This is a genomic window from Neorhizobium sp. P12A (assembly GCF_008365395.1).
Taxonomy (GTDB): domain Bacteria; phylum Pseudomonadota; class Alphaproteobacteria; order Rhizobiales; family Rhizobiaceae; genus Rhizobium.
This window is the reverse complement of record NZ_QOVX01000020.1, coordinates 1-55,608: the sequence shown is the minus strand read 5'-3', so window position 1 is coordinate 55,608 and position 55,608 is coordinate 1. Positions and strand designations below refer to the sequence as shown.

General features: G+C 58.6%; 54 protein-coding genes, 3 tRNA genes, 1 pseudogene and 1 other annotated feature. Of the genes and pseudogenes, 23 read left to right on the top strand and 35 right to left on the bottom strand.

Features of this window, described 5'->3' with window-relative positions; translation table 11 throughout:
- Positions 1–14: 14 nt before the first annotated feature.
- From DTW90_RS30655 to DTW90_RS30640, 4 genes and pseudogenes are all read right to left on the bottom strand, one after another.
- Positions 15–143 (bottom strand): annotated as a pseudogene (locus DTW90_RS30655) (BA14K family protein); the annotation flags it as partial.
- Between the two features lie 276 nt (positions 144–419).
- Positions 420–1,907, bottom strand: a complete 1,488-nt coding sequence (locus DTW90_RS30650) for a SulP family inorganic anion transporter (protein ID WP_149343328.1) — start codon at positions 1,905–1,907, stop codon at positions 420–422.
- Positions 1,908–1,973: 66 nt separating this feature from the next.
- Positions 1,974–2,029 (bottom strand) — a sequence feature (sul1 is cis-regulatory element that is thought to sense ions involved in sulfur or methionine metabolism; They are found in Alphaproteobacteria).
- A 180-nt stretch (positions 2,030–2,209) separates the two neighbouring features.
- On the bottom strand, positions 2,210–2,947 hold the full coding sequence (locus DTW90_RS30645) for an SDR family oxidoreductase (protein ID WP_149343326.1): 738 nt from the start codon (positions 2,945–2,947) through the stop codon (positions 2,210–2,212).
- A gap of 183 nt (positions 2,948–3,130) precedes the next feature.
- Positions 3,131–4,036, bottom strand: a complete 906-nt coding sequence (locus tag DTW90_RS30640) for a LysR family transcriptional regulator (RefSeq protein WP_149343324.1) — start codon at positions 4,034–4,036, stop codon at positions 3,131–3,133.
- Between the two features lie 370 nt (positions 4,037–4,406).
- On the opposite strand from DTW90_RS30640, the gene DTW90_RS30635 reads away from it, so the two are divergent.
- Positions 4,407–6,170 carry an MOSC and FAD-binding oxidoreductase domain-containing protein gene (locus DTW90_RS30635; RefSeq protein ID WP_149343322.1) on the top strand — a complete coding sequence of 588 codons (1,764 nt, stop codon included), beginning with the start codon at positions 4,407–4,409 and terminating at the stop codon, positions 6,168–6,170.
- A gap of 42 nt (positions 6,171–6,212) precedes the next feature.
- Here DTW90_RS30635 and DTW90_RS30630 read toward each other — a convergent pair whose 3' ends face one another.
- Positions 6,213–7,172 (bottom strand): trypsin-like peptidase domain-containing protein, encoded by a 960-nt coding sequence (locus DTW90_RS30630; RefSeq protein WP_149343320.1) that lies wholly within the window; start codon positions 7,170–7,172, stop codon positions 6,213–6,215.
- Between the two features lie 116 nt (positions 7,173–7,288).
- Complete coding sequence (locus DTW90_RS30625; RefSeq protein ID WP_132516601.1) at positions 7,289–8,572, bottom strand: cystathionine gamma-synthase family protein; 1,284 nt, start codon at positions 8,570–8,572, stop codon at positions 7,289–7,291.
- 341 nt (positions 8,573–8,913) lie between these two features.
- Between DTW90_RS30625 and DTW90_RS30620 the strand changes: the two genes are divergently transcribed.
- Both DTW90_RS30620 and DTW90_RS30615 read left to right on the top strand, forming a co-directional pair.
- Positions 8,914–9,195 carry a hypothetical protein gene (locus DTW90_RS30620; protein WP_132516599.1) on the top strand — a complete coding sequence of 94 codons (282 nt, stop codon included), beginning with the start codon at positions 8,914–8,916 and terminating at the stop codon, positions 9,193–9,195.
- 132 nt (positions 9,196–9,327) lie between these two features.
- Positions 9,328–9,630, top strand: coding sequence for a hypothetical protein (locus DTW90_RS30615; protein ID WP_132516597.1), 303 nt, complete (start codon positions 9,328–9,330; stop codon positions 9,628–9,630).
- A gap of 21 nt (positions 9,631–9,651) precedes the next feature.
- On the opposite strand, the gene DTW90_RS30610 is transcribed toward DTW90_RS30615, so the two are convergent.
- The 3 genes from DTW90_RS30610 to DTW90_RS30605 all read right to left on the bottom strand — a co-directional run bounded on the left by DTW90_RS30610 (position 9,652) and on the right by DTW90_RS30605 (position 11,148).
- Positions 9,652–10,182 (bottom strand): dihydrofolate reductase family protein, encoded by a 531-nt coding sequence (locus DTW90_RS30610; protein ID WP_149343318.1) that lies wholly within the window; start codon positions 10,180–10,182, stop codon positions 9,652–9,654.
- 326 nt (positions 10,183–10,508) lie between these two features.
- Positions 10,509–10,670 (bottom strand): hypothetical protein, encoded by a 162-nt coding sequence (locus tag DTW90_RS37335; protein ID WP_188080107.1) that lies wholly within the window; start codon positions 10,668–10,670, stop codon positions 10,509–10,511.
- A 157-nt stretch (positions 10,671–10,827) separates the two neighbouring features.
- A complete protein-coding gene (locus DTW90_RS30605) occupies positions 10,828–11,148 on the bottom strand; it encodes a hypothetical protein (RefSeq protein ID WP_149343317.1) in 321 nt (106 codons plus the stop codon).
- 435 nt (positions 11,149–11,583) lie between these two features.
- On the opposite strand from DTW90_RS30605, the gene DTW90_RS30600 reads away from it, so the two are divergent.
- Positions 11,584–11,814, top strand: a complete 231-nt coding sequence (locus DTW90_RS30600) for a hypothetical protein (protein ID WP_245512555.1) — start codon at positions 11,584–11,586, stop codon at positions 11,812–11,814.
- 412 nt (positions 11,815–12,226) lie between these two features.
- Here the strand turns inward: DTW90_RS30600 and DTW90_RS30590 are convergent, their stop codons facing one another.
- The 4 genes from DTW90_RS30590 to DTW90_RS30575 all read right to left on the bottom strand — a co-directional run bounded on the left by DTW90_RS30590 (position 12,227) and on the right by DTW90_RS30575 (position 19,394).
- On the bottom strand, positions 12,227–16,021 hold the full coding sequence (locus tag DTW90_RS30590; RefSeq protein WP_149343313.1) for a vitamin B12-dependent ribonucleotide reductase: 3,795 nt from the start codon (positions 16,019–16,021) through the stop codon (positions 12,227–12,229).
- A 932-nt stretch (positions 16,022–16,953) separates the two neighbouring features.
- On the bottom strand, positions 16,954–17,451 hold the full coding sequence (gene gpt, locus DTW90_RS30585; protein ID WP_132516589.1) for a xanthine phosphoribosyltransferase: 498 nt from the start codon (positions 17,449–17,451) through the stop codon (positions 16,954–16,956).
- Between the two features lie 221 nt (positions 17,452–17,672).
- Complete coding sequence (locus DTW90_RS30580) at positions 17,673–18,515, bottom strand: universal stress protein (protein ID WP_132516587.1); 843 nt, start codon at positions 18,513–18,515, stop codon at positions 17,673–17,675.
- Positions 18,516–18,614: 99 nt separating this feature from the next.
- Positions 18,615–19,394, bottom strand: coding sequence for a competence/damage-inducible protein A (locus DTW90_RS30575; RefSeq protein WP_149343311.1), 780 nt, complete (start codon positions 19,392–19,394; stop codon positions 18,615–18,617).
- Positions 19,395–19,685: 291 nt separating this feature from the next.
- On the opposite strand from DTW90_RS30575, the gene wrbA reads away from it, so the two are divergent.
- The 3 genes from wrbA to DTW90_RS30560 all read left to right on the top strand — a co-directional run bounded on the left by wrbA (position 19,686) and on the right by DTW90_RS30560 (position 24,145).
- On the top strand, positions 19,686–20,282 hold the full coding sequence (gene wrbA, locus DTW90_RS30570) for an NAD(P)H:quinone oxidoreductase type IV (RefSeq protein ID WP_132516583.1): 597 nt from the start codon (positions 19,686–19,688) through the stop codon (positions 20,280–20,282).
- A 298-nt stretch (positions 20,283–20,580) separates the two neighbouring features.
- Entirely contained in the window at positions 20,581–23,874 is a 3,294-nt protein-coding gene (locus DTW90_RS30565; protein WP_149343309.1) for an autotransporter domain-containing protein, read from the top strand.
- A gap of 186 nt (positions 23,875–24,060) precedes the next feature.
- A tRNA-Leu gene (locus DTW90_RS30560) sits at positions 24,061–24,145 on the top strand.
- 51 nt (positions 24,146–24,196) lie between these two features.
- Here DTW90_RS30560 and DTW90_RS30555 read toward each other — a convergent pair.
- Both DTW90_RS30555 and DTW90_RS30550 read right to left on the bottom strand, forming a co-directional pair.
- Complete coding sequence (locus tag DTW90_RS30555; RefSeq protein ID WP_132516570.1) at positions 24,197–24,406, bottom strand: hypothetical protein; 210 nt, start codon at positions 24,404–24,406, stop codon at positions 24,197–24,199.
- 108 nt (positions 24,407–24,514) lie between these two features.
- Positions 24,515–24,859: a VanZ family protein gene (locus tag DTW90_RS30550; protein WP_149343307.1), complete on the bottom strand. Its 345-nt coding sequence runs from the start codon at positions 24,857–24,859 to the stop codon at positions 24,515–24,517.
- A 381-nt stretch (positions 24,860–25,240) separates the two neighbouring features.
- On the opposite strand from DTW90_RS30550, the gene ilvA reads away from it, so the two are divergent.
- The 3 genes from ilvA (at position 25,241) to DTW90_RS30535 (ending at position 28,432) form a co-directional block, all read left to right on the top strand.
- Positions 25,241–26,491 carry a threonine ammonia-lyase gene (ilvA, locus tag DTW90_RS30545; protein WP_132516566.1) on the top strand — a complete coding sequence of 417 codons (1,251 nt, stop codon included), beginning with the start codon at positions 25,241–25,243 and terminating at the stop codon, positions 26,489–26,491.
- A gap of 37 nt (positions 26,492–26,528) precedes the next feature.
- Complete coding sequence (locus DTW90_RS30540; protein WP_132516564.1) at positions 26,529–26,867, top strand: HlyU family transcriptional regulator; 339 nt, start codon at positions 26,529–26,531, stop codon at positions 26,865–26,867.
- A gap of 293 nt (positions 26,868–27,160) precedes the next feature.
- Entirely contained in the window at positions 27,161–28,432 is a 1,272-nt protein-coding gene (locus DTW90_RS30535; RefSeq protein WP_188080106.1) for a GGDEF domain-containing protein, read from the top strand.
- A 50-nt stretch (positions 28,433–28,482) separates the two neighbouring features.
- On the opposite strand, the gene DTW90_RS30530 is transcribed toward DTW90_RS30535, so the two are convergent.
- The gene (locus tag DTW90_RS30530) at positions 28,483–29,256 is read right to left on the bottom strand and encodes an SDR family oxidoreductase (protein ID WP_149343306.1); all 774 of its coding nucleotides are present in this window, start codon (positions 29,254–29,256) and stop codon (positions 28,483–28,485) included.
- Between the two features lie 105 nt (positions 29,257–29,361).
- Between DTW90_RS30530 and DTW90_RS30525 the strand changes: the two genes are divergently transcribed.
- On the top strand, positions 29,362–29,952 hold the full coding sequence (locus DTW90_RS30525) for a TetR/AcrR family transcriptional regulator (protein WP_149343304.1): 591 nt from the start codon (positions 29,362–29,364) through the stop codon (positions 29,950–29,952).
- Positions 29,953–30,002: 50 nt separating this feature from the next.
- On the opposite strand, the gene DTW90_RS30520 is transcribed toward DTW90_RS30525, so the two are convergent.
- A complete protein-coding gene (locus tag DTW90_RS30520; RefSeq protein ID WP_149343302.1) occupies positions 30,003–30,620 on the bottom strand; it encodes an FMN-dependent NADH-azoreductase in 618 nt (205 codons plus the stop codon).
- A 136-nt stretch (positions 30,621–30,756) separates the two neighbouring features.
- Between DTW90_RS30520 and DTW90_RS30515 the strand changes: the two genes are divergently transcribed.
- Positions 30,757–31,728 (top strand): LysR family transcriptional regulator, encoded by a 972-nt coding sequence (locus DTW90_RS30515; RefSeq protein ID WP_149343300.1) that lies wholly within the window; start codon positions 30,757–30,759, stop codon positions 31,726–31,728.
- A gap of 63 nt (positions 31,729–31,791) precedes the next feature.
- Here the strand turns inward: DTW90_RS30515 and DTW90_RS30510 are convergent, their stop codons facing one another.
- From DTW90_RS30510 to DTW90_RS30495, 4 genes are all read right to left on the bottom strand, one after another.
- A complete protein-coding gene (locus DTW90_RS30510; RefSeq protein ID WP_149343298.1) occupies positions 31,792–33,780 on the bottom strand; it encodes a bifunctional 2',3'-cyclic-nucleotide 2'-phosphodiesterase/3'-nucleotidase in 1,989 nt (662 codons plus the stop codon).
- A gap of 122 nt (positions 33,781–33,902) precedes the next feature.
- Positions 33,903–34,262, bottom strand: coding sequence for a PilZ domain-containing protein (locus DTW90_RS30505; protein ID WP_132516553.1), 360 nt, complete (start codon positions 34,260–34,262; stop codon positions 33,903–33,905).
- Positions 34,263–34,382: 120 nt separating this feature from the next.
- Complete coding sequence (locus DTW90_RS30500; RefSeq protein ID WP_149343296.1) at positions 34,383–35,267, bottom strand: DMT family transporter; 885 nt, start codon at positions 35,265–35,267, stop codon at positions 34,383–34,385.
- 67 nt (positions 35,268–35,334) lie between these two features.
- The gene (locus DTW90_RS30495) at positions 35,335–35,796 is read right to left on the bottom strand and encodes an Lrp/AsnC family transcriptional regulator (protein ID WP_149343294.1); all 462 of its coding nucleotides are present in this window, start codon (positions 35,794–35,796) and stop codon (positions 35,335–35,337) included.
- A gap of 153 nt (positions 35,797–35,949) precedes the next feature.
- On the opposite strand from DTW90_RS30495, the gene ald reads away from it, so the two are divergent.
- A complete protein-coding gene (gene ald / locus DTW90_RS30490) occupies positions 35,950–37,068 on the top strand; it encodes an alanine dehydrogenase (protein ID WP_149343292.1) in 1,119 nt (372 codons plus the stop codon).
- 60 nt (positions 37,069–37,128) lie between these two features.
- On the opposite strand, the gene DTW90_RS30485 is transcribed toward ald, so the two are convergent.
- From DTW90_RS30485 to DTW90_RS30455, 7 genes are all read right to left on the bottom strand, one after another.
- Entirely contained in the window at positions 37,129–37,602 is a 474-nt protein-coding gene (locus tag DTW90_RS30485) for a DUF1203 domain-containing protein (protein WP_149343290.1), read from the bottom strand.
- A 129-nt stretch (positions 37,603–37,731) separates the two neighbouring features.
- Positions 37,732–38,154 carry a GNAT family N-acetyltransferase gene (locus DTW90_RS30480; RefSeq protein WP_149343288.1) on the bottom strand — a complete coding sequence of 141 codons (423 nt, stop codon included), beginning with the start codon at positions 38,152–38,154 and terminating at the stop codon, positions 37,732–37,734.
- 65 nt (positions 38,155–38,219) lie between these two features.
- The gene (locus tag DTW90_RS30475) at positions 38,220–38,729 is read right to left on the bottom strand and encodes an SET domain-containing protein-lysine N-methyltransferase (RefSeq protein ID WP_149343286.1); all 510 of its coding nucleotides are present in this window, start codon (positions 38,727–38,729) and stop codon (positions 38,220–38,222) included.
- Positions 38,730–38,803: 74 nt separating this feature from the next.
- Positions 38,804–39,367, bottom strand: coding sequence for a GNAT family N-acetyltransferase (locus DTW90_RS30470; protein WP_132516541.1), 564 nt, complete (start codon positions 39,365–39,367; stop codon positions 38,804–38,806).
- Positions 39,368–39,370: 3 nt separating this feature from the next.
- A complete protein-coding gene (sseA, locus tag DTW90_RS30465; protein ID WP_149343284.1) occupies positions 39,371–40,240 on the bottom strand; it encodes a 3-mercaptopyruvate sulfurtransferase in 870 nt (289 codons plus the stop codon).
- Between the two features lie 24 nt (positions 40,241–40,264).
- Entirely contained in the window at positions 40,265–41,002 is a 738-nt protein-coding gene (locus tag DTW90_RS30460; RefSeq protein ID WP_132516537.1) for an alanyl-tRNA editing protein, read from the bottom strand.
- Positions 41,003–41,006: 4 nt separating this feature from the next.
- The gene (locus DTW90_RS30455; RefSeq protein ID WP_149343282.1) at positions 41,007–42,047 is read right to left on the bottom strand and encodes a cysteine synthase A; all 1,041 of its coding nucleotides are present in this window, start codon (positions 42,045–42,047) and stop codon (positions 41,007–41,009) included.
- Between the two features lie 226 nt (positions 42,048–42,273).
- Between DTW90_RS30455 and DTW90_RS30450 the strand changes: the two genes are divergently transcribed.
- Entirely contained in the window at positions 42,274–42,921 is a 648-nt protein-coding gene (locus tag DTW90_RS30450; protein ID WP_149343280.1) for a ChrR family anti-sigma-E factor, read from the top strand.
- 97 nt (positions 42,922–43,018) lie between these two features.
- Positions 43,019–43,849 (top strand): SDR family NAD(P)-dependent oxidoreductase, encoded by an 831-nt coding sequence (locus DTW90_RS30445; protein ID WP_149343278.1) that lies wholly within the window; start codon positions 43,019–43,021, stop codon positions 43,847–43,849.
- 18 nt (positions 43,850–43,867) lie between these two features.
- On the opposite strand, the gene DTW90_RS30440 is transcribed toward DTW90_RS30445, so the two are convergent.
- Entirely contained in the window at positions 43,868–45,319 is a 1,452-nt protein-coding gene (locus DTW90_RS30440) for a deoxyribodipyrimidine photo-lyase (RefSeq protein ID WP_149343276.1), read from the bottom strand.
- 210 nt (positions 45,320–45,529) lie between these two features.
- Here DTW90_RS30440 and DTW90_RS30435 point away from each other — a divergent pair, with 210 nt between their 5' ends.
- On the top strand, positions 45,530–46,642 hold the full coding sequence (locus tag DTW90_RS30435) for a sn-glycerol-3-phosphate import ATP-binding protein UgpC (protein ID WP_149343274.1): 1,113 nt from the start codon (positions 45,530–45,532) through the stop codon (positions 46,640–46,642).
- A 212-nt stretch (positions 46,643–46,854) separates the two neighbouring features.
- Here DTW90_RS30435 and DTW90_RS30430 read toward each other — a convergent pair whose 3' ends face one another.
- From DTW90_RS30430 to DTW90_RS30415, 4 genes are all read right to left on the bottom strand, one after another.
- Complete coding sequence (locus DTW90_RS30430; protein ID WP_149343272.1) at positions 46,855–47,769, bottom strand: ABC transporter permease subunit; 915 nt, start codon at positions 47,767–47,769, stop codon at positions 46,855–46,857.
- A 7-nt stretch (positions 47,770–47,776) separates the two neighbouring features.
- Positions 47,777–48,646, bottom strand: a complete 870-nt coding sequence (locus DTW90_RS30425) for a sugar ABC transporter permease (protein WP_132518008.1) — start codon at positions 48,644–48,646, stop codon at positions 47,777–47,779.
- A 229-nt stretch (positions 48,647–48,875) separates the two neighbouring features.
- Positions 48,876–50,255, bottom strand: a complete 1,380-nt coding sequence (locus DTW90_RS30420; RefSeq protein ID WP_132516523.1) for an extracellular solute-binding protein — start codon at positions 50,253–50,255, stop codon at positions 48,876–48,878.
- Positions 50,256–50,603: 348 nt separating this feature from the next.
- Positions 50,604–50,909: a hypothetical protein gene (locus tag DTW90_RS30415; RefSeq protein ID WP_132518006.1), complete on the bottom strand. Its 306-nt coding sequence runs from the start codon at positions 50,907–50,909 to the stop codon at positions 50,604–50,606.
- Positions 50,910–51,027: 118 nt separating this feature from the next.
- Between DTW90_RS30415 and DTW90_RS30410 the strand changes: the two genes are divergently transcribed.
- The 6 genes from DTW90_RS30410 to DTW90_RS30390 all read left to right on the top strand — a co-directional run bounded on the left by DTW90_RS30410 (position 51,028) and on the right by DTW90_RS30390 (position 53,649).
- A tRNA-Asn gene (locus DTW90_RS30410) sits at positions 51,028–51,102 on the top strand.
- Between the two features lie 641 nt (positions 51,103–51,743).
- A complete protein-coding gene (locus DTW90_RS38100) occupies positions 51,744–51,866 on the top strand; it encodes a hypothetical protein (protein ID WP_281407597.1) in 123 nt (40 codons plus the stop codon).
- A gap of 322 nt (positions 51,867–52,188) precedes the next feature.
- Positions 52,189–52,509: a helix-turn-helix transcriptional regulator gene (locus tag DTW90_RS30405; RefSeq protein WP_246665116.1), complete on the top strand. Its 321-nt coding sequence runs from the start codon at positions 52,189–52,191 to the stop codon at positions 52,507–52,509.
- 2 nt (positions 52,510–52,511) lie between these two features.
- A complete protein-coding gene (locus DTW90_RS30400) occupies positions 52,512–52,772 on the top strand; it encodes a hypothetical protein (protein ID WP_149343270.1) in 261 nt (86 codons plus the stop codon).
- A gap of 78 nt (positions 52,773–52,850) precedes the next feature.
- On the top strand, positions 52,851–53,240 hold the full coding sequence (locus DTW90_RS30395; protein WP_149343268.1) for a DoxX family protein: 390 nt from the start codon (positions 52,851–52,853) through the stop codon (positions 53,238–53,240).
- An 85-nt stretch (positions 53,241–53,325) separates the two neighbouring features.
- Complete coding sequence (locus tag DTW90_RS30390) at positions 53,326–53,649, top strand: hypothetical protein (RefSeq protein WP_245512553.1); 324 nt, start codon at positions 53,326–53,328, stop codon at positions 53,647–53,649.
- 78 nt (positions 53,650–53,727) lie between these two features.
- On the opposite strand, the gene DTW90_RS30385 is transcribed toward DTW90_RS30390, so the two are convergent.
- Together DTW90_RS30385 and DTW90_RS37330 are read right to left on the bottom strand one after the other, a co-directional pair.
- Positions 53,728–54,321, bottom strand: a complete 594-nt coding sequence (locus DTW90_RS30385) for a J domain-containing protein (protein ID WP_246665115.1) — start codon at positions 54,319–54,321, stop codon at positions 53,728–53,730.
- Between the two features lie 753 nt (positions 54,322–55,074).
- Entirely contained in the window at positions 55,075–55,236 is a 162-nt protein-coding gene (locus DTW90_RS37330) for a hypothetical protein (protein ID WP_165927726.1), read from the bottom strand.
- Positions 55,237–55,429: 193 nt separating this feature from the next.
- On the opposite strand from DTW90_RS37330, the gene DTW90_RS30380 reads away from it, so the two are divergent.
- Positions 55,430–55,503 (top strand) — tRNA-Cys (locus DTW90_RS30380).
- Positions 55,504–55,608: the final 105 nt, after the last annotated feature.

Sequence of the window (55,608 nt, the reverse complement as noted above, 5' to 3'; positions counted from 1 at the left end):
TTGAATGATCAGTTGGCCAAAGCGCCGCCAATGATTGCGCCGAGAGCGAATGCTGCTGCCGGGTACCAGAGACCATCGTGGCCACGGCGATAGCCGGGCCGATGGTCCCTATAGCCCTGATAACCGTGATAGTATCCCTTGCGATCAGGTCCACGGTGCGGTCCCCAGCCCTTCGGATACTTCTCCGAGTGATGCCGGTCGTTCCTGTGCCAATCCTGAGCGCTGGCCATCGGAGCGGCCATTACAGTTGCAGCAAGAGCAATTATCAAAAACTTCTTCATGAATGTTTCCTTCATAACATTGCCCCCGGACACTATCTGGCGATAGGTGAACGTAACGTGAAGCGTCCGTTCATATATGTGCCAGTTGTGACTGGAGTGGGGTGCGCCGGGAGGCCGCGGCACGCCCCTATCAAATTGCTAGTGCAACGAGGCGCTTGCCGCCTGCCGCTCATCCTTGTCATGGAGCGCGAACTTGTCGACCATGTCGGCGCTGGCCCTGTTGAAGCCGAGCACCTCGATATCCACACCCGCACGCCGGAACTTGATAACGACCTTGTCGAGCGCGCCGACGGCCGTAATATCCCAGAGATGGGCTTGGCTCACATCTATGATGATCTTCTTTTCCGCAGTCGAGAAATCGAAGGCACCGATGAAGCTCTCGGCGGAGGCGAAGAAGATCTGACCTTCCACGCGATAGGTCACCGTGTCCGAATCTGCATCGTCGCTCCGTGTGACGGTGAACAGTCTTGCGACCTTGCTGGCGAAGAAGATGCCCGACAGCAGCACGCCCACCACGACGCCCTTGGAAAGATCCTGCGTGGCAAGTACGGTCGCGACAGTCGCAAGCATGACGATCGACGAGGTGCCGGGATGGCGCTTGAGGTCGACGATCGACTTCCAGGAGAAAGTCCCGATCGAGACCATGATCATCACGGCGACAAGGGCCGCGACCGGCACGATGCGCAGGATATCGTCGAGCACCAGAAGCAGCACCAGCAGGAAGGCCCCGGCGACGAAGGTGGAGAGCCGTCCGCGGCCGCCTGACGTTACGTTGATCACTGATTGGCCGATCATGGCGCAGCCGCCCATGCCGCCGAACAGCGCCGAGACGATGTTACCGGCGCCTTGCCCCATGCATTCGCGGCTTTTGTTGCTCGGCGTGTCCGTCAGGTCATCGACGATCTGTGCCGTCAACAGCGACTCCAGCAGGCCGACTGCGGCGAGTGCGATCGAATAAGGAAAGATGATCCGCAGTGTCTCCCAGGTCCAAGGTATCTGCGGAAGGGCAAAAGGCGGCAGCGCCGTCGGCATCTCGCCGAGATCGGCGACCGTCTTCACCTGAATGCCGAGGCCAAGCGCGATGACGGTGACCACGACGATCGCCACCAGCGGCGAGGGGAGCGCCTTGGTGACATAGGGGAACAGATAGATGACGGCCAGCGCAATGGCGATCAGCAGATAGGTCACTTCGGGCACATGGATGAGCTGCGGCAGCTGCGCGATGAAGATCAGGATCGCCAGCGAATTGACGAAACCGGTCATCACAGAACGGGAGACGAAGCGCATCAGTCGCCCGAGCTTCAGGAAACCGGCAACGATCTGCAGCAGGCCCATCAGGATCGTGGCAGCGAAGAGATATTGCAGGCCGTGGTCGCGGACCAGCGGACCCATAAGGACGGCAGTGGAGGCTGTGGCCGCAGACACCATGGCAGGCCGGCCGCCGGTAATCGCCGTGACGCAGGCGATTGCCACCGAGGCGAAGAGCCCGACCTTAGGATCGACGCCGGCAATGACCGAAAAACCGACGGCTTCCGGGATCAGGGCGAGCGCGACGACGATGCCGGAGAGAAGATCGCCACGGATGTTGGAGAACCACTCCTGACGGTAGTTTGAAAGAGATCGCATTGGAGATTTTTCACAGTTGAATGCAACGGGCCGAGAGGCTCGGTCCTTGGAAAGGTTGCGTTGCTGTGTTGTCTGGCGGATCGGCGGCCAGAAGAGCCACCCGGGGTTTCACCGGGTCCTTGTGGATGCTCATCCCTAACTTACAAAGTCTTGCGGTGCAACGCCGAACTGCGGAATGGCTTGCTCCAAAGGTCCTCGTGGAATTCTCTTGCCTCCAAACAAATGTCGGCCGGCGAGTTTTATCGCGGCCGACACCTCACGGATCATCCGATAGCCAGAACAGGGGCCTAGTGGCCCTCCGCTTAGAACTGGGCGACGCCACCATCGACGAAGAGTTCGATGCCGGTGATATAGCTGCTGTCGTCGGAGGCAAGGAAGACGGCAGCCTTTGCAAGATCTTCCGGCGTGCCCATCCGGCCGAGCGGCACGTTCGCCTTCATCGCATTCCGTACGGTCTCATCGGCGAGAACCGAAAGGCCGGGCGTTTCGGTATGGCCTGGGCTCAGCACGTTGATGCGGATGTCGCGACCTTTGAGGTCGACGATCCAGCCTCTGGCGAACGAACGGATCGCGGCCTTGGTTGCGTCATAGACCGAGAAGGACGGATATCCCTTTATCGATGCGATCGACCCGGTAAGGATCACCGACGAGCCCCTGGAGAGCAGGGGCAGCACCTTCTGCACGGTAAAGAGAAGACCGCGCACATTGGTGTTGAACGTCTTGTCGAAATGTTCTTCCGTGATTTCGCCGAATGTGCCGAACTCGTAAAAGCCGGCATTGGCGAAGAGAATGTCGATGCGGCCGGCCTTTGCCTTCACGACTTCATAGATCCGATCGATGTCATCGAGCTTTGCTGCATCGGCCTGGATCGCCGTGACGTTTCTGCCAATCTCGGCGACCGCCTTGTCGAGTTCCGATTGACGGCGACCAGTAATGAATACCTGCGCCCCCTCCTCGACAAAGTGCTTTGCCGCACCAAGGCCGATGCCGGCGCTCCCGCCGGTGATAACTGCGATCTTGCCTTCGAGCTTCCTTGCCATCGTTCCATTCCTTCTGATGCGCGTCGGCTGTTCGCTCGACGCTGTGTTGTGCTTCGTGATCCGCTGGACCATGCGACTGAAGGTACGGATTGGAGGGAAGCCGCGGTAGAAAGCGGCGGCGACTAAGACCTATTCCTGACAGGAATGGCAATGTGATGGCATTTCGTGGAAGAAGTTTGAGGTTCAGGACGGTTTGGAGAGGTCGAGATTGGCCAATTGCTCTTCGACAAAGGCAGCAAAGGCACGCGCCTTGGCGCTGACGCTGCGACCGGCCGGAAAGACAGCCCACAAGTCGATTGGAGCGAGCGCCCAGTCGTCAAGCACAGCCTTCACGTGGCCTGAGGCGAGCTCCGGCGCAAACATCCATTCTGAGGCAACCGCAAGCCCCATGCCGGCAAGCACGGCTGCGCGAACACCTTCCGCGGCTGAGATCCGGACCCGCCCTCTGAGTGTTACGGAAACTTCCGATGAGTCTTTGCGAAACATCCACACATCGCGGCCGCTGCCCTTTGCATAGATGATGCTTTCATGAGAAATCAGCTCACCGGGAATGCGTGGCTCGCCCGCTCTTTCGAGATAGGAGGGAGCTGTGACGACCAGACGCGGCGATTCACCGATCTTTCGAGCTGTAAGATTGGAATCAGACAAGGCTCCCATCCGCAGGCTGATGTCGATGCCTTCCTCGATCAGGTCGATATGACCGTCATCCAGGACGATTTCCATATCGAGGTTTGGATGTTGTGCCTGAAACTTTGGGAGATGCGGAATGACGTGCAGGCTCGCGAATGTCGGAGCTGCGCTGACGCGAAGGCGTCCCGAAAGGCTGGCACCTGCGCCTCGGGCAGCATAATCGGCTTCGTCGGCCTCTTCGATCGAGCGCTTGGCGCGCTCGTAAAAGCTCTCTCCTGCCTCGGTCGGTGTGAGACCACGCGTCGAGCGGAGTAGCAGCTTTATACCGAGCCGTTCCTCCAGCTGAGCAATGGTTTTCGATATTGCCGGCTGGCCGACACGCAATTGCCGCGCCGCTTCAGAAAAGGAGCCGGTTTCAACGACCCGGACAAAAGTCTCCATTGCCGCCATTCTATCCAAGTCGCGATCTCCCTTCGGAAGTGTCATTCCACCATGGAATGGATGCCACGACGTGCGCAAGACCAAACCGAGGCTACTCAATGGCACTTCGGTCTGCTGGTCATCCCAAGGGCGCATTGACAAGGGTCTCGCCCGTAGTAGCATCCACCTGGATGCCATAGTCGGGCGATGGCCTGTTGAACGACAGCGCATGATTTCGACTGGTTGATCATGGCGGAGTTCGAGCAGTGGGACTGTCGTGGCAACAGGGTCCGCTATCTCCTGGAGCAATTGGCCGTTTTCTTCTTCCAGAACCGCTGCTGAAAAGATTGCTATACGTCGAACGTCTTTTTCGGCGGCGGTGATATTGCCAGCAAAAGGGCAAGGTACCATGGCTCGACTACTATCGGTGAACGTTGGACTCCCGCGTGACATCCAGTGGAAGGGCCGCACGGTCCACACGGGAATATGGAAAACGCCCGTCACCGGCCGCTGCCGGGTGGCCAAGCTGAACCTTGATGGAGACGGGCAGGGCGACCTCGGCGGTCATGGAGGCATCTATCGCGCCGTTTTCGTCTACCAGATCGAATCCTATCGGCATTGGCAGGAGCAGCTGAAGCGAACCGACTTCGTGCATGGGCAGTTTGGCGAGAACTTCACCATCGAAGGATTGCCCGATAGCGAAGTCTGCATTGGAGATCGCTATCAGATCGGAAGCGCGCTCTTCGAAGTCACCCAGCCTCGCGTCACCTGTTATCGTGTCGGCATACGCACGGACGAACCCAGAATGCCGGCGTTGCTGACAGGCAGCGGACGACCCGGCTTTTACTTTCGAGTGCTGCAGGAAGGAACGGTCGGCGCCGGCGACGAAATCGTAAAGGTGGGACAGGCGAAAGACGGAATGACCGTGGAGCAGATAAACGCGCTGCTCTATTCGCCCAATCACCCGCGCGACCAGCTGGAGCGGGCAATGGCGCTTGAGGCGCTTTCGCCGGGCTGGCGTGGCTCGTTCGAGGCATTGTTGCAGAGCGAATCCTCTCCTTCGGAAGGGGGCAATGCCGGCCTTGTGCCGGCGGTTGCGGCACGTCCCGTCAAATCCGGATTTCGGCGACTGACGGTGACGGCAGTCAATCAGGAATCTGCAGATGTGCTTTCGCTGACGATGACGAGCGCGAATGACGAACCTTTGCAGATGGCGCTGCCGGGCCAGTATGTCGTCCTGCGTCTTCAGGGGGTGGGTGGCGGATCGTTGCTCTATCGCAGTTATTCTCTCTCTGCCTCCCCTTCCGCAAAGCGGTATCGCATCAGCGTGAAGATCGAGCCTGATGGAGCAGCCGGAACCTATGTGAAGGATCATGTCGGGGTAGGCGATGGTCTTGACGTCAGCATGCCGCGCGGCAGCTTCTTTTTGCAGCCCGGCGAGGGGCCGGTAGTCCTGGTCAGCGCGGGTATCGGAGCAACGCCCGTTCTTGCAATGCTGCATGAGCTGGCGAGCGCGAAATCAACAAGGCGGGTTGTGTGGGTCCATGGAGCTCGTGATCGACAGCATCATCCCTTTGCCGGGGAGGTCCGCCGGCTCATCCAAGACCTGCCGCATGGCCGCAGTATCATTTATCACAGCAAGCCTGGAGAGGACGAGAAAGCCGGCGAGGACTTCGATGCCGTGGGTCGCGTGTCGCCGTCGGTCCTGAAAGAGCTCGACCTGCCGCGCAACGGGGATTTCTATCTCTGCGGACCGACACGTTTCATGTCGGAGATGAAGGCGGCGCTGACAGATCTTAGAGTTCCGCCCGCCCGCATTCACCTTGAAATCTTTGACGGAAACGAAGCGCTGACGCCGGGCATTAGTGGCGCTGCGACGCGCCCGCCCCATCTCCCCGACAACGACGCGAACACCGGCCCACTCGTCTCCTTTGCGCGCAGCGGGATCGCCGCGCACTGGAATGGCTCGGTGTATCAGAGCATTCTGGAATTGGCGGAGGCCTGTGACGTGCCGGTGCGCTGGTCCTGCCGCAGCGGCGTTTGCCACAATTGCGAGAGCGGGCTGATCTCGGGCACGGTGAACTACGCGCCCGATCCACTCGATCCACCCGCGACTGGAAACCTGCTGATCTGCTGTTCGCAGCCCCAGGCCGACATAGTAGTAGACATCTAACCCGGTCAGACAGGGGCTGCCAGGCCTAGACACAACCCCCGATCAGGCCGGTCGTGAGACCGGCTCGATGTATCGGGTGACCAGGTTGCCTTCGACGTCATAGACCGTAAGGGCAACCATCCGGCCGATGCGTGACGCGTCGAGATGCCGGATCAGGTCGTCCACGCCTGCGACCGGAAGCTTGTCCACGGCGATGACAAAGTCGCCTTCCTTCAAGCCGCCGTTCGCCGCCGGGCTTCCGGGATCGACGCGCCGGATCCGGACTGTCGCCGACTGAACGACCCCGGCCAGCAGCGCGACGCGACGGGGCAGGGCAACAGTATCGCCGGCAATGCCGATGAACGCACGCCTGACCTGGCCGAACCGCAGGATTTCGGACACGACGAAATTGGCCGTGTTCGACGCCACGGCAAATGCGATGCCCTGGGCACCCATGATAACGGCCGTATTGACGCCGACGACCTCGCCTCGCGACGAGACGAGGGGGCCACCGGAATTGCCAGGGTTAAGCGCGGCATCCGTCTGGATCACGTCATCGATCAGCCGGCCGTTCGATGCGCGCATGGATCGGCCCAACGCAGAGACGACGCCCGTCGTGACGGACCAGTCGAAGCCGAGCGGGTTGCCGATGGCGACAGCGATGTGGCCGCGGCGCAGACCCTTCGAATCCCCGAGACGCGCCCAGGCTTGGACATCCATGTTCGCGCGGATGAGCGCGATGTCGGTGTCCGGATCCCGGCCAAGGACGACGCCATCTCCGACGCTGCCGTTGGCGGTGCGGATGCGAACTGCCTTGGAGTCTTCCACGACGTGGTTGTTGGTTATTATCAGTCCGTCCGGAGAGATCGCAAATCCTGATCCGTGCCCCGGACGACCGTCGATCCGCTCGATGCGGCTGACGGTCGGTCCCACCAGATCGACCACGTCCGCGATCGTCTGAGAATAGGTGTCTATCAAGACCGCGTCGGAAGGACGCGGAATTTCCTTATCAATGTATCCCATAGCTTTGCTCCTGATGAGCTCGCCCTAGGAGGTGAGCAGGAGCATCATGTGGTTCTTAGCAAAATGTAATACAAGTGGTCACCGTTCCGCCGTTCAGCGGCCAGTGCAACCGGTTTCTATGCTTCGTCCAATGACAGTTTCAGATCGGCAATCAGGTCGTCGGGATGCTCGATGCCGATCGATAGGCGGATCGTCGATTCGAGTACTCCGATGCGTTCTCTCACCTCGACCGGCACGCCCGAATGCGTCGTTGTCGCCGGATGGGAGGCGAGCGATTCCGTTCCTCCCAGGCTGACGGCGAGCTTGAAGATTTTGAGCGCATTGAGGAACTTGAATGAGGCGGCCTGGCCACCCCGGATGTCGAAGGAGAACGTCGAGCCGGCGCCGCTGCACTGGGCCGCAAAGGTGCGTCCCGTCGGAGATTCCGGGTCGCTGTAAGAAAGGTAATGGATCTTTTCGACCTTGGGATGCGCGCGCAGGAAATCCGCCACGGCCTTGGCATTGCTGTTTGCGCGTTCCATGCGTATCTGCAGCGTTTCCAGCGATCGTCCAAGCATCCAGCAGGAATGCGGATCGAGCTGCGTGCCGATCGCGCCTCTGAGCGCCTTGACCTGCTTCATGACGGCCTTGCGGCCAAGGGCTGCCCCGGCGATCAGATCCGAGTGGCCGCCGACATACTTCGTCAAGGAGTAGAGCGAGATATCGGCGCCATGCTCGATCGGCCGTTGGAACACCGGCCCAAGCAGCGTGTTGTCACATGCGATGATGGGCATATGGCCCTGCCGTTCTGCGATCAGGTCCGCAATCCGGCGGATCATCGCGACATCGACGAGGCTGTTGGTCGGGTTCGCCGGCGTTTCGACCAGGATGACCGAGACACGGCCCTTGCCCATGGCTTCCTCCGCGGCCGCCTTCACCGATGTCTCGCTGACGCCATCCGCAAAACCAACCGCAGAGACGCCGAGATTAAGAAAGGTCTTTGCCAGCAGCGTTTCAGTGCCGCCATAGAGCGGCTGCGAATGCAGCACCGCATCCCCCGGCCTGACAAAGGCCAGAAGCGTCGTCGCGATCGCCGACATGCCTGACGAGAACAGCACGCAGCTTTCCGTACGCTCGTAGACCGCCAGGCGGTCCTCGACGATCTCGCTGTTTGGATGGTTGAAGCGCGAATAGACGAGGCCTGCGCCCTTGCCCTGGGGCGGCTCTTTGCGGCCGGAGACATAGTCGAAGAAGTCGCGGCCGTCCTCGGCCGACTTGAAGACGAAGGTCGACGTCAGAAAGACCGGCGGCTTGACCGCACCCTCGGAGAGTTCGGGATCATATCCGTAGTTCAGCATCTGCGTCTCGGGATGAAGGGCGTGAGTGCCGAGATGGGTTTTCGATGGATGCGGCGCGGTCATAAACGTGTCCTCTCCTGGTTGAGAGCGCGAACTTCGCATCGCGAATACCGTCATCGCGGCGGCGCGTCCCTGTTGTTAATTTGGGGCGCCTTGTGCTGCCGGAAAGGCAGGGGGTGCGGATATTCGCTGACTTCAGGGAACGGAGGTGGTCCTGGCAATCGCCGTCGAAGCCTTGCAAGACGATCGGTGCAGACCTGCTGCAATTGCATGCAAAGCCGGTTGCGAGACTGGTTATATGCTTCCACATTAGTGCTCTGACATATTCCAACCTCTTCCACCCATTATGACCGCGCTTGTGCAGCCTTTTCGCTGCTGACAGATTTGCGCGCGAAGGAGATGCTATGCACGGAATGTCCAAGACCCTGACGGAAATGAGCCTGAACGAACGGGCCAACATGATGATGGTCGTCGCCGAGTCCCTGGAAACGGTCGCCGGAGAGGCCGAGGAAGGCGGAGATGCGCGGTTCGCGGCCAATTCAATGGCGATCGCATGTACCATCCGCGGCTGCGCCAACGATCTTTCACAGCGCGATCTCAGGGCAGCCGAGCTTCTGCTCGAGCAGGGGATCATGCTGATGCACGCCTACAGGACGCGGACAGCGCGTTTGGAAACGGTCAACTAGCCGAAGTTGTTTCGACATTGTCGTGGCTCCAACGAATGAGACTGGCGGTACCCAGCCACCCGGCTCCCGGCGAGGGTACTACCGGTATCTCCCTCCACTATGACAACCAACCGGCCGATGGGGCAGCCTCGCATGACAAAGTCCGAGGATACGACCGCTTTGATCGCCCATGACGAGGAAGCCTTCCTGAAGGCGCTCGCTGCCATCCCCACGGGCTATTCCGAAGGCGATTTCAACGGCCGCCGCTGGGGTGCGACCATCAAGCGATCACCTGATCTAAAGCGCATCTGGCTCTTCGCCGAGGATTTCTCGGGCAGCGATATCGTCAGCTTCAACCTCTATGGGCTGGAAGATGGGCGGCACGCGCTGAAGCCATGCGAGATGTCATCTGAGAAGGTGGTGGCGTTTGTGTTGGGATGGCAAATCGCGACGTAGGGTTTGTCGGCCATCCAGCGATCACGCCGGAACGTAGGTCAGCCTGATGACGCTCTCGCCAATCCTCTCGCTGGCGGTCAAGCGCAGCAGCGATCGGGCAGCAGCGAAATATGGTTTGCCGCGACCGAGCACGGCAGGATGGATATAGGGCTGATATTCGTCAATGAGACCAAGCTCGGTCAGGCTCGCCGCCAGCTCCGGTCCGGCGATCCCAATTTCTCCGTCGACCCGGGCCTTGAGCGCACGCATCGTTGCCTCGATCTCTTCTTTGACAAGGGTAGCGTTCGGGCCGACTGATGTCAGGGAACGCGAGACGACCCATTTCGGCTGGCGCCGCCATGCTTCTGCATAGGCTTGTTCCTTCGCGCCCCACTCAGCCCGATCCTCATCCCAATAACGCATGTCCTCATACATGCGGCGACCATAAACGAGGCCGGCCATGCCACGCATCCGCTCCGTGAAGTGCAAAAAGAGCGTGGGATCGCCCGGCAGGAGCTGATGATCGACATAGCCATCGAGTGATTGATTCAGTTCGAAAACGAATTTCGCCATATCAGCTGCCTCCCAAAGCATCGCTAGACTGATTGCGTTATGCAATCGGTTGTGAAGGTAACTTGATAGCTTTTCGGGCGCAATCGATTTTTGAACGCACTGCCTCCGCCCAAAAAGAAAGGGCACCGTTGAGGCGCCCTTTCGTTCATGAAAAAACGGACCTAGTACTGGCCATACCGCCCGTAATACTTTGATTTTCTGACGCCCAATACAATTTCCGGATCCACTTTTGGCCAAACCGGACGCCAAAACTGGCCAACGATGCCGCCCAAAAGAAAGGCCGGGCTGCGAACCCGGCCATCAAAGCTATTTCAAATGAACTTACACTAAAGCCGCGCGGCATCCGCCCGGCGATAATACGGCATGCCCGCAGCCTCGAAGACCGGGAAAATTCCCGCGTTGTCAAGTCTTCGCTTCAGGCTCCATGTCCTTGTGCCAAGCTCGGTTTCGAGATTGCCAAGCGAGGCAAACTCGGCCTTGAATTTCATCAAGGCATCCGGTTCAACGACCGTTCTTATGCACCTTTGAACCGCATGCCTTCGTTGCACCGTTGGCAGATGCCCCGCCGTCACGAGCTGCCGGACTATCTTATACGAGGCGGGCAGGAGTCTTCCCACCTTGTGAAGGCCGATACAGCCATGGTCATCACCGACGGTTTTCCATCCGCTCACCCTCGCAAATCTTTAAGATCCGGGCCTCGAAGCTATGTGCCGATGTGATTTGACGCAGTTCCTCCAGGACGTCCGTCGATCGCATTGCCGACGTCAGGTCTATGGCCTTCAGGAACGCGCGCTGGCCTTCCTTCTCGACCACGTAGGGAACTGAAAAATTGCCCCCGGTTCCATTGTAGTGGTCGCTGCCAAGGCCCGTCGCCGGATCCCATCCAACCGTCCCCACGACCTTCCATCCGGTATCCAGCTCCATTCCGAGAAGCTTCCAGGCACCGGCGAGATGTTCGATCGTCATTCCCAGTCTCCTCTCAGATCAGCTTTCCGTCTCGTGCTGCCCCACCGTCGATGCATAGGATGCGGCTATGGCTTCGCTTGCGTTATTTCACTTGCATCCGTCATTAGCCGTGGTCCGAAATTCGATTGGTGGAAGTCGAAATTGATTCCAACTCGTCCGCTTGTTTCACTATTTGTTCCCCGCGGCATTTCCAGGCGGAAAAACCGCCTGGAAATTCATGTGTTTGCTCTCGAATTAACCGTTGGCCAGTTTTGGCATCCGGTTTGGCCGGAAATCACCCGTTTTTTGTTGATTTGGCCAGTACTTGGTCCGTTTTCTCAGTTCAGATGATTTTTCGATGGATCTACTCAGCTGCACCCACTCGTCGCACCGCAAGTGCCGCACTTCCCGCAGGTTCCATTTTGGACCATCGTGAAGTTCTGGCATTCTGTGGACATGTTGCCAGAGTATTCCGAAGGCAATTTCAACGGTCACCGCTGGGGCGCGACCGTCAAGCGGTCGCCGGACCGCAAGCGCATCTGGCTCTCCGCCCAGGGTCTCTCGGGCAGCGATATCGTCAGCTTCAACCCCTATGGGCTGGACGACGGACGGAACGCGCTGGAGTCATGCGGGACGTCATCCGAGAAGGTGGTAGCGTTTGTGTTGGGGCGGGAAGTCACGATCTAGTATTTCACCGTGATTACCAAATATGCTATTAGTTATCAGCTAAGAACATAATAATACTATGTTGGAACTGCCTGCATTCCGTTTCGCCGTGCATTCTCGATACAGCTGTATCGATCAGCATAGGCTTGGGGTGACGCTCCCACCAGCCGTCCGTTGGAGGCTTTTCTGGACCATCGCCATCCATCTCTTTCTAGATATATTTCCCATTTATCGCCATTGGCATCTTTGCAACTTAGGAACATTAAATCACCCCGCAAAACGTGTTCAGGATAGAATAAGATCGCCACAATTGCAATAAGATTATGATGCAACTTAATAGTTGTATTCGGTTGTATTTGGGATTTTTATTAAGTCAAAAAAGAAAAAGGGCACCATAAAGGTGCCCTTTCATTTCGATTTTCAATGGATCTACTTAGCTGCACCCACTCGTCGCACCGCAAGTGTCGCACTTCTCGCAGGTTCCATTGCGGACCATCGTGAAGTTCTGGCATTCGGTGCACATATTGCCGGTATAGCCCTGCATGATCGAGCGTGCGCGGCGTTCGGATTCCAGCTTCTTGGCGTCCGACTTGGCCGTTGCAGCTTCTTCTGCGGCAGCGTCCGAGAACAGGCCTTCGCTGACGACTTCTTCGGCGATCTCCTCGGCCAGTTCCTTGGCGCGCTCCTCGTAATCGCGCTTGAAGGCGACGACTTCGGAGGTCGAGGCGACTGCTACGGTTTCCAGCTTGCGCACGGTGTTGCCCGAGATTGCGGTGACCGTTGCGCCCGATGCTGCGCGGGCAGGGGTGGCCGAGGCCGAACCCTTGACCTCGGAGGCCTGGCGCTCGCCGCCGGTGCCGGACACGAGCGTCGGCTTGTAGCCGCGGGTCAGGCCCTTGGAGACGACGTCTGCCTTGCCTTCCGATACGCCGCGGCCAAGGGCCGTGTTGTTGAAATCAGACGTATCGACATGGGCGAGATCGTGACGGCCGAGATAGGAGATCGCCAGTTCACGGAAGACGTAGTCGAGGATCGACGTCGCATTCTTGATCGCGTCGTTGCCTGTCACGATGCCTGCCGGCTCGAACTTGGTGAAGGTGAAGGCGTCGACATATTCCTCGAGTGGCACGCCATACTGCAGGCCGAGCGAGACGGAGATCGCGAAGTTGTTGATGAAGGCGCGAAGTGCGGAACCTTCCTTGTTCATGTCGAGGAAGATTTCGCCGAGGCGACCGTCGTCATATTCGCCGGTGCGCAGGAAGATGGTGTGTCCGCCAATCTTGGCCTTCTGGGTATAACCCTTGCGGCGACCGGGAAGCTTTTCCTGGCTGCGCACGACCTTCTCGATCACGCGCTCGATGATTTTCTCCGTGACGGTAGCGGCCTGGGCCGCTGCTGGCTGTGCCAGCAGTTCTTCAAGTGCATCCTCGTCGTCCTCGTCTTCGATCAGCGAGGAATTCAGCGGCTGCGACAGCTTGGAGCCATCACGATAGAGCGCGTTTGCCTTCAGACCGAGCTTCCAGGAGAGCATGTAGGCGCTCTTGCAATCCTCGACCGTGGCTTCGCTCGGCATGTTGATTGTCTTGGAGATCGCACCCGAGATGAAGGGCTGAGCAGCCGCCATCATGCGGATGTGGCTTTCGACCGAGAGATAACGCTTGCCGATCTTGCCGCAGGGGTTGGCGCAATCAAAGACGGCGAGGTGCTCGTTCTTCAGGAAGGGGGCGCCTTCCAGCGTCATCGCACCGCAGACATGGATGTTTGCGGCCTCGATCTCCTTCTTGGAGAAGCCCATGTGGTCGAGCAGGTTGAAGCTCATGTCGCCGAGCTGTTCGTCGGTGACACCAAGCGTGCCCTTCAGGAAGTCGGCGCCGAGCGTCCACTGGTTGAAGACGAACTTGATATCAAAGGCCTGCTTCAGCGCGCCGTTGACGGCTTCTACCTTCTCGTCGGTAAAGCCCTTTGCGCGCAGCGAGCCGGGGTTGACGGCCGGTGCCTGGTTCAGGTTGCCATGGCCGACTGCATAGGCTTCGATCTCGGCGATCTGGCTTTCGGAATAGCCGAGCGTGCGCAGCGCTTCCGGAACGGCGCGGTTGATGATCTTGAAGTAGCCGCCGCCGGCGAGCTTCTTGAATTTGACAAGCGCGAAGTCGGGCTCGATGCCGGTCGTGTCGCAATCCATGACGAGGCCGATCGTGCCAGTCGGTGCGATGACCGAGACCTGCGCGTTGCGGTAGCCATGCTTTTCGCCGAGCTCGATTGCCTTGTCCCAGGCGCTCTTGGCATGGGCGGCCAGATCCTGGTCCGGGTTTTCCGAATGGATCAGTGCGACCGGGTTGACCGACAGGGCTTCATAGCCCGAGGTCTCGCCATAGGCGGCGCGGCGATGGTTGCGCATGACGCGCAGCATGCTTTCGCGGTTCGGGGCAAAGCTCGGGAAGGGGCCGAGCTCGGACGCCATTTCCGCCGACGTTGCATAGCATATGCCGGTCATGATCGCCGTCAGCGAGCCGGCAATGGCGCGGCCTTCGGCGCTGTCATAGGGAATGCCCGACGACATCAGGAGACCGCCGATATTGGCGTAGCCGAGGCCGAGCGTGCGGTATTCGTAGGAGAGTTCGGCGATGCGCTTCGACGGGAACTGCGCCATCATCACCGAGATTTCGAGCACGACGGTCCAGAGGCGGACGGCATGTTCGTAATCGGCAATGTTGATGCGCTTCGTCGCCTTGTCCTTGAACTGAAGCAGGTTCAGCGAAGCGAGATTGCAGGCGGTGTCGTCGAGGAACATATATTCCGAGCACGGGTTAGAGCCGCGGATCGGGCCGCCGGCCGGTGACGTGTGCCAGTCGTTCATCGTGGTGTTGAAGTGCAGGCCCGGGTCTGCCGATGCCCATGCGGCGTAGGAGATCTGCTCCCAGAGGTCGCGAGCCTTGAGCGTCTTCATGACGCGGCCGTCCTTGCGGGCGGTCAGCTGCCAGTCGAGGTCGTTCTCGACGGCGCGCAGGAAGTCGTCCTTGATCGAAACGGAGTTGTTGGAGTTCTGGCCCGAAACAGTGAGATAGGCTTCCGAATCCCAGTCCGTGTCGTAGGTCTTGAACTGCATGTCCTTGTAGCCCTGACGGGCGAACTGGATGACGCGCTGGATGTAGTTTTCCGGAACCTGATCCTTCTTGGCGGCGCGGATTTCGCGCTTCAGGGCAGGGTTCTTGTTCGGGTCGAAGCAATCTTCGCCATCACCCTCGCAATTGACGGCAGCCTTCATGATCGACTTCAGGTGCTTGGAGACGACCTTGGAGCCGGTGACGAGGGCAGCGACCTTCTGCTCTTCCTTGACCTTCCAGTTGATGTATTCCTCGATGTCAGGATGGTCAATATCGACGACGACCATCTTGGCCGCGCGGCGGGTCGTGCCGCCCGACTTGATGGCGCCGGCAGCGCGGTCGCCGATCTTCAGAAAGCTCATCAGGCCGGAAGAACGGCCGCCGCCCGAAAGCTTCTCGCCTTCGCCGCGCAGCATGGAGAAGTTGGAGCCGGTGCCGGAGCCGTATTTGAAGAGGCGGGCTTCGCGGACCCAGAGGTCCATGATGCCGCCTTCATTGACGAGATCGTCCTCGACCGACTGGATGAAGCAGGCATGCGGCTGCGGATGCTCGTAGGCCGACTTCGACTTGGTGATCTTGCCGGTGAAGGGGTCGACATAGAAGTGGCCCTGGCCGGGGCCATCGATGCCGTAGGCCCAATACATGCCGGTGTTGAACCACTGCGGGGAATTCGGGGCAACGCGCTGGGTGGCGAGCATATAGGCAAGCTCGTCCTTGAAGGCGCTCGCATCTTCTTCGGACGAGAAATAGCCACCCTTCCAGCCCCAGTAGGTCCAGGTGCCGGCGAGGCGGTCGAAGACTTGGCGAGCATCGGTTTCGGAACCGGTCTGCTCTTCCTTCGGCATGCCCTTCATCGCGGCTTCATCGGGAACCGAGCGCCACAGGAAGGAAGGAACATCGTTTTCCTCGACCTTCTTCAGCTTGGTCGGTACGCCGGCCTTGCGGAAATACTTCTGGGCCAGGATATCAGCGGCAACCTGGGAGAACTGCGCGGGAACATCGATGTTCTCGAGGCGGAAGACGATCGACCCATCAGGGTTCTTGATCTCGCTCGTCGCCTTGCGGAATTCTATGTCCGCATAAGCGCCTTGGCCGGCCTTGGTGAAACGACGTTCTATCCGCATGGTCCCTTTACCTCTGTTTGGTGCGCCCCGTCCCCGTGACCAAGGCGCAAGTTTCCCCGTCCAGCGTCGCGGTATCAGCGCGCAGCCAGTGTTCAATCCGCTTCGACAGGAAGTGTCATCCGAAGATGGTGTCCCTGTATCTTGTGGTGATGGTGGCTGCAAACACTAAATATAGTATTAACAGCTTCTTTCCGCCAGTCCCCAAATACCGTTTTTGGAAAGCGATCGAAGCCGACAGAAATCCCCCCGGAGCGCCGCCGTTTCCGGTCTATCACTCTGATTTCCAAATTCGATTTCGAGTGAGAACCGGCCTCGTGTTCAACACTGGTCCGGTCGCCGCCGCAACGTTTTGCTATTAAGTTTGAAACACCTGATTCCGTCAAGGGCTGGTTTTTGTCGGATTGTTAACCACAACATATGGTGGCTCCGGCTGTGGAAAATGGGGGAAACACCGAGAACCCCTGAGATTCAAGCCTTTGAGCAAGAAACTTACCACATCAGGTAGCTGAATACTCACGCCGAGCAACCTTTAGGTAGCGTGCAGGCGACAAGATTCTTAGTGTTGCCAAAAGGTCGCGGACATAGAGACCGCCAACGTGCCACCGCTTCCAGCGATTCGCTCGAATTTGCGTATAGCTCCATGATCTAATTGGATATTCTGTTCGCTTCCGGCTACAAAGGCGAGATGCATGGCAAATCTGCCGGTATTACCTGTCGGTAAGACGGTGACCACATAGGACGACATCTGATTCGAATGTTCGCGCAATAGCATCGATCACGTTTCCTTCCGGAATCACCGCGTGGCCATAGATTTATTAGAAAATGTTAATGTGTCGCTGCAAGAGCGTGGGCCACCAAGATCTTGTGTCCATAAGAAAAAAGGGGCACACGATTGATGTGCCCCTTCAAAAACAAGTGATGCAGCAGCAGAATCAGCCGCGATGACCCTTGGAGATCGGCTCCTGGTAGGTGAAGCCCATGTCCCAGGGAAAATAGATCCAGGTATCCTGGCTGACCTCGGTGATGAACGTGTCGATCGTCGGCACGCCCTTCGGCTTGGCATAGACGCAGGCGAAATGCGCCTTCGGCAGCATGGCGCGAACTTCGAGCGCGGTTTTTCCCGTGTCGGTGAGGTCATCGAGCACCAATATTCCCTCGCCGCCATTGGCCGCAAGCTCCGGATTGATTCCCTTGAGCAGGCTCATTTCGCCCTGGTTGGCATAATCATGGTAGGAGGCGATGCAGACGGTCTCGATCAGTCGGATATTCAGTTCGCGAGAAACGATCGCAGCCGGCACCAGACCGCCACGGGTGATGCAGACGATAGCCTTGAATTCGCGATTGAGGCCGGAAAGACGCCAGGCAAGCGCGCGGGCGTCACGGTGGAACTGATCCCAGGATACGGGAAAGGCTTTATCGGGGAGGGACATGGCGTTCGGGCTCCGCAAGGCAAGGACAATATTGCGCCGACAAACCGGCGCTCCTCGACAGATCCCGTACGGGCGGACCGAAGACCTATAAACGCAATTCGCGCAGTGGGAGCTGCGCGAACGGGTCCCGAAGCGGGAGTTCTGTCATTGGTCGCTGCTATTAGCGGGATTTGCGGCAAAAAGGCAAGAGCCGCGACCTCCCGCATGCAGCCTCGGTCGCTTTAGCGAGAGAGTAGTGTAAGCGCCGTCATCGACTGCAGAAGCGTCTTCGTCGTGCCGCCGAAGATCATCTGCCACAGCCTGGAATGCGTGTAGGCGCCCATGACCAGCAGATCGATGCTGCTGTCGGAAAGGCGATTCTCGATCACGTGCGAGGCGCTCTTGTCCGCGCTCGAGGCGGTCACCAGCGTTACCTTTATACCGTGACGCGTCAGCGTCGCGGCAATCTCGGTACCGGTCAGGAGGGGCGTCTCGCCATTGGTTTCGACCGGGTCGACCGAGAAAATCTCAACCGCATCGGCAGCTTCCAGGAATGGCATGGCGTCGAATGTCGCCCGTGCGGCTTCCTTCGATCCGTTCCAGGCAATCAGCACGCGCTTGATCGGCTTGGGCTGCTTGAAGATATAGGGGATCATCAGAACAGGCCTGCCGCTTTCGAACAGGAAGCTCTCGACATCCACGTGGGCGTCGGAAGGGCTCGCCGGGTCGGGCTGAACGGCAACGATGAGATCAGAACTCCGCGCACTTTCCAGAAGCGGCTGCGAGGCATAGCCCACCGAGCTTGCAAAGCTGCGCCATTCAAAGGAGACGCCGTTGGCATGCGCCTTGTTGTTGAAGGTCTCCTTGATCTGCTGCGATTCCGTATGGGCCATGTCCTGAAGCGCCTGTACGGCGACCGGATCGGGGATTTCCATCGGCGCGACGAGCGGAACGGCTGAAATGATTTCCGCATGCAGGCCGATGACATGGGCGTCGTGTTCGGCGGCTAGCGCAAGTGCAAAATCGATGGCGACACCGGCGTTATCCGATGTATCGAGGATGGCCAGTATGGTCTTGTAGGACATGACGCGGGCTCCTGTGAAAATCTAAGCTGGAAATTGATATTCTGCACGTCTGACAATGCTTTGAACATATCCGCGGTTCCCTGATCCGCTTGAAGCGGATCAGGATTTTGCTGCTTCAGTAGACTGATTTCCCTCGGCTTTCGCCTGTCGGATGGTCTCGATCATCGCTCGTACCTCTTCGGCGGCAGCGTCGAGTGACGCCTGCTGGCGCGCGCGCACCACGATTTCGGTCGAGAAGGTTTGGCCGACATAGCGCGGATAGGATCCGATGCTGGTGTCCGGATGTGTCTTCTGGATTGCTGCCAGCGGCGAGCCGATCTCTCCTTCTCCGAAGGGGCAGGAAATTGCGGTCGAAAGCATCCGCGTGCCCGTCTTCAGCGTCGGGATCACATTGTCGAGCATCGCCTGGAAAACCTGCGGCACGCCGGCCATGACATACACATTGCCGATGACGAAGCCCGGCGCCGTCGAGACCGGATTGGCGATATGGGTGGCGCCAACAGGCATCCGCGCCATGCGCTGGCGGGCTTCTGTGAATTCCATTTCCCGCCGGGCATACATCTCGGCCATCAGCTTCATCGCTGCCGCGTCATGTTCGCAAGGCACGCCGAAAGCCTTGGAAATGGCATCGGCGGTGATGTCGTCATGGGTCGGGCCGATACCGCCCGAGGTGAAGACATAATCATAAGTGCCGCGCAGGGCATTCAGTGCCGCGACGATGGCATCTTCCTCATCGGCGACAATGCGCACTTCCTTGAGATCGATGCCCGACATGGTCAGCATGTCGGCGAGATGGCCGATGTTTTTGTCCTTGGTGCGGCCGGACAGGAGTTCGTCGCCGATGGCGAGCATGGCGGCGGTAACGATCTGGTGGGTCATGCAGGCAGTACCTTCTCTGATGTTTTGTTGTCGAATTTATAGCAATTCGACAAGACGGGAAGTGCGTCCTATTCGGCGCAGAAAAGTGAATGCAACCCGGAGGGTCGTACATAAAGATTGAACAGTCCGTCTCTAAGGTCGCGACTGGCAGGCCCCGGCGCAGTGGTTTACCTCTTTGCCAACTCAACACGTTGCAAGGCATCGGGCATGCTTTTCGATTTCATCAAACGGCTTCTCTCCGGTCCGCCGGCTCCGGCGCCGTCATCACCTCAAACGAAGGAAACGCAGAAAATGGCTAAGGTTCTCGTACTTTACTATTCCGCTTACGGTCACATCGAAAAGATGGCTTACGCCGTTGCCGAAGGTGCAAAGTCGACCGGCGCGGAAGTCGTCGTCAAGCGCGTGCCGGAACTGGTTCCGGAAGAGGTCGCCAAGGCTTCCTATTACAAGATGGACCAGGAAGCACCGATCGCAACGCCTGACGAACTCGCTGACTACGACGCCATCATCGTCGGCGCCGGCACCCGCTTCGGCACCGTTGCTTCGCAGATGCGCAATTTCTGGGATCAGACAGGTGGCCTGTGGTTCGGCGGCAAGCTCGTCGGCAAGGTCGGCTCTGTCTTCACGTCTTCGGCCACCCAGCACGGCGGCCAGGAATCGACGATCCTGACCTTCATCCCGACCTTCCTGCATCACGGCATGGCTGTTGTCGGCCTTCCCTACGCTTTCCAGGGCCAGATGGGCACCGAGGAAGTCAAGGGCGGCTCGCCCTACGGTGCTTCCACGATCACCAACGGCGACGGCTCGCGTCAGCCTTCCGAGATTGAACTCGAAGCCGCCAAGTTCCAGGGCGCCCACGTCGCCAAGATCGCTGCCAAGCTCGCCTAAGCCGACTCCGATCGCAGACAGTTGTGAAAAGCGCGACCTCTAGGGGTCGCGCTTTTTCGTTTTTTGAGCAACCTTTCGGTGAATTTTCTGTTCCATCGAGCTCGGCGACGCTGCTCGCGAATTTAGGCTTCCTGAAGCTAATATTCATTAGAAAACAAGGCGCGTATATTTAAGCGTCATTAATTTAGCAATAATTTCAATTACATGAGTCGCAAATAGGCGCGGCACTGTCGCCAAACTGTCATATGCCGTGGATATAGGTCGGCCCTACTTAAAATTGCTTAAGGGAATTTTGACCATGTCTGGGAGCCATTTCGCGCGCGTTCGCGGTACTTTGATCCTGTTTCTTCTTTCTTCGGTTGCGCCAATTCAAGCACTGGCGGGCGATGTCATTATTGGCTCGGGTGTAACGAACCCTGCGTCGCAGACCCTGCAGGACCAGGATACGCTGACCGTTAACACCGGTGGCGCTCTCGACACAGCGACCGGCGATCCTGCGATCACCTGGAACGATTCCGCGACGTCGAATGTCTCTATCGTCAATTCGGGAACAATCCGCTCGCAGGACGACCGTGCCATCCGCTCGCATAGCGCGCACGGAGGCACGATTTCCGTGACCAACAATAGTGGCGCGACAATCGAGGCGGATGACGACGCGTTTCAGATCAACGGCGATATGCCGGGCCTGACGGTGAATGTCACCAATGCCGGTACGATTGTTTCCCATGGCGGTCAGGCGCTCGATTTTGGCGACGTCGCTTCATCGGATGCGATGATCTCGGTCCACAATCTCTTGGGCGGCTTGATCTCGGCCGATGCCGACGACGCAATCCATGTCGACGGCGGCACGGTTTCGATCGTCAACGACGGTACGATCTCCTCCGTCCTGTCCGAAAGCCGCGGTATCGATCTCGGCAACTATGCCGATACCGGCTCCGTCACGATTAACAATAATGCAGGCGCGACGATCGAGTCGAATGACGATGCAATCCGCATCGATGGCGACGACGACGGCAGCCAGGACACATCGAGCGGTCAGATCGTCATCAACAACGCCGGCCTGATCGTTTCCCGCAATGACGGCCAGGCGATCGACTTCGATCATGTCTATTCGCCAGTCAGCAATGTAACGATCAACAACCTCGCAACCGGCGTCATTCAGGCAAACAATGCCGATGCGGTCCGTCCGGGCGAGGGCGGCACCGTCAACAATGCCGGCACGATCATCTCCTACGCTCCCGACAACACCGCGCACGATCCCGATGACGACACGTCCAACGATGGCGTCGACTTCCAGGCCCACGCCGGCACGGTCAACAACTATTCGGGCGGGCTGATTTCGGGCTCGAGGCACGGCATCACCAGCGACACCGACGTTACCGTCACCAACTATGAAGGCGGCACGATCATCGGGCGCAATGGCTCCGGCGTCGGCTCCGACGGCAACGGTACTGTCACCAACTACGGCACCATAACAGGCGCGATCGACGACAATTCGGTCAACGGCGACGGTGACGGCGTCGATATCGACGGCTTCGCGACCATCAAGAACTACGGGACGATCCAGGGCATCGGCGCAAAGGGTGAAAAGGACGGCTCGATCAACACCAGCGAGGGCGTAGCCACCGGCGGCGGCGTGATCCAGAACCTGTCCTCCAACGCCGTCATCAGCGGTGCTACCAACGGCATCCTGGTGGACGACAGCAATGCCGGAAACGCTCCGAACGCTACCCAGATCACCAATATGGGCACGATCCGCGGCCAGGCAGGTTTCGGCATCAAGCTTATCGGCGTCCAGAATGATACGATCACCAATTCCGGCCTGATCGAAGGTGACAACGGTCTTGCGATCGACATGGGCGACGGCAACGATACGCTCAACATCCAGGCCGGCTCCCGGATCGTCGGCACCATCGACGGCGGGGCAGGGACAGACACCGTCACGCTCAACGGATCAGGAACATTTGCCGGCGCGCAGAACTTCGAATTCCTCGACGTCCAGAGCGGCAACTGGATACTGACCGGCTCGCAGAGCTATTCCGGCGGCGTCTCGCTCGCCGGTGGTACGCTCAGCGTCGACGGAACGCTTGACGCCACGCTCAACGTCGGCGCGGGCTCTGTCCTTAACGGCAACGGCACGCTCGGCTCCGCCGTGATCGCCGGCACGATCGCGCCCGGCCACTCGATCGGTCGGCTGAACTTCACCGGCACCTATACCCAGCTCGCAGGCTCCAACTATCTGGTCGAGGCGAACGAAGCCGGTCAGTCGGATTATGTCGACGTCACCGGCACCGCAACGATCGCCGGCGGCGTGACTGCAAAGCCGTTCCCGCTGTTCCGCCCGGATACGCGCTACACGATCCTGACGGCGAACGGTGGCGTTACAGGCACCTATGACACGCTGACCTACGACCCGCACGTCTTCCTCGATTTCGCGCTGGCCTACGATCCGAACAACGTCTATCTCGACGTCACACGTAACGATGTGGCCTTTGCCGATGTCGCCACGACCAGGAATCAGGCCCGCGCGGCCACCGGCATTGAGAGCCTGGGCTCTGGCAACGGCGTCTATGATCTCGTCGCAAATGCCACCGATGCGCAGCAAGCCGATCAGGACTTCGAGGCTCTGTCGGGCGAAATCCACGCCTCCGCAAAGACGGCGCTGCTCGAGGATAGCCATTTCATCCGCGATGCAATGGCCAGCCGCTTGAAGTCGGCCTTTGGCGCGGTCCAGGCTCCGGGAACCGTGAAGTCCGCTCAATCGGGCGATCGATTCGCCATGTGGGGCCAGGCCTTCGGCAGCTGGGGATCGACCGACGGCAACGGCAATGCAGCCGATCTCGATCGCAATATCGGCGGCTTCCTCGTGGGTGGCGATGCTGCCATCGGCGACAACTGGCGGATCGGCATGCTGACCGGCTATAGCCGCAGCACTTTCGACGTCGATGCCCGCGCTTCGTCAGGCCACAGCGACGATTACCATGTCGGCGTCTACGGTGGCGGCCAGTGGGGTGCGCTCGGTTTCTCGACCGGCGCGGCTTACACATGGCATGATATGGACACCCATCGCTCGGTCCGCAGCACAGACTTCAACCAGAGTCTGACCGCCGACTACGATGCCGACACCGCGCAGATCTTCGGCGAGGTCAACTATGACGTAAAGGTCAAGCAGATCGACCTGCAGCCCTTCGCCAACCTCGCCTATGTGAACCTGCATACCGACTCCTTCCATGAAAAGGGCGGTTCTGCTGCGTTGTCTGGCGGAAGCTCGAGCGACAACCTGACCTTCACGACGCTCGGTGTACGCGCTTCGACCGACGTCTCGCTCGGCAGCAATCCGGCGAGCCTGCACGGCTCTCTCGGCTGGCGTCACGCGCTTGGTGATACGACGACGTCATCCTCGCTTGCCTTCGCCGGCGGCGATGCCTTCTCGATCGACGGCGTGCCGGTTGCTCGCGATGCCCTAGCAGTGGATGCTGGCGTCGACGTCAATCTTTCCAAGCAGGCGACCTTCGGTGTCTCCTATTCGGGCCAGATTGCCGGCAAGTCGAGCACGAACGGCGTCAAGGCGAACATCGCAGTCAAGTTCTGATCCTGGCCTGCCGCGCGATATCGGTTTTGCGGCAGTCTATTTTCATCGCACAAATCGACTGCCCGGACTTCGCACTTTCGAAGTCCGGGCAGTTGCTCGGTTAAAAATGCTTTGCATCCGCCGATCTTAGGAGAGGCAAGACTTGTCGTTGACCGGGCGATATTTGTCTGCCTATACAGGCGCAGCGCGGACGTGGCGAAATTGGTAGACGCAAGGGACTTAAAATCCCTCGGCCTTGGCTGTACGGGTTCGACCCCCGTCGTCCGCACCAATCCCTTTTACTAATCCTGTCGCAGCGCTCCAGGCAGAGGCATTTCGTCCGTTACGTTCCCCGCAGAAGATATGTCGGGCGGCGATGCAGTCGGACGCTGGCGGGGACCCTGTAGCGTCGGACCGAGACCTCCTTTTTCTCCGGTTCGGGAGGTGTTGCCAGCAGTTGCGCTTCATGTTTCAGCCAGTCGGCAACGTCTTCGATCCGCGAGAGAATGTCGTCTACGGCATCATTATTTTGACCGGGGTTGTGATTTTCCATCGGCTGTTCCTTCGCACGTGGAAATAGCAAAAACCCTGGTTCATGACAGGTCAATAAGACTTACCCAAAATATCCGGGTGGTAGTACGTGAGGATAGGGATGGGTTGCCTATTGTCGCCGCAATACGCGGTTCCAGACGTAGCCTATTGCTATGCCCAGCGCGGATCCGGCAGCCTTCACCAGGGCATCGTCGATGCGGGCATGGCGCGTCGGTTGCAGCTCCTGCAGCAATTCAAAGCCGACCGCTCCCAGAATGAGCAGAACCGCCGCCGTTTTCCAGCTTCGCGGATAGGCCATTGCGAACAGCAATCCGGCGAGGGCATAGGCCGTCGCCCGGTCCATGTTTACGCTCGTAAGTGTCGCGGGCCGAAGGTCGATCGGGGAAACGGTGACGAAGAAAATAAAGACGAGAAGCAGCCAGGCTGTAATGCGCAGAGGTGTCGTTGTGATCATGCCGCGACACTAGCCGGACAGATGGCGGAATAAGGGCAACGCTGCTTGCTGGTGCTGTCCGTTATGGATTTGACCGGATCAAAAACAACGAGGCCCGCCAAATCCCGATCATCTGGATCGCGGCGAGCCCCTGACCATCATCATGATGGCTGCAGGCATTCAAGGTAGCGGGGCCGTTCCTGTCAATGCATGGATTTTAGGGGCTTTTGCTGGTTGTCCCCTGAAAACTGCAAGCGATCGTAGGAAAACAGTTGCAACGAAACGCCGTCGGCTCAGGCCGATACGGACGGCGTGCCCAGCTCTTTCGCGCAAAGAACCTTTGTCTGCCGGCGCCGATCATGTCATAGCAGACCCCAAATTGGATAATGACGGACGGAAGCCTTGACGAGACAGGATGTCGACAGTGCCACGGAAGCCATGCGTGGCCTTTTCCCGGCCACGCCGCTGCAATTGAACGAGCATCTTTCTGCCCGCTACGGTGCCAATATCTGGCTGAAGCGGGAAGATCTCTCGCCGGTTCGATCCTATAAAATCCGCGGTGCCTTCAATTTCTTCCGTAAGGTTATCGCATCGGGCGGCACGGGCAAGACCTTCGTCTGCGCGTCGGCCGGCAATCATGCGCAGGGCTTCGCTTTCGTGTGCCGGCATTTCGGCGTCCCCGGCGTGGTCTATATGCCGGTGACGACACCGCAGCAGAAGATCGACAAGACGCGCATTTTCGGCGGCGAGTTCATCACCATCAAGCTCTTCGGCGATTTCTTCGACCAGTGCTACCAGGCGGCCCGCGAACATGTGGAACGCATAGACGGCGTCATGGTGCCGCCCTTCGACCACGCTGATATCATCGAGGGCCAGGCAACGGTTGCCGCGGAAATCATTGAACAGCTTCCGGAGGGCGTTCTGCCGGATCTCGTTGTCATGCCCGTTGGCGGTGGAGGTCTGGCTGCGGGGATCACAGGCTATTTCGATGGCATTCTTCCGCCTCAAGCCTTCGCCTTCTCCGAGCCGGCCGGCGCGCCGAGCCTTAGGCGCAGCATCGAGGCAGGCGGCGTGGTGACGCTGCCGAAGGTCGATAATTTCGTTGATGGAGCTGCGGTGGCGCGCATCGGCGACCTGAATTTTGCAGCGCTCAAGCGCTTCTCCGCCGAGCAGGTGATGCTGATCCCGGAGAATGCGATCTGCGTTACCATTACCGACATGTTGAATGTCGAAGGCGTAGTTCTGGAACCGGCCGGCGCGCTGTCCTTGACCGCGATTGCCGACATGAGCCGCGACAGCATCGCCGGCAAGACGATCGTTGCTGTGGTCTCTGGCGGCAATTTCGATTTCGAGCGCTTGCCCGATGTCAAGGAGCGCGCCATGCGCTATGCCGGGCTGAAGAAGTATTTCATCCTGCGCCTGGCACAGCGCCCGGGCGCTCTGCGCGATTTCCTCAATCTGCTCGGCCCCGATGACGATATCGCTCGCTTTGAATATCTGAAGAAGAGCGCGCGCAATTTCGGTTCCATCCTGATCGGTATCGAGACGAAGGATCCGGATAACTTTGTGCACCTGACCGACAATTTCGAGCGTGCGGGTCTTGGCTTCGAAGACATTACCGAAAACGAGATCCTGGCGAACCTGATCATTTGACCTTTGCGGCCCCGGCCGCTCATGCTAAAGGCGAAACATGGCTTCTATCTTGTCCAATATCCTTTCGATCTTCACTGGTGGCGGCGCCGGAGCAACCAGCGCTGCCAAGCCGGCAGAGGCGGCGCCTGCTCAATCGCAGGCCTACGCGGACTGCATGATATTTGCGACCCCGCAGCGCGAGGGAAGCCAGTTCCGGCTTGCCGGCAGGATCGAAAAGCAGGTGAATGGAGAAACGCTGGTGCGCAATTTCATCCGCGCCGACGTCTTCAGTTCGGTCGACGATGCCGTGGAAACCACCTTCCGCAAAGCCCAGCAAATCATCGATCAGCACGGTCCAGCACTGTTCGGTGACGGCGAAAAAGTCCGTCAGGTCTGAGGATTGCGCCTTTCCTCTGGGATTCAGGCGCTGGTGGCGTAAACTCTAGGTCGTTGCAACCAAGAATCCTATGGATAAGCGCCGGTTCGTCGCTTTCACACATTTTCTTTTAAGTCTGAAACGAAATAATGACCCCATGGTTTTCAGGGGTCGGTTGTATTGCGTCGACTAGCACTCGCCCTAAAGGAACCAGAGGCCGCGCTTGTTCAAGTTTGGGAGGGCCTAAACGAGCACCTAGCGTTTATTCATATGCCGGCGCGATATGATAGAGCACCGGGACGGGATCGGGCAGTGTGATGGAAAGGCTCAATCTGGCTTTGTTCGTCGTGGAAGCGATCGCCTATTTCGCGATCATGGTCACGCTGCTGCATTTCAGACATCGTATTGGGCTCGGCGTCTTCCTGACTGCGCTCGGCGTCATGCATTTCATGGAGACCTATCTGGCCGCGGTCTTCTACGTCGCATTGCCTTTCGGCATTGTGTCGCCCGGTTCGTCTGTCTTTTTTGCCGGCAAGTTGATGATGATCCTGATGCTGTATCTGAAGGAAGATGCAGCAACGGTGCGCCAGCCGATCTACGGTCTGTTCCTCGGCAATCTGATGACCGTCGGCATTGCATGGTTCCTCCAGCTCCATATTCCAGTCGACCTGACCGGCGGTCGCGGGGCCGATTTTGGCTTCCTCAACGAAATGGGCTGGCTGATGATCTGGGGCACGGCGCTGCTCTATATCGATTCACTCGGCATCATCCTGCTCTACGAGAAGCTCGGGCGTTTCATCCAGCGATGGGTGGTGCTGCGGTTCATGCTCTCCGGCTTGGCGCTCTTGACCTTTGACCAGGTCGGATTCTTTGCGGTCCTTCACTATTTCGTCGGCGTACCCTTGTCTGTCTTCTGGGGTGGCTGGCTTGCGAAGATGCTGTCCGTCTGCATCTATTCGGGGCTTTTCGCCGCTTACCAGTTCGCAGTGCGGCGACACGGGGCCACGTTAGCCCAGCGCTCGATCAGCGATGTGTTCAACGACCTTACATTTCGCGAGCGCTACCAGGATCTTCTGTCGCGGAGCGGCCGTGACACGCTGACCGGCGTTCTCGATCGCAACAGCATGGAACTGGATGGACCTCAGCTCGTGCGCGATAGCTTGGAACGCGAAGAGACAATGACTGTGCTTCTTCTGGACGCGGACAATTTCAAGGACGTCAACGACCGCTTCGGTCATCTGGAAGGCGACGAAGTGTTGAAAGCAGTCGCCAGCCAGTTTGCAACTGTCTTGCGCCCGACCGATCGCCTGTTCCGTTTTGGCGGCGAGGAGTTCGTGGTTCTCTGCCCGCGCACCAATCATGCCGAAGGCCTGCTGCTCGCCGAGCATCTTCGCTGGCAGGTCGCCGGTACGGTGCGCAATCTCGAAGGTCAACCCATCACCGTCAGCATTGGCGTCGCAACGCTGGGGCCTGATTCAGTCAGTTTCAACGGCCTGCTGGCGGTGGCTGATGACCGGCTTTATCAGGCCAAGAAGTGCGGCCGCAATTGCGTCGTCGGGCAGAATGGCAAGGTGGCCGCCGCCTGAAGGAAAAGGCCGCCTTTTGGGCGGCCTTCAATCCTGATAATGCAGCTATCTCACTGGCGGAAAATCTTTGCGCCCGAAGGAGCGCCCGTCGCGCCGCCATCGACCGTGATTTCGATGCCGCTGACATTGAGCGAATCGTCGGAGGCGAGGTAGAGCGTGGCCTTTGCGATCTCGTCCGCTTCACTCATGCGTCCAAGTGGGCTGAGGCCACCGATCCGCGCTTCCAGCGCATCCATCTCTTCTCTCGTCGGCGCGGAAGGATTCCAGATGGGCGTGCGCGTGCCGCCCGGCGTTACCTGATTGACGCGGATGCCCCGCGGCGCGAGTTCCGAGGCGAGGTTGCGAGTCATCGCGCGCACGGCGCCCTTCGTTCCGGCATAGGCCGAGTAGCCGGGAATGCCGAGCACTGCATGGACCGAGCCGTTCAGGATGACGGATGCATTGTCGTTGAGGTGGGGAAGAGCGGCCTGAACCGTAAAGAACACCGCGGTGAAATTGGTCCGCACGATCGCTTCGAAGGCCTCGACAGAGGTCTGCCCAAGCGGCGTCGCGCCGGGAATGCCGGCATTGGCAAAAACGATATCAAGCTTGCCGAGTTCGGCGGTCGCCTTGGCAAACGCGTCTTCCATGGCCTTTGCGTCGTTGACATCAACCTGCAATGTCAGCACGCCGCCGCCCAGGGCCTCCGCCGCTTCGGCGAGTGTCTTCGGATTGCGGCCGGTGATGGCGACTTTGGCGCCTTCGTTCAGGAAGACGCGGGCGGTGGCAAAGCCGATGCCGCTGTTTCCGCCGGTGATGATGGCTACTTTGTTCTTCAAGCGCATTGTCGTGTCCTCTTGGAAAAATCGGTAATCTGGATTATGATTGCTTTCCAGAATAAGGATTATGATTGTAATCCACATTTGTCAAGGTCTGGACGGAGTTTTGTGATGGGACATTCCCAAGTCGAAAAGCAGCGCACCCACGAACGCATCGTCGAGATCGCCGCCAAGCGGCTGCGCGAGGAAGGGCTGGAAGGCGTCGGCGTTGCCGATCTGATGAAGGAGGCCGGCCTCACCGTCGGCGGCTTCTACAAGCATTTTGCCTCCCGCGACGAGCTGGTGGCAGAGGCAATGGATGCGGCATTCCGCGGCTGGGAAAAGCGGCTGGCCGAGAAGGGAATAACGCCGGTGGAGGTCGGGGCGGCGGACTATATCGCTTCCTATTTGAGCACCCGGCATCGCGATGATCCCGGCGAAGGATGCGCTTTCGGCGCTCTCAATGGGGAGCTCGCTCGAAGCGATGCGAAGACGCGCGAGATTGCCACCGAACGCATGAAGATCAACATCGATGTGATGGCAGACCGCCTGGGCGGCAAGGACAGCGTGGCGGCGCGCAGCAAGGCAATCCTTACGCTTTCCGCGATGGCAGGCGCCGTTGGTTTTGCGCGGATCGCCACCGATCCGGCACTGTCGGAAGAAATTCTGAAATCGGTGACCGCCGTGCTGCAGGATATGGTGCCAACGAAGTCAGACGCATAAAAAACGGCCGGCGAATGCCGACCGTTTCAAGCTCAGCGTCCCCTGGGGGCTTAAGCGGCGCGAGCGAGTTCTTCGGTACGAGCCTTGGCGGCAACGATTGCCTTTTCGGCAGCTTCCGGACCCATGGCAAGGCCTTCGACATAGACGGTTTCAACATCGGTGATGCCGATGAAGGTCAGGATCCACTTCAGGTACGGAACGGCATGGTTCAGTGCCGCAGCCGGGCTGCCTTCGGAATATACGCCGCCGGAAGCCAGAACGATGTAAGCCTTCTTGCCCTTGGCAAGGCCAACAGGACCGTTCTCGGTGTAGGAGAAGGTGCGGCCGGCGCGCACGACGTGGTCGATCCAAGCCTTCAGCGAGGAATAGATGTTGAAGTTGATGAGGCCGGTGCCGATCACCAGCGTATCAGCGGCCAGCAGCTCGTCGACCAGAGCGTCGGATGCCTTCGATGCGGCAGCTTCTTCGGCGCTGTGAGCGTCAGCCGGCTTGCGGATCGCGGTCGTGAAGGCTTCGTTGATATGCGGCAGCGGCGAAGCTGCGAGATCGCGGCGAACGAGCGAGTTGGCAGGGTTCTGCGCCTTGAGCTTCTCGGCGAGTTCCACAGCGATAGTGGTGGAGAGCGATTCAGCGCGGGGGCTGGAAGTCAAAAGAAGAATGGAGGACATGAAACCTGTTCCTTTCGAATGGGTTAGTCGACCGAAGCAGGGAATCGGCCGCCTTTCGAGGTAAGAAATAGGCTTGCATGACTATCGAAAAAACTGTGATAATATGGATCGAAATTATCGATGGAATGGATAGAGCATGGTTCCCAACCCAACACTGGACCAATTGCAGGTTTTCATGACCGTTGCCGAGACCGGCAGCTTCTCAGCAGCCTCGCGATTGCTTAACCGCGCCCAATCGGTCATCAGTTACACGATTGCCAATCTCGAGGCACAGGTCGAAGTTCCGCTCTTCGAACGCTCGGGCGCACGTCAGCCGAAACTGACGGAAGCGGGCAGGGCGCTCCTTGAGGATGCGCGCCGCATACTTTCCGATCTCGAGGTCATGCGCGCCCGCGTGAAGGGGCTCAAGGACGGGCTCGAGGCCGAAGTCGCGGTTGCCATAAGCGTCATGGTGCCGATAGACGCCATGGTCGCCGTGCTGAATGAGTTTCGCAATCGGTTTCCGTCAGTTTCGCTGCGGCTTGATGTCGGCGAGCTTGGCGAAGTGATGAATCAGGTTCTGAGCGGCAAGGCGACGATTGGCATCGGTGGCGCGCTTCTTCGCCAGGACGATTCCCTTGTCACCGAACGTATCGGCCATTCCTTCATGATGCCGGTGGCCGCGCCCGGCCATCCGCTCGCGAAGATCAAGAGACCGCTCACGCTTGCCGATGTCCGCGACGAAACGCAGCTTGTCGTGACCGATGCGTCAGGCCTGACCAATGGCCGCACCTTCAACGTGCTTTCCTATAAAACCTGGCATGTCAGCGATATCGCGACAAAGCATCATCTCATCCGCGGTGGCCTCGGCTGGGGCGGCCTGCCGGTTTCGGTAATGTATGACGATCTGCAGAAGGGGCGGCTGGTCCAGCTCGATCTCGATGCCTATGAGCAGGGTGAGTATCCGATTTATGCGATGAGAAGGCTGTCGGCTCCGCCTGGCCCCGCCGCAGCCTGGATGATCGATGCTTTCACAAGCAAGCTTTCCGGTTGCCCGAACCATGCCGACTTCAAGACCATGCTTGCGGCTGGCGAGTTGAGACGACCGGCGGCGATCGCAGCAGAATGAAAATTCCAGCAGAATGAAAAATGGGCGCCGAGGCGCCCATTTCCTTTGTCGCGGCTGGCGCTACTAGAGCACCAGACGGAATTTGTGGAAGCCCTCGGCGCCTTCACCGGCGTCCTCGATCTTCGCCGTCTTGACGTCGGCGATGAAATCCTTGGCCTTGGGCGAGCTTTCGAAGACAACAGTCGTGCCCGGCATCGGCTTGAAGGTCCAGTTGCCGTCGGCGGTCGGGTTGATCGTGCCCTGGTCGTGGACATAACGAACGATCACGTCGCGGTTGGTGTCCGGAGCCTGATAGACGACCTTGTCGGCTGCGATTTCCGGGAAGTTGCCACCGCCGCCAGCGCGGTAGTTGTTGCTGACGACGAGGAATTTCTGTGCCGGATCAATCGGCTTGCCTTCGAACTGAAGATTCTGGATGCGGTTCGAATCGGCATTGGCCACCTTGCCGTCATCGCTGAAGCGGCGCGGCTGCGACAGGTCGATCTGATAGGTGACGCCGTCAATGACGTCGAAGTTGAAGGACGGGAAGCTGTCGTTGAGCAGCGGCGCGTCCTTGGAACCTGCCGGGATCTGGTTGAACATGGCGGCCGACATTTCCAGCCAGTTCTTGACCTGCGCGCCGTTGATGACGACGGCCTGGACCGTGTTCGGATAGAGATAGAGGTCGGCGCAGTTCTTGATGGCGATGTTGCCGGCCGGAACGTCGGTGTAATAGTCGACGCCGTTGCGGCCGCCGCACTTGAAGGGGGCCGCTGCCGACAGGATCGGCAGATCCTTGTACTGCGTTTCCTTCAGCATATCCTTGATGTACCAGGTCTGCGCCTGCGACACGACCTGCACCGACGGATCGTCGGCAACCAGCGCGAAGTAGGAATAGAGCGGTGCCGAGGTCTTGCCGACGGGGGTGCGAACATAGGCAAGCGTCGCTTCATGCTCGGTCTTGGCGGCGTCGGCGACTTCCTTCTTGTCGGCGACGTCGGCGACGATCTTCTTGTTGGCGTCGCGATGGTAGATCGGCCGGGCTTCGGAGGTGAAGTCGACGATCTTCCAGCTCTTGCCGTCCTTTTCGAGCAGAAGGTCGATCAGGCCGAGATGCGAACCCCAGAAGCCTGCCATGACGGCCGGCTTGCCCTGTAGCGTGCCCTTGACCGGATCGGCGCCCTTGATGCCGTCCCAGGTCTTCGGACCGGGGAAGACCAGATGCTGGTGGCCGGTGAAGATCGCGTCGATGCCGTCGACGGCGGCAACGTAGAGCGAGGCATTTTCCATCTTGTCGGCAGGGCCGGAGCCGTCGATGCCGGAGTGGGAAAGGGCGATGACGATGTCGGCGCCTTCTTCCTTCATGACCGGAACCCAGGCCTTGGCAGCCTCGACGATGTCGCGGGTCTGCGCCTTGCCTTCAAGGTTCTTGATGTCCCAGAGCATGATCTGCGGCGGCACGAAGCCGATGAAGCCGATCTTGATCGTGTTCTCGTTGCCGGCGCCGTCCTTGATCTTCTTTTCAAGGATGAGGTAGGGCTTGAAGAATAGCTGGTCATCCTTCGGATCGGCTGCGAGCTGGCCGCGCGTCAGGTTGGCGCAGACGAAGGGGAAGTTTGCGCCGCCGAGCACCTTGAACATGAAATCAAGGCCGTAGTTGAATTCGTGGTTTCCGAGCGTGCCGACTTCGTAGCCGAGCGTGTTCATCGCCCTGATGACGGGATGGACGTCGCCATCCTTCATGCCATGCTGATAGGCCATGTAGTCGCCCATCGGGTTGCCCTGCAGTACGTCGCCATTGTCGATCAGCAGCGAGTTGGTGGCCTCAGAGCGGATATTGTCGATGATCGTCGCGGTGCGCGTCAGGCCCATCGTGTCGTTCGGCTTGTCCGCGTAATAGTCATAGGGAAAAACGTTGACGTGAATATCCGTCGTTTCCATCAGCCGCAAATGCGCCTGGTTGGCGGCGGCGCGGGCTGCGAACGGGTGCAGCATGACCAGAGCGGCAGTGGCGCCGAGACCTTGCAGCAGGGAGCGGCGGGACATGGCGGGCAAATCTAAAATAGAAGACATTGGGGCACTCCTCGAATAATCGTCTACCTCAACGCGAGGGAGACTAGGATTATTTCGGAAGGAGTGCACCACTTAAGTGACAGTTGTATTGCGAAGGAACCCTCGCAATTCTGTATTAGCTGTCAGCGCTTCAATACCGGCTTTATCTCCTTGTGAAAAAACCGGAAATAGGAAGTGATCTGCGCCGCCGAATTCGAATTTGAATCGAATTCGATGCCGATCCGGCCGCTATGGGTCCAGCGGATGATGCCGTCGAGAGCGCCGATATCGTCGCATTCGACACGCACCTTGCTTCCCGCCGCAGCATGGATCGGCGTTTGCAGATCGAGCGCGACGCCGATCGGCGAGATATTGATGATGCGGCCTGTCACAGCTTTGGTCAGGTAATGTACCTTACCCATGATGCGAGCGCGGCTACGCTGAGAGCGTCGCGTGTTCAGTTTCGAATTGTTTGGCGCGGTTGGCGCAATAGTCGTCAGCATGACCTGGTTCCGATGACTGAGTTGTACATCGAAATGAATATCAGGCTTCCGTTGAAACGCGTTTAGGACGATCGGTAAAATTGGATCGGTTCGTTGAAATGGCACAGGTCTGCCCAGTGGTCAGGCCGATCTGGCTTTCCCGCGCGCGACTACATGTTCGCGCCATACGGTGAAAGCGCCGGCAGCCACGACGATGACCGATCCGATTACCATGTTGATGTTGAGCGTCTCGCCGAAAACCGTCACGCCGATGATTGAGGCATAAACGAGCTGGATATAAGTGAGTGGCTGCACGGCAGAGGCGTCGAGCAGATCATACGCGCGGATCAGGAAGTAATGGCTGGTGATGCTGGTCGCGCAGACGATCGCCATCCATGCCCAATCCCACCCTTGAAGCCATGTCCAATAGAAGGGGCCGATCAGGCTCATGGCAGCGGCCCCCACAATGCCGGTATAGAAGAAACTCGTACTCGGAGAATCGTAGCGGCTGACGAGGCGTGTAGCGATAACGTAGAAGGCGAAGAGCAGAGCGGCGAAAAGCGGCAGCAGCGCTTTGACGTCGAAGAAGCCTTCGCCTTGCGGCTTCAGGATCAGGAGCACACCGGCGAGGCCCAAGTAGATAGCCGTCCAGCGCCGCCAGCCCACCTGTTCGCCGAGCAGTGGCATGGAGAGCAGCGCGATGATCAGCGGCGTGGCGCAGGAGATCGCCTGCGAATGCGCAAGACCGACAATGACGAAGGAGGTAATGGTCGTGACGATCTGGCTTGCGAGCAACAGCCCGCGCGCGACCTGCAGCCACGGTTTTTTGCTCTGAATCGCCGAGGAAAAACCGCCTCGAGCGCGCGCCGTCAGCAGCAGAGCGAAAGCAGCGAAGGCCCAGTAACGGATCATCGCGACGAAGACCGGCGGGTAGGCACCGGCAAGATGCTTCGATATTCCGTCCTGCGCCGAAAAGATGGTCAGCGCCATCAGGACAAACACATACCCCTTGGTCTTTGCCGCCATTTCTTGTTTAGTCGCCTCACTCCCCAATCTCGTGAGCTAGGCAGGATTCCCTGCGCCTTGCAAGGCGTCAGAGGCCGACATTCGGCCGATCGATGATTTCCCGAAGCGCGAAACTGGAATTGATCTTCACCACATGCGGCAGCGCCGACAGCCAATCCCGATGGATCCGCTCATAGTCTTCCAGATCGCGGGCGGCCACCCGCAGAATGTAGTCGTACTCTCCCGACATCAGGTAGCAGACCAGGACATTGGGGCAGCGTTTCACCGCGGTTTCGAATTCCGACAGTGTCTTCGCGAACTGCCCCGACAGCGAGATGTGCACGATGGCGATCATCTTGTAGTCCAGCGCCTTGTGCGAAAGCCGGGCGTGGTAGCCTCCGATCGTGCCGTCCTTTTCGAGTATGTCGAGACGCCTCGAACAGGCGGACGGGGAGAGGCCGACCTTTGCCGCCAGATCGGCGTTGGTAATGCGGGCATTGCTTTGAAGCGTGCGCAAAATCGCACGATCGATGGCATCTAGCTCAGGCATTCGAAGATCCTTCGAAAATTTTCCGTTCCACGCAATAATCGTTGAAAAATCGCTTGTCGGCAAATCTTCTTTGCAAGGACATTTCGTCAAGTCGATGGTTTCATTCCGGCATCGATGATCCGCAAAGCGGACAGACGGAAGAGAGGAACGAGAATGCGCGTCGGTTGCCCGAAGGAAATCAAGAATCACGAGTATCGCGTCGGCCTGACGCCGGCGTCTGTCCGCGAATACGTCGCCCATGGCCACGAGGTTTGGGTCGAGACCAAGGCCGGTGCCGGCATTGGCGCGGATGATGCGGCCTATGCTGCGGCGGGCGCCAAGGTCGTCGCCACGGCCAAGGAAATCTTCGAGAAGTGCGACATGGTGGTGAAGGTCAAGGAACCGCAGCCGTCCGAATGGACGCAGCTCCGCGAGGGCCAGATTCTCTACACCTACCTGCATCTCGCGCCGGATCCGGAACAGACGAAGGGCCTGCTGGCCTCGGGCGTCACCGGCGTCGCCTATGAAACCGTAACGGACGAGCGCGGTGGTCTACCGCTGCTGGCGCCGATGTCTGAGGTTGCGGGTCGTCTCTCGATCCAGGCGGGTGCCACCGCGCTTCAGAAGGCGAATGGCGGTCTCGGCATCCTGCTCGGCGGCGTGCCGGGCGTTCTTCCCGGCAAGGTCACCGTCATCGGCGGCGGTGTGGTCGGCCTGCATGCTGCCAAGATGGCAGCCGGTATCGGCGCCGACGTTACCATCCTCGACAAGTCGCTGCCGCGCCTGCGCCAGCTCGATGATATCTTCAATGGCCGTGTCCATACGCGTTATTCAAGCATCCAGGCGCTCGAGGAGGAAGTCTTCTCGGCCGATCTCGTCATCGGCGCCGTGCTGATCCCGGGTGCCGCAGCACCGAAGCTCGTGACCCGCGAAATGCTGACCGGCATGAAGAAGGGTGCCGTCATTGTCGACGTCGCGATCGACCAGGGCGGCTGCTTCGAAACTTCCCATGCAACGACGCATTCCGAACCGACCTACGAGGTCGAAGGCATCGTCCACTATTGCGTGGCAAACATGCCGGGCGCCGTTCCGGTCACCTCGGCCCATGCGTTGAACAACGCGACGATCCATTACGGTCTGGCACTCGCTGACCGTGGCCTGCGGGCCATCGCCGAGGACAAACACCTTCGCAACGGGCTTAACGTCCATAAGGGCCGCATCACCAACGGCCCGGTTGCCGAAGCACTGGGCTATGAGGCCTTCGCACCTGAAAGCGTTCTGAACGTCGCGTAAATCCCATCGCGCTGACGTTTTAGAAGGCCGGTCGCCTCTCCGCGGCCGGCTTTTTCGTTTTCAGTTCCTGTCGATCCGGCACTGGTAGCAATTGTTGCGCGCCGAGCGCACATGCACATAGGCTATGCCGGGCCTCGTCAGCAGCTCTTGAGCGTAGGCAGGGATATCCGCGGTCGGCGTGACCGCGCCGGTCCCATAGACGATGCGATTGTTGTCGCCGTAGCCGCGGACGATGAAATCGCGGCTGCCGGCGAGCACCGGCGGCAGGATCTCCTCGGCCTCGTACTGCCGGCAGGGCACTTTATGCAGGAAGACCGGGCCGGTCTCTGCGTAGGGCTGCAGCTCCGGAAACGGCCGGTAGGCAAAGACAAGCAGCTCTTCGCCCTTGTCGATATTCCGCAGGCAATGGCGGCAAGGATTGCCAGGGCCATCGGAGATCATCGTCTCCGGCCGGTGACCATAGGCGTCAACACCTCCATTCCAGAGGGCTTCGGCATCGGCGGTGGGCATGGCATGGAAAGCGATAGCGGACATGGCAGATCTCCTTGTTGTCTGCCGTCAGATTCACTCCATTGCCATCAGACCGCCACCCGTTTCATGCGAAGAGCGCGGTGTCGCTGCCCTTGATAGTCGCCGGTTGATGCATCAGAACGAGTCGGAGTTTCAGAAAATCTTGCGAAAAAAGAAGCGCTGTTTTCCCCGCGGATAATTTTTCAGCGCGGCGAATCTCTCGTAGCCGTGTTTCTCATAGAAGCCTGGCGCTTGGAAGCTGAACGTGTCCAGCCAGATGCCAGTGCATCCCTTGGCCTTTGCGATCCGCTCTGCCTCGCCAAGCAGTTTCGAGCCAAAGTCCTTTCCCCGCAGGCTTTCCGGAACAAACAGCAATTCCACAAACAGCCAGTCGTAGTAGAGCTCTCCCCAAAGCCCGCCGACGGATTGTCCCGCGTCGTCCTTCAGCATGATGGCGACCAGCTCGAAACTATCTGCCTCAATATTGGCTTTATTGAATTCAATCAGAGGATTAAAGATCGCACGGCGATCTTCGTCGGACGGCTGATCGGAAATCGCAATGACGGGATCAGGCATATTTCATAAACCTTGGAAATGGAGCGAGGTGACGCTATTGCGCCATATATTGCCGGTCAATCCAGTCAGGATCGATTGCTTTCGTCAATCTCGCGAGCAAGGTAATCGGAAAACCATCCGCGATATTTTCTTTGCAGGTCCGGAAGGCGCCAATCCTGGCCGGTGATGCGTTTGCGGCAATCGGACGCGCCGCACCGGCAATCCATGATCCAGTCGTCATTGTCGCCGGTCGCATAATCGAACGCCAATTCTTCTCCGGCTTCGATATCCCGCATGGCAAAGAACGATATCTGGCCACGAACGCCGACATTCGGGTCACATGAGTGGTTGAGATACATCATCGCAGCGTCCCGCTCGTGCGTGTGTGAGGGACCGATGAAGAGATGATGGTCGATCTGGATTTCCGATGGACCGAGCGTCTTGCCGATTTCGTCGCGTTCGGCCCTTTCGAAGATATGGCCGCCTTTGACGACGATCAGCTCGCCGGCAGCGATGGCTTCGATCGAGACCAGTCCAGTCCCCTCGATCCGGCTTTTGCGTTTTTCGACCTTTGGTGAGAACCAGGCAAAACTCATGATTGTGCTCCCTAAATAAAGCGCAATCACTTAGTCTGACTTTGTTTCCGTCTTTTGACGACCGCTGCCCGGAATCATCCCTTTTTCACCAGTTCCAGTAATTCCTTGTCGCTAAGCGGCCGTACAATGCCATGGCCGGTCGAGACGGGGGAAAAGCCGAACATCTGATAGAGCTGAAGCGCCCGCGGATGATCGAGATTGTTTGTCGTGGTAATCACGCGCGTCGGGTTGAGCACCCATAGCGAATACAGTGCCTGCAGCAGGAACCATTTGCCGATGCCGAGTCCCAGCGCATGTTCCATGAGGCCGAAATGGGTGAGTTCGATCGTATCTTCGTCGTCGCGAAAATACTCGAAGAAGCCGGCCGGAGCACCGTTGACGTAGAGCACGCTGATATCGTTGCGCTTGTCATGCACGATCGCAGCCAGATCCTCGTCGCTCATTCTCAGCCGATCGACCCAGTGCCAGCGCGCACCGACCTGACGATAGAGGTAGCGATAGAAGGAAAGCGGTATTGCGGGCGCGCGCATGATCGCCGTCTGGATGTTGACGGGCACCGGCAGGCTTGCCTTCGGCGGCGCGGTCATTTCCAGGCGCGTAATATGGACCTTGAGCGACGACGGGGGTTTCAGTGCCATGGGTCAGGCTTTGATCGGGGTCGGAGGGCCGGTCACGATGGGGGTATCGGAGCGGCTGCCCCATTCCGACCATGAGCCGTCATAGAGCTTGTTATCCGTATGGCCGAGCGATTCCAGGGCCAGCGTTATGATGGCGGCGGTGATCCCGGAGCCGCAGCTTGTGACCACAGGCTTGGAAAGGTCGATGCCGGCGTCCTCGATCGTTTGCTTCAGTTCGGGAAGCGATTTGAATTTGCCCTGGCTGGAAAAGACGCCCGACGGCAGGCTTCGTGCTCCCGGCATATGGCCGGACCGCATCCCCTCGCGTGGCTCGGGCTCGGTTGCGGCAAAGCGGCCGGCGCTGCGGGCATCCGCGATCTGCATCGCCTCGCTGGTGACGATATCGCGCATCGCCTCCAGCGATACGACCCGATCTGCCGCAAAATGCGAAGTGAATGTCGCCACCTTCGGCTGCTGAACGATCGTCTCAAGGGGACGACCCTCGGCTTTCCAGCCATCCAGGCCGCCGTCGAGCACATAGACGTTCTTTGCGCCCATGACGCAAAACAGCCACCAGATGCGCGGCGAGGCGAACATGCCCGGGCCGTCGTAGACGACGATCGTGTCGGTGTCGGAGATACCGAGCTTTCCGACCTCGCTGGCGAAGTCATCCGGCGACGGCACCATATGCGGCAGGTTGGTGGAATGATCGGCAATCTTGTCGTGATCGAACCTGACGGCGCCTGGAATATGGCCGGCGGCATATTCCGCATCGGCGTCACGTTTTTGCGCGGGCAGGTAGAAGGAAGCATCGAGGATGCGCAGATCAGGCGCTCCAAGGCGCTCCTGCAGCCAATCGGCAGAGACGACGAAGCGGCTCTTGGTCTCGCTCATGATATTCTCTCCCCGTAATTGAAATCAGGCTTCGTCGCCGGGCGTTCCGAAGCGGATGCGGAAGCGCCGGTTCTCCTTGCCCTTCTTTTCGATCTTGGCAATGTAGATGGAACCGACTTCCTGCGTTTCCGAGACATGTGTGCCGCCGCAGGGCTGGCTGTCAATGGAAGAGTTTTCGCCGATGCACACGAGGCTGACGCGCCCGAGGCCCACCGGCGGACGGACATTCTTGGATTTGACGATGTCGGGATTGGCCGCAAGCTCTTCGTCGGTGATCCATTGGACATAGACCGGATAGTTCCCGTTGACGAGGGCCATCAGCTTGGCGGTCACTTCATCCTTGTCGATGATGTCGGTCATGTCGAAATCGATGCGGCTTTCATCCTCTCCGACCGCAGCACCCGTGACCGGATAGGGGCAGACGACGGAGAGCAAGTGGCAGGCCGTATGCATGCGCATCAGCTTGTAACGGCGCGGCCAGTCGATATGCAGAACCAGTTTCTCGCCGACGATCGGCTGCGGCTCGCCTTCGAGCGGCACGTGGATGATGATGTCCTTGACGGGCCCGTGCTTCGTCTGCCCAAGCATGATCCGCGACCCGTCCGCACGCTCGAAGAAGCCGGTATCGCCTGGCTGGCCGCCCGATGCGGCGTAGAAACAGGTCTGATCGAGCTCGATGCCGCCGTCCTCGTGAATGGCCGTCACCACCGCTTCCGCGGTCGAAAGATAGAAGTCGTCACGGTAAAGGGCATTCACGGGCATGAGGTCACGCTACGCTTTCATAGGGAACGGGAATATCGGAGTTCGTCGTCAGCCATTCCGGTACGGGCAGGCCTTTGGACTTCAGGAAATCCGGATTGAAGAGCTTGGACTGATAGCGATTGCCATAGTCGCAGAGGATGGTCACGATCGTATGGCCGGGACCGAGATCTTTGGCGAGGCGTACCGCGCCCGCAATGTTGATCGCAGTCGAACCACCAAGGCAGAGGCCTTCATGCTCGACGAGGTCGAAGACATGGGGCAGGGCTTCGGCATCTGATATCTGATAGGCGAAATCAGGCGTGAAGCCTTCGAGGTTCGCGGTCACGCGCCCCTGGCCGATGCCTTCAGTGATCGAAGAGCCCGACGATTTCAATTCGCCGTTCTTGTAGAATTCGTAGAGTGCGGCACCTTGCGGATCGGCGATGCCGATCTTGATGTCCTTGTTGAATGCCTTGAGGCCCATTGCGACGCCCGCAAGCGTTCCCCCCGAGCCGACAGAGCAGATGAAGCCGTCGATCTTGCCCGATGTATCGGCCCAGATTTCCTTGGCTGTCGTTTCGATATGCGCCTGGCGGTTGGCGACATTGTCGAACTGGTTAGCCCAGATGGCGCCGTTCGGCTCAGTCTTGGCCAGCTGTTCCGCAAGGCGGCCGGAAACCTTCACATAGTTGTTGGGGTTCTTGTAAGGAACGGCCGGCACTTCGACCAGCTCGGCGCCGAGCAGCTTCAGCGCATCTTTCTTTTCCTGGCTCTGGGTTTCGGGAATGACGATGACCGTCCGGTATCCGAGCGCTTTGGCAACCAGGGTAAGCCCGATGCCGGTATTGCCAGCCGTGCCCTCGACGATGACGCCGCCCGGCCGGAGCAAGCCTCTGCGTTCCGCATCGCGAATGATATAAAGCGCGGCACGATCTTTCACCGACTGGCCCGGATTGAGGAACTCCGCCTTGCCGAGGATGGTCGAGCCGGTCGCCTCCGAGGCACCCTTGAGTTTGATCAACGGCGTGTTGCCGATTGCTTCGAGGACGGAGGGGTGGACGCTCATGGGAATCTACCTTCTGTTTCGGCTTACTGTAAGAACGGTCTTTTCCCTTCACAAGGCAGCTATGGCAAGAAATTCTGTTCCCCGGTGCTCGCCGAGGCGGTAAAATTTGCCTTACGCAGAATTGACAGGGCCGCAATCCACCTAGGGTGATCCGGTAATTGACTTTCGTCGTATGATTGACAAAAGACAAATATTGGACGCGTGAGCAGGCGTGACCGGCGGGAACATGGTTCGCAAGCACATCGACACGATTGAAGCCTTGATGGCGCGCTATGTAGCCGGCGCGCTTCCCGAACCTGCTCGCGTACTTGTCGCCGCACATCTGGAAATGAAGCCGGCTAATCGTCTTCTGGTGAGCGGCCTTGATCTCCTCGCAGGGGAGATGCTGGAAAAGAGCGAGCCGGCGCCAATCTCCGAGCGCGATAGGCGGCTCGCCGAGATCTTCCGCTCGTCTCCACCTGAAGCCGTTGCTGACGACAGAGCGCTGCCAGACGATGCGATATTTCCCCCCTCTCTTCGGCGTTTCGTGGGTTTCCGGTCCGAGGGTATTCCCTGGCGCAGACGGTTGCCGGGTTTTCGCGAATATCCGCTTGGGGATATTGACGGCTGCGAAGTCAATCTCATGTGGATCAGGGCCGGCCGCGCCTTGCCGTCCCATACCCACCACGGGACCGAGTTGATCCTGATCCTCGACGGCGCCTTTAACGACCATCGCGGCCGCTTCGGCCCCGGCGACATTTCCGTGGCCGACGAGACGCTCGATCATCGCCCGGTGGCGGAGAAGGATCGCCCGTGCATCGCCTTCTCGGTCATGGACGCACCGATCAAACTGACCGGCTCGCTGACGCGCCTGATCGGCGACATCATCGGCTGAAAGCGGCCACAATCACGTGATATTTCCGTTTGTAACTGCCGGCCAGGAACCTTCCGGCGTCTCTTGGTGTTGATCAAAACCCGCCGAGGAGCAAGCCATGCGTGATTTCATTGCCCGTCCCGAACATGGAGTTGTCTGGATATCAGGAGCAAGCTCCGGAATAGGGCGGGCATTGGCGCTGAAGCTTGCCGAAGAGGGCTACAAGGTCGCGGTGACGGCTCGAAATCATGAGAAGCTGGTGGACCTTCAGGCTGAGGCCGCCGGTCTTTCCGGCAGCATCATCGTCCTCGATGGTGATGTGACGAATGCGAGCGACATGGAGCACACCGTCGCTGCGATCGAGTATCAGCACGGAACGCTTGCAATGGCGATCCTCAACGCCGGCATCAACGTCCCGATCGATGGTGCACACCTCAACCGGGACGATTTCGAACGCAGTTTTGCCGTCAATCTTTCCGGCGTCGTCAACTGTCTGGTCCCAGCCGTGCGGCATATGAGGATGAAGGGGCAGGGGCAGGTCGCCATCGTCTCGTCGGCAACCGCCTTTGCCGGACTGCCGACAAGTGCGGCCTATGGCGCGACAAAGGCAGCTTTGATCAACATGGCTGAGAGCCTGAAGTTCGATCTGGACAAGCTGGGCATTCGCGTCCAGCTCATCACACCAGGCTTCGTCGATACGGAAGCGACCAAAAGCAACCAGTTTCCAATGCCGAACCTGATATCGGCGCAGGTCGCCGCCGATGAGATCGCAGCCGGTTTGAAGTCCTCCGCCTTCGAGATCTCATTCCCGAAGAGCTTCACGTTTAAGCTGAAATTGCTGAGGCTGCTGCCATACGGGCTCTATTTCCATGCCATCAGCCGATTTACGGCCAGGAATAGCACACCGGTAAAGACGCCGCCTCGCACGGCGGCGCATCCGGCCGAATAGGAAGATCGTGCCTATTGCCTATGCTGCGTCTGCAACGGCCTTGTAGGCCGAGAGCGCGCGGTCGCGGGCGACGGCATGATCGACGATCGGGTTCGGGTAATTCTCGCCAAGCACGATACCTGCTTTGTCCAGCGCGGACTGCGGCGCCTCGAAGGGCCGGTGAATATACTTGTCTTCCAGGTTAGCAAGCTCAGGAACGAATTCCCGGACGTAACGCCCGTCGGAATCGAATTTCTCGCCTTGCAGCACCGGATTGAAGATGCGGAAAAAAGGCGAGGCATCGGCGCCGGAGCCGGCTACCCACTGCCAGCTCGCGGCGTTGTTGGCCGGATCGGCATCAACGAGCGTATCGCGGAACCACGCTTCGCCGCGGCGCCAATCGATCAACAGATCCTTTATCAGGAAGGAAGCCGTGATCATCCGCACCCGATTGTGCATCCAGCCATGCGTCCATAGTTGCCGCATCCCGGCATCGACGATCGGATAGCCGGTCTGTCCGCGCCTCCAGGCACTGAAGAGCCGGGAATCGAACCGCCAGGGAAAGCCGTCGAACCGATTGTTCCAGTTGGCGTAGGGCAGGTGCGGAAAGTGGAAGAGAAGGTAATAGGAGAATTCCCGCCAAGCGAGTTCCTTGCGGAAATGCGTGATATTGTTTCGAGGTATCGTCTCCGACAATCCTCGCGTCGCGTGCCATACGCGGGCAGGGGAGATTTCGCCAAGTGCCAGATGCGGGGAAAGCATAGAGGTTGCCGGCTTGGCGGGAAAATCGCGCCCCTGCGTATAGTCTTTCAGCGTCTCCGCGATGAAATCGTCGAGCCGTCTCAACGCGGCATCCTCGCCTGGCTGCCATTGTTCGGAAAAGGATGCAGCCCAGTCTGGCCGGCTCGGCAACAGGCCCCAGCTTGCGAGGGATTCGGATTTCGGCCACGATTTCGGCGTTGAAATCCTGTGCGGTGGTGTGACCGGTTCGTGGGGCTCCTCGGCCTTTTCCAGCGCCCGCCAGAAAGGCGTGTAGACGCGATAGGGCGTACCGCCTCCTGTCAGCAGCCTGGTTGGTTCATGAAGCAGCTGTCCCGCGTAGCTGGAAACGTCGACGCCTGCCTTTCGAAGCTCTTCCTCTATGCGCAGATCGCAGGAAATCCCCGCAGGATCATAACGCCGATTCCAGAGCACGGTATCGGCACCCGTTTCGTCGACCAGCTTCCTTATGGTTGCCAAGGGATCGCCGGTGAGAAATAGCAGGTCGCTGCCGCGGGTTTGGAGGCTTTCACGCAGAGCTGTCAACGAATGGTGCAGCCACCAGCATTGTGCGGCGCCGAGCGGCCCGGTACCGTGGCCATCAGGCTCGCGGATATAAAGCGGAACGACCGGACGTTTCAGGCCGCAAGCATGCTGCAGGGCATGATTGTCGGCGAGCCGCAAGTCCTTTCGGAACCACAAGATAACCGGTTTCTGCGTGGCGTTTGTCAATGCTGCGTGCCTCCCTGATTTTCCTCTCGCGTATGTTACGCAAATACGAGAGAATTGGATCAAAGGTTCCCGGCAATTGCGAATTTCCCGGGATTGAATGCCACAGGGCGCCAAGCGCCCTTGTGCACCGCAATAATGACGGTGCTTGTCACCGTGTTGTAATGGTAGTTCGCTAGCAGTCCTGCGAATTGACGGACAAGGAAGATCATTATGGCAGAGATCCGGATTGAGCAGGTACGCAAGGCATATGGCCGCAACGCGGTGGTCCACGGCGTAGACTTGAATTTTCGGTCGGGCGAATTCGTTGTGATCCTCGGGCCGTCTGGCTGTGGCAAGTCCACCCTCCTGCGCATGATTGCCGGTCTCGAGGATATCACCAGCGGCGAGATCATCATCGACAACAAGGTGGTCAACCAGCTCGAGCCCCGCGACCGTGGCTGCGCCATGGTCTTCCAGAACTACGCGCTTTATCCGCACATGGATGTCGCTGCGAACATGGGCTACGCTCTGAAGGTCGCAGGTGTTCCCAAGGCAGAGCGCGACCGGCGGATCGCCGAAACGGCGCGCATCGTCGGCCTTGAGGAATATCTCACGCGCAAGCCGGCCGAATTGTCCGGCGGCCAGCGCCAGCGCGTCGCCATGGGCCGCGCCATCATCCGAGAGCCGAAAGTGTTTCTGTTCGACGAACCGCTCTCCAACCTCGATGCCAAGTTGCGCGTCCAGATGCGCGTCGAAATCCGCCGCCTGCACAAGCGTCTTTCGGCAACCTCGGTTTTCGTGACGCACGATCAGGTCGAAGCCATGACGCTCGCCGATAAGCTGGTTGTCATGTATAAGGGCAACGTCGAACAGGTCGGCACGCCACTCGAAATCTACAACACGCCGCGCACTCGCTTCGTCGGCTCCTTCATCGGGTCGCCCGCAATGAACTTCCTCGACGGGAAGTTTTCGGCTGATGGCGAGCACTTCATCTTCGACGGCATTCCGATCCCCGTCGACGCATCGCTCGGCAAGCCGCATGCCGGTCAGGCTGTCGCCTTGGGAATTCGCCCGGAGCACGCCCGTATGGTTCCCGTCGGCACGCCCGGCAGCGTTCCGGCGACGGTCGATTTCGTCGAGGAGCTCGGTGCCGGCCGGGTGATCCACTCCGATATCAACGGCTCGAACTTCGCCATTGCGGTCACGGACCATACCTCGGGCGAAATCGGCCAGCCGATCGCGCTGCAACTGCCGTCGCAGCATATCCATCTCTTCTCGAATGAAACTGGCCTCCGCCTCGACCTGGGTCAGGAAACCCAGCGGGTCAAGGAACTGGCCTCTTAAGAATTTTCTGAAAGCACTTTTCTAAGGTTTTAATATTTTATGCGCCGCCGAGGGAAACCTCGGCGGCTTTTTATATTGCGAGCGGGATAGATCTTCACCTTTGGCGGAGGCCAGTCAGGAGTTGTCTTGCCAGAACAGAAAGCAATACGGAAAAAGGAAATGGCGGGCACAGTGCCCGCCATTGGTAAAAAGCTGCACTTCGTGTTTTGTCCTTACTTTTCCGTGGCGACCAGCCCGCGGACGAAGAGTCGCTGGGTCAGAGCGACGACGATCAGCGGCGGTATCATGACGAGGAGCGCGCCAGCCATGGCGACATTCCAGTCCGGGGTGGCATCGGGGCCTGGCACGACGTCGAGCAGGCCGACCGTCGCGACACGCTTGGCCGGGTCGGTGGTGACCAGCAGCGGCCATAGATATTCGTTCCAGGTCTGGACGAACATGATGGTGAACAGCGCCGCGATGTTGGTGCGCGAGAGGGGCAGGATCATGTCCCAAAAGAAGCGCAGAGGCCCAGCGCCATCCATCTTAGCCGCTTCGACCAGCTCGTCCGGCAGGGTCAGGAAGAACTGGCGGTAGAGGAAGGTGCCGGTCGCCGTCGCGACAAGCGGCAGGATCAGGCCGACATAGGAATCGAGCAGGCCGAAATTGAGGCTGATCTGCACGCCCGTCAGCGTGTTCACCAGCCAGGTGATGCCGGTAATGTCGAGCAGGCCCTGATAGGGCGAAAGCACGTTCGCAGCCACCGCGTAGGTCGGCACGATGCGTACTTCCAGGGGCAGCATCAGCGTGACGAAAACCAGCCAGAAGATCAGCATGCGACCGCGATAACCGAAATAGACGATCGAATAGGCGGTGATGGCTGAAACGACCACCTTCCCGATCGCCGTGCCTGCGGCGAAGATGACGCTGTTGGTGATCTTCACGCCGAAATTCCCCCGCGTCCACGCTTCCGCCACGTTGGCAAAAAGATCGTGCCCCGGCCAAAGCGGCATCGGCACCATGTTGACGTCGCGGATATTATGGGTCGCGGCGATCAGCACGATCGCGAACGGAAAGACCGCCAGCAGCAGTCCCAGGAACAAGAGGACTTGGCTGATGATATTGAAGATGGGAGTGCGTTCGATCATCGCTATCTCAATTATAATGTACGCGCCGCTCGATATAGCGGAACTGGAAGAAGGTGATGCCTATGACGATGGCCATCAGAATGATCGATTGCGCCGCCGCACCTGAATAGTCGAGGCCCTTGAAGCCGTCGAAATAGATCTTGTAGACCATGAGATTGGTCGCGCGGTTGGGTCCGCCACCCGTCATGATATCCACGATGCCGAACGAGTCCTGGAAGCTGTCGGTGATGTTGAGCACCAGCAGGAAGAACAGGGTCGGCGTCAGCAGCGGAATCTGGATGTCGAACATGCGCCGCAACGGGCGCGCGCCATCCATGGCGCTGGCTTCGATCAGCGAGCGCGGAATGGCCTGCAGCGCCGCCAGCATAAAAATGAAGTTGTAACCTATATATTTCCAGGAAAAGGCGAAAATGATGGATCCCATCGCCTGGTTGCCATTGAGGGACGGGTCCCATATGCCTGGCCAGATATGGTTGACGAAGGCCAGCACTCCGGCCTCTGGCGCAAGCATGAAGCGGAAGGCGAGGCCGAGCGCCGGGGCGGCGATGGCATATGGCCATACCAGCACCGAGCGGTAGATCTTGCTGCCGGCAAGCTCGCGATCGACAAGAAGCGCCATGGTCAGGCCGATGCCCATCGAAATGCCCGTCGAAAGCCCGGCAAAGACGAAGCTGCGGACGATCGAATCCCAATAGACCGAGTCACTTAAGATCGACTGAAAATTGCTGAACCCCACCCAGTCATTACTGCCGCCGAAGGGGCTTTGCGACGTGAAGGCCCAATAGACCGCCTGGCTGACCGGCCAGTAAAAGAAGGTGAAGACGAGCAGAAGCTGCGGCACGGCAAAGGCAAAGCCCAGCCAATTATTCTTGAATATGGCGCGCTTCTGCGTCGAAGACTTGGCGGCCTTCGCGGGCGCCTTTGCCGTGGTCGGCGCGGTAGAGGCTCCAGCAGAGCCCAAGGACTGGGTATCGACAGCGGTCAAGCGGCACCTCAAACCAAAAAATTGAGAGCAATGGCCTTGATCCACTCAAAACCGAAATGCTCCGTTCAGGAAAACACGGCCGGGGCGAACCCGGCCGTGAGTACGATTTCTAAAGCAGGGATCAGGGGAAAGCCTGGCCCTTGTACGGAGCGGCAGCCTTGGCCAGATCGTCGTTGGAACGCTGGGCAGCTTCGTCGAGTGCCTGCTGAACCGGGGTCTTGCCCGAGAAGATCGCTGCGAAGGCGTTGCCGACTTCGACGCGGATCTGCGGCATTGAGAGGAGACGAATGCCACCGTACTGAGCAGGCTTGCTGTCGTTCAGTGCATGGATGGCGGCTTCACGACCCTTGTAAGGCGCCTTGTCGTAGAAGCCCGACTTTACGAGGTAGTCGTAGCCGGTCTTCGTGACCGGGATATAGCCGGTGTTGGTCGACCAGAACAGCGCCTGCTCAGGCTGGGAGAGCCAGTTCAGGAACGCGGCAGCGCCCTTGTATTCGGCTTCCGACTTGCCCTTCAGAACCCAGATCGAAGCGCCGCCGACGACGGCGTTATGACGCTCGGTACCAGCATAGATCGGGAGAACTGCGGTGCTCCAGTGCATGTCCGGAGCGGCAGTCTTGCCGATGCCGGAGTGCGAAGCGACCGACTCGAATTCCATCTGGCAATGGCCGGCTGCGAAAGCGGCCGTGGTCGATTCGCCAGCCTTGGCGTTCTTCAGGACGACGGTCCCTTCATCGGTCCAAGCCTTCAGGTCGGAGATGAACTTCACGAACTTGGCGGACTTGTTGAAGACCACCTGAGCGTCGAGGCCGTTGTAGCCGTTGTCCTTGGTGGCGACGGGCTCGCCATGGGCGAACAGGAACTGTTCCATGTCCTGCCAGACGGCATCCGACGAGATGTCGAGAGCGATCGGGCAATCATAGCCGGCCTTCTTGAGGGCGACGGCGTCGTCGTGCGCTTCTTCCCAGGTTGCAGGTGCCTTGTCCTTGCCGATCTTGGCGAAGGCGTCCTGGTTCCAGTAGAGCACAGCCGTCGAGGAGTTGAACGGCATGGAATACAGTTCGCCCTTCGAGGTCTGGTAATAGGCGCGAACGGCCGGGAGGTAGTTGTTCCAGTCGATCTTGTAGCCGGCGTCGGTGATCATCTTCTGGGCGGGAACCACGGCGCCCGACAGCAGCATGGTGCCGGTGGTGATTTCGTTTTCCTGGCCGAGGGTCGGCTGCTTGTTTGCGCGGTAAGCAGCGATCAGGTCCTGGAAGTTCTGAGCATAGTCGCCGTGGCTGACGCAGACGATCTGGAAGTCAGACTGGCTCTTGTTGAAATTGGTGCACATCTGCTGAACGGTGTCGGACAGCGGGCCGGTCACACCGTACCAGAATTCAAATTTGGTGGGCTCGGCTGCAGCGGGGAGAGCCATTGCAAGGCTGACAACGCCAGCTGCGACGGCCGCCAGGCCGCGCCGACCGAGCGGCATACGAATATAATTATTGAGTTTGGACATAATCCCTCTTCCTTTTCAAGGTCTAACCGTTGGCCCTGAATAGTCCCGCGGCAGCGGCGTTATAGACAAGCTGTGTGACAGTTTGTTGTGAGGAGAAAACGCCGCGGAAAAGGCTGCTGAAACGCTGAGAAAACGGCAGGAAAAGCCCGGAAATCCGGGATTTCGGTAGCGGGAAGAAAGAACGATCCGTCGGGCAGGGATCCCGGATTGCCTCAGCTGTAACCCGTGGAGGCTAATCCAGAAGAGGTAAATTCACACGGGACAACCGGACCCCCGCGCTGCCGATGTCGGGCCAATGTTTTCTTATCCGCGCAGAAGGCGCATAATGCATTATATATAAAGTGAAGGTCAGGAGGAGGCGGGGCGGCGCTTCCTTGCCCACCAGACGGACAACTGCCGCCGCCAGCGGCGGACGATCGCCAGTTCGTTGGAGAGTATCAGAAAGCCGAGTGGCAGCATCCAGAACCCGAGGATCGGCAGGAAACCAAGTGTCCCACCGAAGAGGAGGGCAAAACCGATGCCAAGGCGGCCAAGCCGCGATTTGGGAAGGCGGATTCGAAAGGAACCCAAAACAAGTTCGCTAGCGGCGTGATCGACACCAAACTTTCGTGCTTTTCCAGGGCTTTCCGGCTTGGTCTTGTTCGCTTCGGTCATCCACAGGAAATGGGGATGCATGTAAATATTGCAAGCGGAATACAATTTTTTGAAAAAACCGCTTGGCAAATCGGGAAAGCATTTGTATTAGCCCACTCACACCGCGGCGACGCGATGTTCCCTGGTAGCTCAGCGGTAGAGCATTCGACTGTTAATCGACAGGTCGCCGGTTCGAATCCGGCCCGGGGAGCCAGTTTTCTCAGCGAAATAGCTGAAAATGAAGGAACCGGTTTTCGATTGAGCCGGTTCCTTTTTCTTTTCCGATAGTCCCTCACACGACGACCAATCGCCGGCCGATGCCACCTTTCGCGCTTTGTACCACAGCCTTCGGTAGCCGATGCGGATTACCGGAACGCACGCTCCGCGGCCGCAATTGCTTCTCCATAAAAACGCCTGTTTTCCATCATCGTCATTGCGTCTCGGTGTCCATGAGGTTGATTGTGCGTATAAGGATAATGTCCGCTGTTCTTGCATTGACGCTCTCAGGAAGCGTCGGGTTTTCTGCTGCTGAGGCTATGCCTCTCCCGGGCGTGGAGATGCCACGTTCACCGCTGCTTCACTCCGTTGATTATACGTGCGGCGATGGCATGCATTTCACCAACCAGGGATGCGTCGTGGACGAGAAGCCAGCGGCGCCGGTCGCAAAGGCAAAGCCTAAGCCACATGTGCAGAAGAAAAAGCCGCATCCGCATCACAAACATCCACCCCAATGAGACAGGGTCGCCACTGAGCGAATGAAGATCCTCATTTCGGCTTGGCAAATGTAACTTGTTCAGCCCAGGGAACCCGACGCGCCGTTCCTCGTTTACCTTCACGTAAGATGGAGGAAAGGTCATGGTCGCTTTGATAGAGGATTGGCTGCAGAAGCTGGGCTTTATAAATGCGGAGAGACTGATGGCGCGCGCGGCTCTGTGCGCCGAGGACAGTGAAACGCTGAAGCGCAACCTGATGAAATGAAGTGATTTCCGCGTCGCCAGCTTCCTCACATGCCGACACTTCAGCGGCCACGGAATGTTCGTTGACATATAGTAAGTTCGCATTATGATATTCCTACCTGATTAGATTGACCTCCGATCAGGGCCGTTTCAACGGCTGTGCAGCCTGGTCGTTTCCCTCGACCGGGCTGTTCTTTTTGAAATTCACCCAGGACAGACGCCAACGACCGCGATTGTACGCACAAAGCGTGCAGCGGAAAACCATTGCGTGGGCGTCCAATTTCGATATCTTGTATCGATATCGAAATTTTTGCCTTCGCGCGAAATTGATACGGTGTATCGAAATGAATTCGACGCAATGCAAAATGGCAAGGGTGGCGTTGGGCTGGGGCATCCGTGACCTTGCACGCCGTGCCAAGGTTGCGCCGGGGACCGTTTCTCGTTTCGAAGCGGGCGAAGAGCTGAAGGAACGCACGATCGACGCCTTGCAGGCCGCGCTTGAAGCTGCGGGTGTTGTTTTCTTCGATGGCGTCTATTCGGGCGACGGCGGTCCGGGCGTTCGTCTCGCGCGGGGTTCAGGCCGCACGAACGAGATGGACGAGTCGGAGCTTATACAGTATCCGGAATTTCTCGAAGGCGACGGCGGACCGGGGAGCGGGGGCTAAACATGGCAAAGAAACCTAAGGTCGAGCATTCCGAACTTTCCGGCGAATTCACGGAAGACGGGGTGACTGTTCTCGTCGACATCTTCAGGCCGGCCGGGACCAACGAAGACTGGCGCATGGAAGTCGTGACGCCAGAAGAGGACCTTGTCGAGTGGGAGGAGCCCTTCGCGACCGACAGGGAGGCCTTTGACGAATTCCTCGCGACGATCGCGCGCGACGGTATCCGGTCGTTTTTCGAAGAGACCGATCCTTCGGTGCATTGAAATGCTTTCCAGGAAAACTGAACGCTGATCTGTTGCCCAAGTCGGGCTAGATCGCGGTCAAATCATCGAGGCAAGAGAATGGCGGGTACGAATACAACTGTCTGGGCAGGGCGCATAGTGTCGGGGATCGTTGTGCTGGCACTGCTAGCCGACGCGGCAGTCGATCTCTTTTCACCCGCAATGATCGAAGCCGAAATGACGGCGACCGGCTTTCCGGCGAATCTGGCGCCGGTTCTGGGTATCATCATTCTCGTTTGCGCCGTCCTGTATGCCATTCCGCGGACGGCGGTGCTGGGCGCCATATTGATCACCGGCTTCCTGGGTGGTGCCATATGCACCCATTTCCGCCTTGGCGAGATGGGCGCGCCACCGCAGATCATCTGCCTCCTTCTCGGAGTGCTGACATGGGCCGGCCTCTATCTTCGCGACCCGAGGCTACGGGCACTGTTGCCGCTCACAACCTCTTGATTACCATTGATTTCCGCGATGGGAGAACTTCATCGCGAAATGCGCTATTATGTGGCCGGATACACGCAAGTCGAAAGATCAAACGATGTTCGGTTCATTGTCACGCGCCCTCATGGCACTTTGCGTTTTAACCACGGTTGCCGGCATCGCCTTTCCGGCGGCGGCAATTTCGCGGATCAATTCGACGACCCGCACCTGCGCTGCGCTTCGCCAGATCATTGACAGTCAAGGCGCGGTCATCGTGCAGCATCCGGGATCGCGGAGTTCGGGAATGCTTTATGACCGCTATGTGAGCGACAGCCGCTTTTGCCAACCGGGCTACGTGGCAACGGACGATTGGGTTCCCGCAAAGGATAGGAACTGCCGTCTTTATAACTGCCAGGTATACGAACCGCCGTTCGACGACTGAGGGCGTACTGCCGAGCGGACATCTTCCGCAATGCCGGCAGTTGTCGTTCTCGAAGGTAGGCTTTTTAGCGCCGATGATTCATTCGGCTGCTTTGGCCTGACCGCTTTCGATTTCGTAGCCATAGCCTTCGAGCATCTCGTAGGCCCGCTCGATTGCCTCCACATGCTTGCCGGCTTTCTCGATTGCTTCGGTTATTGAAGTGACGCGTGTTCTAAGCATGCTCCCGAGCACGTCGGCCATTGGGCGGCTACTGATGCGATCGAGGTGATTGCGAATTCGGCCGCGATGCCGTTCCAGTTCGAAAACATGGAATCGGGCTTGGACGACCTCATCGGTGAGCTTCCGGCGCATCAGCGCAACCGGGTCGAAGCTGCCGGGTTCGCGTTCGTCGAGCACCATGTCGTTGATGACCTTTTCAAGGATCAGCAATCCTTCCAGATCCTTGACCTCGGCGAGCTGCGGATCGTAGCCGGTCTCGTCGTAGACCTTGCGCCGTATCGGATCCTTCAGCAGTTCGTAGGCGCACTTCACCTGAGCGAACGAATCGACGTCGCCACCCGAATCCGGATGGGCGCTCTTGGCAAGCCGGCGATAGGCGGCCTTGATCTCGGTATCGCCTGCCTCGCGCGGAATGCCAAGCAATTCATAAGGCTCAATCACACTTTCACCCATCATTACGATCCCGGCACGTCTGTCCTTATATCGCCAGCCAGCTTGGGCCTCAATTCGGCATAATTCCGATCGGCCAATTCGAAGTAGACATTTTTCGACACTGCGTTGATCGATCGTCGAATTGGCGTTCGCAGCGGCATTGTTTGTGCCGCGAACTTGCGTCGTTTTGGTGGCTCGCAATAGCGGCCCTTTCAAATTTAGCAAGCGTTATCGTCACCGCGAATCGTCGAATAAAATCTATCCATTTGAAATAAAACACTATTTCTGTCTGAGTGGGCGAGGGCGCAATCCTGATGGATTGAACCGTCGATAAAATGCGATCTGCGATTGATGAAGGAACAGGTGCTTATCCACAGGGCACCTGCTCAATCTGAAACAACTCGCCTCGATATGGAACGGATGCCGGGCGCTTTTATCGCCTTTCCCAGGGTGTCGCACCTTTCTCTTTACCGTGCGCTAACCGTTAACGGGAGATTACCGCGAAGATCTGCATTCGATTGATAGAAGAAGCCACTTCCATTCAACTGGAGGCGCTGATGACGACTCGGATGAAATATATCCTTGCCGCCATCGCGATATCCGTCGCGATGTGGGCAGGGATCATCCTCGGAACGGTAATGTTCTGGAGATTTTTACATTTGTTTTTTACAGGAAGTTTTTAGCTGGCTAATCGCTTCATCTTTCGAAACGGACGGGATTATCAAAATCATCTCGTCCGTTTTTGACTCCCTGAATGACGATCGAAACCGCCCCTCATTGGCCGCCGAATCGCTGTTGAAGCTCGGATTGGACCGCCATGATCGCGGTCTGCAGTTCCGCAAGCGCCCGTATGGATTCTGGCGTTGGGCCTTCGTCCTGCATCCGGCGGATCAATTTGGCCCGGGTCTCGGTGAATTCGCGCAGCAGTTCGTGCATCTCGCATCTCCTTTTTGTAAGCTCGGAAAAACAACCCCGGACGGATAGGTGTTGTTCCGAAAAGAAGAAGGGGACTAAATGCAGACAGGGCGATACCGTTCGAAAATCAAGCAAGGTGTTTTTTAAAAATGCCCTTGCGGTTTCCTTGGGATCATTCTAAATGCGCCTCCAGCTTGATCATACAAGCCTGAGAGGCCTCGTGGCGGAGTGGTGACGCAGAGGACTGCAAATCCTTGTACCCCGGTTCAATTCCGGGCGAGGCCTCCAATATTTCCAAACCCACTCCATAAGTTGTTGTTTAAGCTTCATTATTTGTTAGGTGTGGCAGTTTGGACTTGAACCGTTCCGCCACACCAAAATCCGGTGTGGCAG

Excerpts from the sequence above, each read along its gene's own strand:
- DTW90_RS30605 (WP_149343317.1), bottom strand. The coding sequence starts at position 11,148 with ATGACGATCGAACATCTCGCCGGTGCCTGGAAGCTTCTCGGAATGGAG.
- DTW90_RS30625 (WP_132516601.1), bottom strand. The coding sequence starts at position 8,572 with ATGACCGCGCCGCATCCATCGAAAACCCATCTCGGCACTCACGCCCTT.
- DTW90_RS30445 (WP_149343278.1), top strand. The coding sequence starts at position 43,019 with ATGCGTGATTTCATTGCCCGTCCCGAACATGGAGTTGTCTGGATATCA.
- DTW90_RS30530 (WP_149343306.1), bottom strand. The coding sequence starts at position 29,256 with ATGCGCTTGAAGAACAAAGTAGCCATCATCACCGGCGGAAACAGCGGC.
- DTW90_RS30635 (WP_149343322.1), top strand. The coding sequence starts at position 4,407 with ATGGCTCGACTACTATCGGTGAACGTTGGACTCCCGCGTGACATCCAG.
- DTW90_RS30650 (WP_149343328.1), bottom strand. The coding sequence starts at position 1,907 with ATGCGATCTCTTTCAAACTACCGTCAGGAGTGGTTCTCCAACATCCGT.
- DTW90_RS30525 (WP_149343304.1), top strand. The coding sequence starts at position 29,362 with ATGGGACATTCCCAAGTCGAAAAGCAGCGCACCCACGAACGCATCGTC.
- DTW90_RS30430 (WP_149343272.1), bottom strand. The coding sequence starts at position 47,769 with ATGATCGAACGCACTCCCATCTTCAATATCATCAGCCAAGTCCTCTTG.
- DTW90_RS37335 (WP_188080107.1), bottom strand. The coding sequence starts at position 10,670 with ATGAAATTCAAGGCCGAGTTTGCCTCGCTTGGCAATCTCGAAACCGAG.
- DTW90_RS37330 (WP_165927726.1), bottom strand. The coding sequence starts at position 55,236 with ATGCACGAACTGCTGCGCGAATTCACCGAGACCCGGGCCAAATTGATC.
- DTW90_RS30460 (WP_132516537.1), bottom strand. The coding sequence starts at position 41,002 with ATGCCCGTGAATGCCCTTTACCGTGACGACTTCTATCTTTCGACCGCG.
- DTW90_RS30565 (WP_149343309.1), top strand. The coding sequence starts at position 20,581 with ATGTCTGGGAGCCATTTCGCGCGCGTTCGCGGTACTTTGATCCTGTTT.
- DTW90_RS30475 (WP_149343286.1), bottom strand. The coding sequence starts at position 38,729 with ATGAGTTTTGCCTGGTTCTCACCAAAGGTCGAAAAACGCAAAAGCCGG.
- DTW90_RS30485 (WP_149343290.1), bottom strand. The coding sequence starts at position 37,602 with ATGTCCGCTATCGCTTTCCATGCCATGCCCACCGCCGATGCCGAAGCC.
- DTW90_RS38100 (WP_281407597.1), top strand. The coding sequence starts at position 51,744 with ATGGTCGCTTTGATAGAGGATTGGCTGCAGAAGCTGGGCTTTATAAAT.
- DTW90_RS30590 (WP_149343313.1), bottom strand. The coding sequence starts at position 16,021 with ATGCGGATAGAACGTCGTTTCACCAAGGCCGGCCAAGGCGCTTATGCG.
- DTW90_RS30630 (WP_149343320.1), bottom strand. The coding sequence starts at position 7,172 with ATGGGATACATTGATAAGGAAATTCCGCGTCCTTCCGACGCGGTCTTG.
- gpt (WP_132516589.1), bottom strand. The coding sequence starts at position 17,451 with ATGTCCCTCCCCGATAAAGCCTTTCCCGTATCCTGGGATCAGTTCCAC.
- DTW90_RS30620 (WP_132516599.1), top strand. The coding sequence starts at position 8,914 with ATGCACGGAATGTCCAAGACCCTGACGGAAATGAGCCTGAACGAACGG.
- DTW90_RS30495 (WP_149343294.1), bottom strand. The coding sequence starts at position 35,796 with ATGCCTGAGCTAGATGCCATCGATCGTGCGATTTTGCGCACGCTTCAA.
- sseA (WP_149343284.1), bottom strand. The coding sequence starts at position 40,240 with ATGAGCGAGACCAAGAGCCGCTTCGTCGTCTCTGCCGATTGGCTGCAG.
- DTW90_RS30500 (WP_149343296.1), bottom strand. The coding sequence starts at position 35,267 with ATGGCGGCAAAGACCAAGGGGTATGTGTTTGTCCTGATGGCGCTGACC.
- DTW90_RS30390 (WP_245512553.1), top strand. The coding sequence starts at position 53,326 with ATGTTCGGTTCATTGTCACGCGCCCTCATGGCACTTTGCGTTTTAACC.
- DTW90_RS30400 (WP_149343270.1), top strand. The coding sequence starts at position 52,512 with ATGGCAAAGAAACCTAAGGTCGAGCATTCCGAACTTTCCGGCGAATTC.
- DTW90_RS30555 (WP_132516570.1), bottom strand. The coding sequence starts at position 24,406 with ATGGAAAATCACAACCCCGGTCAAAATAATGATGCCGTAGACGACATT.
- DTW90_RS30540 (WP_132516564.1), top strand. The coding sequence starts at position 26,529 with ATGGCTTCTATCTTGTCCAATATCCTTTCGATCTTCACTGGTGGCGGC.
- DTW90_RS30405 (WP_246665116.1), top strand. The coding sequence starts at position 52,189 with ATGAATTCGACGCAATGCAAAATGGCAAGGGTGGCGTTGGGCTGGGGC.
- DTW90_RS30645 (WP_149343326.1), bottom strand. The coding sequence starts at position 2,947 with ATGGCAAGGAAGCTCGAAGGCAAGATCGCAGTTATCACCGGCGGGAGC.
- DTW90_RS30415 (WP_132518006.1), bottom strand. The coding sequence starts at position 50,909 with ATGACCGAAGCGAACAAGACCAAGCCGGAAAGCCCTGGAAAAGCACGA.
- DTW90_RS30610 (WP_149343318.1), bottom strand. The coding sequence starts at position 10,182 with ATGGCGAAATTCGTTTTCGAACTGAATCAATCACTCGATGGCTATGTC.
- DTW90_RS30450 (WP_149343280.1), top strand. The coding sequence starts at position 42,274 with ATGGTTCGCAAGCACATCGACACGATTGAAGCCTTGATGGCGCGCTAT.
- DTW90_RS30420 (WP_132516523.1), bottom strand. The coding sequence starts at position 50,255 with ATGTCCAAACTCAATAATTATATTCGTATGCCGCTCGGTCGGCGCGGC.
- DTW90_RS30600 (WP_245512555.1), top strand. The coding sequence starts at position 11,584 with ATGTTGCCAGAGTATTCCGAAGGCAATTTCAACGGTCACCGCTGGGGC.
- DTW90_RS30515 (WP_149343300.1), top strand. The coding sequence starts at position 30,757 with ATGGTTCCCAACCCAACACTGGACCAATTGCAGGTTTTCATGACCGTT.
- DTW90_RS30455 (WP_149343282.1), bottom strand. The coding sequence starts at position 42,047 with ATGAGCGTCCACCCCTCCGTCCTCGAAGCAATCGGCAACACGCCGTTG.
- DTW90_RS30520 (WP_149343302.1), bottom strand. The coding sequence starts at position 30,620 with ATGTCCTCCATTCTTCTTTTGACTTCCAGCCCCCGCGCTGAATCGCTC.
- ald (WP_149343292.1), top strand. The coding sequence starts at position 35,950 with ATGCGCGTCGGTTGCCCGAAGGAAATCAAGAATCACGAGTATCGCGTC.
- DTW90_RS30470 (WP_132516541.1), bottom strand. The coding sequence starts at position 39,367 with ATGGCACTGAAACCCCCGTCGTCGCTCAAGGTCCATATTACGCGCCTG.
- DTW90_RS30395 (WP_149343268.1), top strand. The coding sequence starts at position 52,851 with ATGGCGGGTACGAATACAACTGTCTGGGCAGGGCGCATAGTGTCGGGG.
- wrbA (WP_132516583.1), top strand. The coding sequence starts at position 19,686 with ATGGCTAAGGTTCTCGTACTTTACTATTCCGCTTACGGTCACATCGAA.
- DTW90_RS30580 (WP_132516587.1), bottom strand. The coding sequence starts at position 18,515 with ATGTCCTACAAGACCATACTGGCCATCCTCGATACATCGGATAACGCC.
- DTW90_RS30505 (WP_132516553.1), bottom strand. The coding sequence starts at position 34,262 with ATGCTGACGACTATTGCGCCAACCGCGCCAAACAATTCGAAACTGAAC.
- DTW90_RS30615 (WP_132516597.1), top strand. The coding sequence starts at position 9,328 with ATGACAAAGTCCGAGGATACGACCGCTTTGATCGCCCATGACGAGGAA.
- DTW90_RS30575 (WP_149343311.1), bottom strand. The coding sequence starts at position 19,394 with ATGACCCACCAGATCGTTACCGCCGCCATGCTCGCCATCGGCGACGAA.
- DTW90_RS30435 (WP_149343274.1), top strand. The coding sequence starts at position 45,530 with ATGGCAGAGATCCGGATTGAGCAGGTACGCAAGGCATATGGCCGCAAC.
- DTW90_RS30480 (WP_149343288.1), bottom strand. The coding sequence starts at position 38,154 with ATGCCTGATCCCGTCATTGCGATTTCCGATCAGCCGTCCGACGAAGAT.
- DTW90_RS30550 (WP_149343307.1), bottom strand. The coding sequence starts at position 24,859 with ATGATCACAACGACACCTCTGCGCATTACAGCCTGGCTGCTTCTCGTC.
- DTW90_RS30385 (WP_246665115.1), bottom strand. The coding sequence starts at position 54,321 with ATGGGTGAAAGTGTGATTGAGCCTTATGAATTGCTTGGCATTCCGCGC.
- DTW90_RS30510 (WP_149343298.1), bottom strand. The coding sequence starts at position 33,780 with ATGTCTTCTATTTTAGATTTGCCCGCCATGTCCCGCCGCTCCCTGCTG.